The sequence below is a fragment of the Shewanella sp. MF05956 genome (assembly GCF_059758055.1).
Window position 1 is genome coordinate 173,015 of the sequence record NZ_JCAYNV010000006.1, and the last position, 57,671, is coordinate 230,685.

Below are 57,671 nucleotides of genomic sequence, written 5' to 3' on the forward strand. Positions count from 1 at the left end.
CCGCCAAGCAGAAATATCGATACTGCTAACACGCGCACTAACCAGGTTTCAAAGTTAAAGTAATCCGCGATGCCTGAACACACTCCCGCTATTTTACCACTTTTAGGATTGCGATATAACGTTCGACCGTTAGATGTGCCCATGTTTCGCCCTCCACTCTGGTGAATCAGTATCTAAAATTGCTTCTAAGGTTTCTATGCGATGGCTCATTTTTTCAGCTTTCGCAATAAGATCATTAAGCTGACCGAATTCTTCCTCAGTGAGTCCTTGGCTCACTTGTCGCTTACTGCGGTAGTGAAGAATCAACCAAATGGGGGCAACAACAACCAGGAAAATGATAATTGGTGCTACAAGAAGATCCATATCCATAACTCACCTCTGAAAAATTATTATGCTTTTGATTTAGGTTGTGATTTTGCGTTTACTTTTGCTTTCAGTGCAGCTAACTCATCGTTAACAGCATCTTCAGCTTCTAATGCGGCAAACTCATCGGCAAGTGAATCTTTTTTACCTAAGTCATATGATTCAACTTGAGCTTCGAGGCCTTCAACACGACGCTCGTATTGCTCAAACTTCATCATTGCATCATCAATTTTGCTTGAATCAAGCTGCTTTTTCACTTCTAAGCGTGAAGTGGCAGTTTGCTTACGCATAATGATGGTCTTTTGGCGAGCACGGGCATCATTCAATTTCTCTTGCAGTTGTGCCACTTCGTCTTTTAAACGTGTGATATGTTCTTCAACAACTTGCAACTCCATTTCAAGCGTTTGCAATAAACCCGTGGTTTTTTGCTTTTCAATTAAGGCGGCTTTTGCTAAGTCTTCACGATCTTTAGATAATGCTAACTCAGCTTTGTTCTGCCAATCTTGAACTTGCTCTTGCACACGACTAATGCGACGTAACAGTTCTTTTCTCTCAGCCAATACTTTGGCAGAGGTTGAACGTACTTCTACTAACGTGTCTTCCATTTCTTGAATGATAAGGCGAACCATTTTTTCTGGATCTTCGGCTTTATCTAGTATTGCACTGATATTTGAATTAACGATATCTGCAAAGCGAGAGAAAATTCCCATAATGTATTCCTCAAAAAGTAACGTGGATGTCGCAATAGGTATTACACATTGCGTGCCAACTTTTTCAACTATAACAATATCAGCTAGTTATACAAATATTTAACTTTTACTTTCATTTATTAACTAAGCCATCTATTATGATTTTCACCAATTATTAGTCTAATTCACTAACAATTTTGCGAGTAAGCCAACTGTGAGTAAACAATACCAACAAGATAATCTCATCGGCCAATCTAATGCGTTACTCGAAGTATTAGAACATGTGTCTAAAGTCGCGCCTTTATCAAAACCGGTGCTCATTATTGGTGAGCGCGGTACCGGTAAAGAGCTTATTGCAGAGCGTTTGCATTACTTATCTGCCCGATGGGACCAAAGCTTTATAAAACTTAATTGCTCATCATTAAGTGAAAACTTACTCGAAAGTGAACTGTTTGGCCATGAGTCTGGTGCATTTACAGGTGCCAAAGGTAAACACGAAGGCCGCTTTGAGCGCGCCGATGGTGGAACATTGTTTTTAGATGAATTAGCCAATACCTCTGGGCTTATTCAAGAAAAACTTTTGCGAGTCATTGAGTACGGCGAATTTGAACGTGTTGGTGGCAGTAAAACCGTACAGTCGGATGTACGTCTCATCTGTGCTGCGAACGAAGATTTACCAGCACTTGCTGAAACCGGCGAATTTAGAGCCGACTTGTTAGACAGATTAGCCTTTGATGTGATTACCCTACCGCCACTTCGAAGCCGCACCGAAGACATTATGACGCTAGCCGAACATTTTGCGATTAGTATGGCAAGGCAGCTCGGGCTTGAATATTTTGGCGGTTTTGGCGCCATCGCCATTGAGCAACTGATGATGCACGATTGGCCGGGTAATATCCGAGAGCTCAAAAATGTGGTTGAACGCAGCGTGTACCGAGAAGGTTCTGAAGGCCAAGAGATTGACCACATTATTTTAGACCCATTTGCGTCCCCCTATCGCCCATTGAGTCGAGTAAAAACTCGCGAACGTCAAGCAAAACCAATCGAATCCGTAATAGACAAACCGCAAGCGGATGCAGAACAAAGCGAAGTGGCAATAATGCAAAGTAGCATTGAGTTTCCGATAAACTTCAAAGAATACACCGAAAATGCTGAAGTGACTTTATTACAACGCGCACTGGCTGAAGGCCTATATAATCAAAAGAAAACCGCGGATTTACTAGGGTTAAGCTACCACCAGCTAAGGGGTATTCTCAAAAAATACAACTTACTTGATAAGTCGTAAATGAACTTATGCATCAGCGATTGCTCCACTGACATGAACACTGTTAAAATGCTTACTCAAAGTCGATAAAAAATGATAACACCATGCCTGTTATAGTAAAACGCTGGTATCAGCTGATTTCCTTATGTTTTACCAGTTCGTTACTGGCAGCATGTGGACAAGCACAATTGCCTTCTGGTTTGGTGTATTGCAGCGAAGGTAACCCTGAGAGCTTTAACCCACAATTAGTGACCTCTGGCACCACTATAGATGCCACTTCACACCAAATTTATAGCCGACTGGTGAATTATAGCCAAGCTAAAGCCGATATCATTCCAGGCCTAGCTACTGAGTGGCTTATGTCTGAAGATGGCTTAAGTTACCAGTTTACGTTACGTGAGCATGTGAGCTTTCATAAAACACGTCGTTTTACGCCATCAAGAGACTTTAATGCTGACGATGTACTTTTTTCGTTTAATCGCATTATTGATCCCTTACACCCCTATCACTTAGTCAGTAGGACTGGCTATCCATTTTTTCAAAGCATTGGATTTGCAGAACTTATTGAGTCCATTGAAAAGGTCAATGACCATCAGGTAATTTTTCACTTAACCCGTAAAGATGCCTCGTTTCTCTCTAATTTGGCGACCGATTTTGCAGTCATACTATCAGCCGAATACGGTTATCAATTGTTATCTCAAGGGAAACCAGAAGACATTGATTACTATGCCGTTGGTACCGGCCCTTTTCAGCTTAACCAATATGTTAAAAATGAATACATTCGCTATAAAAAGCATCCCGTTTACTGGGGCCCAACGGTAGAGCTTGATCAGTTAGTGTTTGATATCACCCCAAGAAGCACCGCGCGTATTGCAAAATTGATTACCGGAGACTGCAGCGTATCAGCATTACCTAAAGCGGGTGAACTCGCCGTGGTCGCGCAGCACCCTGATGTGATTATTGATGCAAAGCCAGGCTTAAACGTTTCTTTTTGGGCCTTTAATACTCAAAAGCCGCCGCTCGATGATGTCCGCGTGAGACGAGCTCTTGCACATGCCATTGATAAGCGTAATATTCTGGATGCGGTGTATAACGATACTGCAGTTGAAGCCACTGGCGTTTTGCCTCCCGCATCGTGGGCTTACTCTCAAAACTTATCACCAAATGAATACAACCCACAAAAAGCCATTGCGTTATTGAGCGAAGCGGGGATTAATAATTTATCAATCAATGTTTGGGCAATGCCCGTTGCACGTATTTATAACCCCAGTGCATTAAAAACCGCCGAACTTATTCAAGCCGATCTCGCCCGGATCGGCGTAAAGCTGAATATCATTAGCTATGATTGGAGTGTGTTTACTCAAAAGCTTTCTGCTTCAAACTACGATTCGGTATTAATAGGATGGAATGCAGATAACAGTGACCCAGATAACTTTTTTACTCCGTTACTCAGTTGTGCCGCATTGGCATCAAACAATAACCGTTCTCGGTGGTGTCAAAAAGACTTTGAACATTTACTCGCTCAAGCGCAAAGTGTGACGTCGCAACCAGAACGCAAAGCATTTTATCAATCAGCCGAAGCCATTATTAGCGATCAAGTCCCTATGGTGACGCTGGCTCATGCAAAGAAGGTCGTCCTGAAAAAGAACAATATTACCGCAATGCAAATTCGCCCATACGGCGGGATCTCATTTGCTAAAGCGATACAAACATCAGAGGAAGACGAATAAATGTGGCGTTATCTTTTTAGACGCATCACCCTGTTTGTTGCCACATCGATGTTGATGATAGCAGTGCTGTTTATTGCTACGGGCTTGTTCCCTGCCAGCAAAGCGTATTCGTTGTCAGGGATCCAATATCCCTCTGCAGAGCAACAACGTCAGATAGACATCGATTATCAGTTAAACGATAACGTATTATTGCAATTTACTGCTTATCTTCGGCAACGATTGTCGGGCAATTTAGGCATTTCGAGCAACTCACAACAAACTGTGGCCGGCGAATTGGCATCGGTGTTACCCGCCTCTTTTGAATTATCATTATTCTCTGGGTTTATTGCTGTATTTTTTGGTGTGCCTATAGGAGTGATAGCCGCTTTAAGTAGAAATAAAGCACTGCAACACAGCATTTTAGCGTTTACATTAACGGGATATTCCATTCCGGTTTTTTGGCTTGGATTAACATTGTCAATGTGGTTTGGGGTTAATCTAGGTTGGCTACCGATTTCAGGGCAAATTAACTTATTATATGAAATCGAACCCGTGACAGGCTTTATGTTAGTGGACACGTTAATGTCCGAGTCCGCTTATCGTATTCCTGCTTTTCATGACGCTATTCTGCATTTGATATTACCTGCCGTCACCTTAGCGCTGTTGCCATTTACCCTGGTTGTACGCATCACTCGACAAGCGGTGATTAATGTCATGAATCAAACCTATATTCGCGCGGCTGAAGCTCGGGGATTACATACTTTTAAAATCCTCGTCCGCCATGCTATGCCTAACGCACTGATCCCGGTATTAAAAAGCATTGGCTTAATGCTCGGCTCATTTGCCAGCTACGGTATTGTTGTCGAAGTCATATTTTCATGGCCTGGCGTTGGCAGTTGGTTAGTTTCGGGGATTTATCAACGGGATTATACTGTTATTCAAGCAGGCATTTTGTCTGTGTCGCTGTTAATTATTTTCTTAAGTATTTTGATTGACCTAATGCATACCGCAATCAATCCGATGAGTAGAAAGGAATTATATGCCTCGCATTAAAGTCTATCATGAAGACCATATCGACTCGCCAATGTGGCGGGTTTGGCAAAGCTTTTCATCCAATCCTTTTGCGGTAATCGGTCTGTGGGCGGTAATATTTTTACTGGTGCTGACCATTTTTGCCCCGATTATTGCGCCCTACTCCGCAGAAACTCAAGATCAACTAGTATTGCTCTTGCCACCGTCTTGGGATCCGGCCGGTAAAGTCGAACACTTTTTAGGAACGGATGATCTAGGTCGTGATATTTTCAGCCGCATTTTACATGGCGTGCAACTCACCTTCGGCATGTCGTTATTAATTGTGGCGGTATCATTATTTTTTGGCTTTATTATTGGCTCGTTGTCGGGAATGATGCACGGTATCAAGTCTAGCGTACTCAGTCACTTACTCGATGCATTGTTGTCTATCCCGTCATTATTAATGGCTATTTTGGTGGTCGCAGTGATGGGGCCTGGGTTAAATAATGTGTTTTGGGGAGTGGTGATTGCCATGATCCCGCAATTTGTGCGTGCCATTCATCTCGCCGTCCATGAAGAACTGCAAAAAGAGTATGTTACCGCTGCAAGGTTAGACGGTGCTAATTCCCTGCAAATATTTTGGTATGTGATTATGCCTAACGTGTGGGATGTATTAATTATTCAGGTCACGATGGCGATTTCTGCAGCCATATTAGATATTGCCGCACTCGGTTTTTTAAACTTAGGCGCACAAGCGCCGAGTCCTGAATGGGGCGCGATGGTGGCACAGGGATTAGATAACTTATTACTCGCGCCATGGACAGTGACCATTCCCGGTGTTGCCATTTTGTTTACTGTATTATCGGTAAACTTAGTGGGTGACGGTTTACGCTCAGCACTTGCACCAATAAGAAACTAACTTATGCCATTACTCGACGTGCGTAATCTCACCATTGAACTCGATACCGCTCAAGGCCGCGTTAAAGTGCTTGAAAAGGTGAGCCTGACCATCAATCCAGGTGAAATCCATGGTTTAGTGGGTGAATCAGGTTCTGGCCGCAGCTTATTTGCTAAAGCGATTTTAGGTGTATTGGGTCCCAATTGGCACATTATCGCCGACCGTATGATGTGGGACGGTAAAAACCTGCTTGAAATGAGCGCCAAAGAACGTCGTAATTTAATGGGTTGCGACATCGCAATGATTTTCCAAGATCCATCCGGAAGTTTGGATCCGGTTAAAACGATTGGCAGTCAAATTATTGAAGCCATGATACCCAATAAGAATGTGCCTTTTTGGCGTCGTAGCCGCGACACCTATCTAAATGCACAAAAATGGTTACATAAAGTCGGCATCAAAAAACCTAAACAGCTGATGAAATGTTATCCATGGGAGTTGTCAGAGGGCGAATGCCAAAAAGTCATGATTGCAATGGCGGTGGCAAATCACCCTAAATTATTGATTGCTGATGAGCCGACCAACTCGATGGAACTCAATACTCAAGCACAAATTTTCAGGTTATTGTCTCAACTTAATCAACTGCAAAATGTCTCCATATTACTGGTGAGCCACGAGCTTGAAATTATGGTGAACTGGTGTGATAACCTGACCATTTTATACAGTGGCCAGGTAATGGAATCTGGGCCTGCTGCGGCAATGGCAGAATTGCCCTTTCATCCTTACACTCGAGCACTGTTAAAAAACTTACCTGATCATACTCAAAAAATGCGTCATAAAGCTGACTTACCAACGTTACAAGGTTCGTCACCGTCGATGCAGCACTTGCCTGCAGGATGTCGACTCGGTCCACGCTGCCCTGAAGCTCAGCGTAAATGCGTAAAACAGCCAAACCTTGAGCACATTAAAGGGCGCTATTTTGCCTGCCATTTCCCTTACCAAAGTGAGCAAGAAGATGACGACGCCATTGCTTAAAGTAAACGACTTGTGCAAACAATACGTCACAGGTTATAAACGTTTTAAACCACAATACTATCAAGCTTTGGCGCCTGTATCGTTTGAACTCGAACGCGGTGAAACTATGGCGATTGTGGGTTCTGTTGGTTCAGGAAAGAGTACACTAGCGCGTATTTTAGTGGGTGCAGAACGACGCAGCGGCGGTGAGATTTTTTTTGAAGGTGAAGCGTTAGAAACACGCAACCAAAAACAACGATGCCGATTAATCAGGATGATTTTTCAAGATCCCACCACATCACTCAATCCACGTTTATCAATAGGTAATTTACTTAAAGAGCCTTTACGTTTTAATACCACGCTGAATTCGAACGAGCGTAAAGCCTTAGTGTTTGAAACCCTGCGTAAAGTAGGATTACTGCCAGAGCATGCCGATTTTTACCCGCATATGATTTCAGAAGGCCAAAAGCAGCGCGTTGCCGTTGCACGGGCATTAATGCTCAACCCGAAAATTATTATTGCCGATGAAGCCTTAACCGCGCTGGATTTATCGGTTCGGTCGCAAATCATTAACCTATTGTTAAAGTTACAAAAAGAGATGGGTTTGTCGTATATTTTCGTGTCGCACAATCTCAATATTGTCCGCCATGTTAGCGACAAAGTCATGGTGTTACAAAATGGCGTTATGGTAGAGAAAACCACCACCGAAGCGTTATTTAACTCACCTCAACATGAATACACCCAACGACTTATTCAAGAGCAAAGTCAATTTATGCAACGACGCTAAACTGCTCCAACCACTGTACATTTACAGGCTTTTTAGCAAAAATCAGTGCCATTTACGCGTCGAACTATTTATCCTAGAGCCAATGTTAAAGGAAGAAACCTAAATATGATTATTAAACCTAAGATCCGTGGCTTTATTTGTACAACAACTCACCCTGTTGGCTGTGAAGCCAATGTAAAAGAGCAAATTGAACTCACCAAAGCCAAAGGCAAAATTGCTCATGGCCCTAAAAAAGTCCTTGTAGTGGGCTCTTCAAGTGGATATGGCTTGTCATCTCGTATTGCCTCAGCATTTGGCAGTGATGCAGCAACTATCGGTGTGTTTTTTGAAAAACCAAGCTCAGAAACCAAACCAGGTACTGCTGGGTGGTACAATACAGCGGCATTCGACAAATTTGCAAAAGCGGAAGGCTTATATTCCAAAAGCATCAATTGCGACGCCTTTAGCCATGCAGCCAAACAACAAGTTATTGACCTAATCAAACAAGATTTAGGCCAAATCGACATGGTGGTATATTCATTAGCATCACCGGTTCGCAAACTGCCAGACACAGGTGAAGTGATCCGCTCATCACTTAAACCTATTGGTCAAACGTATACTGCTACGGCGGTTGATACCAATAAAAATACTATTATCGACACTTCTGTAGAACCCGCAACTGAGCAAGAAATTGCCGACACCATTACCGTAATGGGTGGCCAAGACTGGGAATTATGGATGAGTGCGCTTAGCGATGCTGGCGTATTAGCTGATGGCTGCAAAACCGTGGCTTACAGCTACATCGGTACTGAGCTAACCTGGCCAATCTACTGGCATGGTGCACTTGGGCAAGCCAAGATGGATTTAGACCGCGCAGCACATGCGTTAAATAACCAATTAGCTCCGAAAGGTGGTTCTGCTAACGTCGCGGTGCTAAAAAGCGTCGTCACTCAAGCCAGCTCTGCCATTCCAGTCATGCCACTGTACATTGCTATGGTGTTCAAAAAAATGCGTCAAGAAGGCCTACACGAAGGCTGCATGGAGCAAATTTACCGTTTGTTTACCGAACGTTTATACCGTGAAGATGGTCAAGCACCTGTCGTAGACAGCGAAAACCGTTTGCGTTTAGACGATTGGGAATTACGTGAAGATATTCAGCAACACTGCCGCGATTTATGGCCACTAGTGACCACTGAAAACCTCAGCGAGTTAACGGACTACAATGAATACAAAGAAGAGTTTTTAAAACTGTTCGGTTTTGGTATTGATGGTATCGATTACGAAGCTGATGTTGATCCTAACGTGACATTTGAGGTAATTGAACTGTAACGTTCAATTAGCATCTCGTTAGTTCAAACCATTTAACGAAAAGCCGCAATGCACTGCATAGCGGCTTTTTTGTATTTGAAATAGTGACGAAACTTACTGTCGCTAATCCTTCTTAATATATTTGCTTGCCGTCAAATCCTAACAATGAAAGTAAACCTGTACAGCAAAGGGTTACATTCACGGTCTAGAAATTAATTAGCCATAAAAAAGGGTTAAGCCAGATGGCTTAACCCAAAGGTTGCTGCACGTAAGGTATCAATGGTGTGGATTTGCGCTGAGTTAATGAAAAACATCCAACCATAAGTTATAGCAATAACCTCATTCCAATGATTTTACTCAACGAACAACTTTAAAAGTCTATTGTATCGGCAGATAAATTTTAACATGTTGCACTTGCCCGTCTGCCGCTACCACATCAAGGCGCTCGAACATCAACGGCAAATCACGTAATTCAACATTATGGGTATTAAGCCATTGGCGATACAAATAACTAACGCCATCATGTAATAACGAGTTGATGTTGTTACCTGCAGTATCGCTACTCACTAACATCATAGCGTAGCGACCTGCTGGGATAACTTTAGTCTGTATATCAGGATCTGTTAAGCCGCTTGAGGCTAATCGTACGAAATTGTCGCTGTCGAGAGATACACCAATACCCATGTGGTAAGGATTGTCCTGTGGATGGCTATAGAGCAAGTTGTACGTATGCCCAACATTAGGGCCTAATGCATTACGTTGACGCCATTGTATAAACCGCTGAACAGTAACGGGGATATCACTAAAGTGACCGGTGTGGTTCATGATTGCTAATACTAGCGGATCGAGTGCGATTTCAGTGACGGAGTAATGAAAATCGTTTTCTGAAGGTGCTTGAAATGATTTGAGAGGTTGTTGCTTAGAAAAGAAATTACCCCAATCAGGTGCGTGTTGAAATGATTGTGGACTTTGACCAATGCTGTCAGTGAAAGATTGGACAAAATGAGTCTCATCAATATAACCCAAACTAGTTGCAATCGTTGCGAGTGGTATTTGTTCACCAAAACCTAATTGATGCGCCGCCTGTAAACTCTTGAGTAAATCTACGTATTGTTCAATCGATAAACGATAAAGCGCATGAAATAAATGTCTAAAATGAGATTCAGCAATGCCGGAAATTTCAGCGAGAACACTGATGTTTACAGGAACATGCATATGCTTATCGACATACGCGAGCGCTTGTTCAAATGCTTTATCAAGTCTATGGCTCACTGCCATCTCCTTAGTCTTTAAATTTATACCATTATCGACGATTAATCGACTAAATGAATGCCCTTCTATTTACATAATCAACAACTCAACATGACTCAATATCGAAACGTTGAGGTTATTTAATTTGATCGAATAATGTTTACCACACTACTTAATTCGCTAATGCGTTAATGATCAAATTCAACCTGCGCCTCAGCTGAACGACATGGTGTTATCACTTTAAAAACAAAAAGACCTAGGTTTGCAGCCTAGGTCTTTTTTGAAGTATTCATGGCAGCGACTTAATTAATCAGCTACTGGGTACTCAATTTCAGCATCAGCTTTAAGCGTAGCGATGACCGCACGATAATCTGCTTCACTGTATTGTGGCGCTAAACGTTGCTTAAGAGTATTAATTAAGTTGTCATTAATCCCTTCAGCTTCATTCACTTTATCAACCACAATAACCGCATAACCTGTTGCTAACGCAGCAGTATCAATCGTGACACTGTTTGCTGCTGGAGCGGCAATCTTAAAGGCTTTATCGGTAATAGCTTGATCAATATCTTGATTAAAACGACCTAGCTTTGGCAATGCTGTTAATGTTGCACCGCTTAACGTGTCGTTACCTGCTTTTAACTGAGCCATAAATTCGGCCGCTTTTTCACGGGCGGTTTCATTAGCTTTGTCTTGCTTTAAGCGATCGCTAATCCCAGATTTAACATCAGCAAATGGCATAGTACCTGCCATAGTGTGTTGTTTCATACGAATAACAATCACATGGTTAGGAGCCAATTCAATCACATCACTGTTCATGCCACTGGCTAACACTTGGTCAGAGAATGCAGCTTTAATGAACTCAGGGTTATTAAATTGCGCAGGAACATTGTCACGCGAAAATAATGCGGTAGTTTGTACTTTACCGCCAACAGCTTGCGCAGTTTCGCTTAACGTATCAGGAATTTCATAACTGGTATCAGCAAGTTTACTTTGTAAGCCATAAAACACATCAAGGGCTTTCTTTTCTTGCAACTGAGCAACAATTTTTGCTTTTACATCAGCAAATGCAGTTGCTTGGCTTGCTTGTAAATCAAGTAACTTAATGATGTGATAACCAAATTCACTCTTAACCACTGGTGAAACTTGATCTTGTTGTAAGGCAAATAATGCTTCATCGAAAGCAGGATCCATTACGCCTTGTTCAAACCAATCTAATTGACCGCCTTGCTCTGCACTTAATTTATCGTCTGAATCGGCTTTCGCGACATCAGCAAAATTTTCGCCGTTATTAAGCTTAGCGGCAATCGCGTCTGCTTTGGCTTTATCTGCACTGTCATCGTCAGTAGCAGCAACAAATATATGTGCAGCTAAACGCTTTTCAGCTGTTTGATATTGCGATTGATGCTCGTCGTAATACGCTTTCACTTCTTCGTCTGAAGTTTGGCTGTTTTGAGCCATGTCAGTCGCGTTAAGTTCAACATACTCTAAGCTGACTTGTTCTGGGCTCAAAAACTGAATGACGTTAGCATCATAATAGGTTTGAGCTTCTTCGTCAGACACTGAAACAGTCGATAAGAAAGGTGTAGAATCAACCACTAAATAACGAATGTCGCGTGTTTGACCTTGAACTTGTGCAAGCTGTTTAGCTTCACCGTCAAGCACAAACTCACTGCCCACTAATGCATTTAATAACTGACGGCGAGTCATATCAATACGCATCATGGTTCTAAAACTGGTCGTTTGATAACCTAACTGACGCAGTACCGCAAGGTAACGGTCATTATCAAATTTACCATCAGTTTGAAAAGCAGGCTCTTCAATAATGGCTTTTTTGATTTGCTCATCAGATACACGTAAACCTAATTTATTAGCAGCTTGATCAATTAACTTATCAGCTACTAAACGGTCTAGTACACCTTTCTTAATGCCATTCATGTAATTGTCATCAGCGGCTAATGCATTAAACATTTCGCCTAACTGTTGCTCAATGCGTGAGCGTTCATTTTGGAATGCATTTTCAAGTTCACTGGCGCTAACTTCTTCACCATTAACGATTGCAGCAGGTACACCTGTGTTAGAGCCTAAATAGCTACTGACACCGGCAAAAGCAAAAGAAAGTATCACAAGCACAAGAATTGTTTTAGCAACAACCCCTTGTGAGCCTTCACGGATTTTTTCTAACATCTGAATTCTCGCTTGTTGCGATTAATAAAATAAAAAGGCGCATCACCTTGTGGATGCGCCTTAATGTAAATTATATGGAGTTATCAGACGCTACCACGGGTATGACCCAATACTCCCAATATTCGTTATGCTATACATAACAATATTGCTTTTCGTAAAAAGCACCGCCTAAGCAGTGCTTGTATTACGAATGCCTTACAAAGGCTACGTTGCTAACGATTTAGTTAACAGCGTCTTTTAACGCTTTGCCAGCTTTGAACGCAGGAATGTTCGCAGCAGCAATTTTAATTTCTTTACCCGTTTGTGGGTTACGGCCAGTACGTTCAGCACGTTGACGTACTTCAAATGTACCAAAACCAACTAGAGAAATCTTATCGCCTTCTTTAAGACCTTCAGTTACCGCAGCGATAAATGAATCTAGTGCGCGGCCAGCAGCAGCTTTAGAAATATCAGCACCAGATGCGATTTTCTCGATTAGTTCAGATTTGTTCATGTCATCCCCTTGAATGTTATTGTCGCGCCGCAACCAAATCCGTGTTTAGAGCGGTCTGCGGAGGCTTTATTGTAATAAGTTTGATAACACATCAAACCTAGTATGAAAACCAAAAAAATAAAATTGGATACAGCTCAAAGTCAGATGCCCCAAGGGCTTGGTGCGTCTGACTCTCCACAGACCTAGGCTACCACAGGTCAGCGTTTTGTTAAGCCCCTTTTTTCATTTTTTTTATGCTCTACAGCAATTTTTTAACTGATAAGCTATTTTTTAACCACTTCAAAGCCTTCAACTGGTCGCTCAAGCGCCAATTTCAATACTTCGTCAATCCAACGCACTGGATGAATGATTAAATCTGCAATCACATTTGCTGGAATTTCTTCCAAGTCGCGCTCATTTTCTTTAGGAATCAACACGTGTTTGATCCCGCCGCGATGTGCTGCAAGTAACTTTTCTTTCAATCCGCCAATCGGTAGCACTTCACCACGCAAGGTTATTTCACCTGTCATAGCAACATCACTGCGCACTGGATTACCCGTTAAGCTAGACACTAACGCAGTACACATTGCCGCACCCGCTGAAGGACCGTCTTTTGGTGTAGCACCTTCAGGTACGTGCACATGAATATCACGTTTTTCATAAAAGTCGCCGTTAATACCGAGGTTTTCAGCTCGAGCACGAACGACGGTCATCGCCGCTTGAATCGACTCTTTCATGACATCGCCCAGCGAACCGGTATAAGTGAGTTTACCTTTACCGGCAACTGAAGTGGCTTCAATTGTTAATAAGTCACCACCAACCTGTGTCCATGCCAGACCGGTTACTTGACCGATTTGGTTGCTTGATTCAGCTTTACCGAAATCAAAACGTTGTACACCTAGGAATGACTTTAAATTATCTTGATTAACTTCAACAACTTTGACAGTTTTATCAAGCAAAATGTGCTTAACCACTTTACGACAAATCTTCGATAATTCACGCTCTAATGAACGCACACCCGCTTCACGAGTGTAATAGCGAATAATGCCTAAAATAGCGCTGTCATCGACCTTAATTTCTTTTGCTTTAAGACCGTTACGTTCAATTTGCTTAGTCAATAAATGTTGTTTAGCAATATTGAGTTTTTCATCTTCGGTATAACCCGCTAAACGAATAACTTCCATACGGTCAAGTAACGGGCCTGGAATATCCATTGAGTTTGACGTAGCGACAAACATCACATCGGATAAGTCATAATCGACTTCGAGGTAATGATCGTTGAACGTTGCATTCTGTTCAGGATCGAGCACTTCTAATAATGCTGACGATGGATCGCCACGCATATCTGAGCTCATCTTGTCGATTTCATCGAGTAAGAACAATGGGTTTTTAACACCCACTTTGGCCATTTTTTGAATGACTTTACCTGGCATTGAGCCAATATAAGTACGGCGATGACCACGAATTTCAGCTTCATCACGAACGCCACCTAATGCAACGCGCACGTACTTACGCCCCGTCGCTCTCGCGATAGATTGACCCAGTGACGTTTTACCCACACCTGGAGGTCCGACTAAACACAAGATAGGGCCTTTAAGTTGTTTCACGCGACTTTGCACGGCTAAATATTCAAGAATACGCTCTTTGACTTTTTCAAGTCCGTAATGGTCAGCATCGAGTACTTCTTGGGCCTTGGCTAAATCACGCTTAATTTTAGAGCGTTGCTTCCATGGCACTGATGTCATCCAGTCAACGTAACTGCGCACAACAGTGGCTTCGGCTGACATTGGCGACATCATTTTGAGTTTATTTAACTCGGCAGAGGCTTTCTCTTTGGCGTCACTTGGCATGCCAGCTTCTTCAATCTTGCGCGCCAGCACTTCAAATTCGTCATGGGTTTCGTCTATATCGCCTAATTCTTTTTGGATGGCTTTCATTTGCTCATTCAAATAGTATTCGCGCTGACTTTTTTCCATCTGTTTTTTAACACGAGTACGGATACGTTTTTCAACTTGTAACAAGTCGATTTCCGATTCCATCATCGCCATTAAATATTCAAGACGTTCGCCGACGTTGATCATTTCTAATACCGATTGCTTGTCTTCAAGCTTTAACGGCATGTGCGCCGCCATGGTATCAGCTAAACGCGCGGCTTCATCAATTCCCGACAATGAAGTTAATACTTCAGGAGGGATTTTTTTATTTAACTTGATGTAGCCTTCAAATTGACCGATAGCACTGCGAACCAGAACTTCTTCTTCTTTGTCGCTCAACGCTTGAGATTCAAGGTACTCAGCAGTCGCGGTAAAGAATTCTTCTTCTTGGGTGTAGCGAGTGATTTTAGCGCGTTGGCCACCTTCAACTAACACCTTTACGGTGCCGTCAGGCAGTTTAAGCAGCTGCAAAATTGAGGCTACAGTACCAATATCAAAAATATCGTCTTTGGTTGGCTCGTCAAGATCAGCATCACGCTGAGCGACCAGTAAAATTTGTTTGTCTTGTTCCATTGCCGATTCTAGGCAACGAATGGATTTTTCCCGTCCTACGAATAGCGGAATTACCATATGCGGGTAAACCACCACATCTCGCAGTGGCAATACGGGGAGTTCGATATGCGCTTCACGCTCTTGGGTCATGGCTCGATTCCGTTTAATGAAATAGACTTAATATTGAGTATATTGGGGTGATGTTGTCAGTTTCAATGGTTAATACGAAAAAAGGAGCCCTATGGACTCCTTATTTTTCAATTTACTGACTATCAGGGTAATTATTGTTCGCCTGAAGCGGCCTGAGTGTCGGTATTTTCGTAAATTAAAATAGGTGCAGACTCGCCTTTAACCACAGACTCATCAATCACTGCTTTAATTACGCCGTCCGTTGATGGAATATCGTACATCGTGTCTAGCAAGATGCCTTCAACAATTGAACGTAATCCACGCGCACCGGTTTTACGAGACATCGCTTTATTGGCAATGGCGAGTAAGGCATCTTCGCGGAATTCAAGTTCAACGTTTTCCATTTCAAATAATGCACCGTATTGCTTGGTCAATGCATTTTTAGGCTCAGATAAAATCTGTACTAGTGCAGCTTCATCTAACTCTGTTAGCGTAGCGACAACCGGTAAGCGACCAATAAATTCAGGTATTAAACCGAATTTAATTAAATCGCCTGGTTCAACTTGGCCTAAAATCTGTGAAATAGTTGCTTTGTCAGCTTCGCCTTTCACTTCAGCACCAAAACCAATGCCAGTACCGGTATGTGCGCGTTGCTCGATGACTTTTTCAAGCCCAGCAAATGCACCACCACAAATAAACAGAATCTTTGAGGTATCTACCTGCAAAAACTCTTGTTGTGGGTGTTTACGACCGCCTTGTGGCGGAACAGAAGCCACTGTACCTTCAATGAGCTTAAGCAATGCTTGCTGAACACCTTCGCCCGATACGTCACGGGTGATTGATGGATTGTCAGACTTACGGCTAATTTTGTCGATTTCATCGATATAAACAATGCCACGCTCAGCTTTTTCAACATCGTAATCGCATTTTTGCAGTAGCTTTTGAATGATGTTTTCAACATCCTCCCCCACATAACCGGCTTCGGTTAGCGTGGTGGCATCAGCCATAGCAAAAGGGACATTGAGTGATCGGGCTAGCGTTTCTGCTAATAAGGTTTTACCACTACCAGTTGGACCAATAAGTAAAATGTTACTTTTACCGAGCTCAACACCGCCTTTAATGGAACCATTACGTAACCGCTTGTAGTGGTTATAAACCGCAACCGCCAACACTTTTTTTGCTTTGTCTTGACCGATGACATAGTCATCAAGATGCTCGCGTAACTCATGTGGTGTCGGTAATTTGTCTTCATCGCGCTTTGGAGAAATCTCTTTGATTTCTTCACGGATGATGTCATTGCACAAATCAACACATTCGTCACACACATAAACCGATGGGCCAGCAATTAGCTTTCTGACTTCATGTTGGCTTTTTCCGCAAAAAGAGCAGTACAGCAGTTTGCCACTGTCACCGTTATTTTTGTTATCGCCCATTATTCTACCTCTGCTTGCAGCCTAGACGTTACATCTGAGCTCTGCTTGTCGATATGTTTACCGTCTGCATATCTGGATTATTCGTTATCTAAGATGAAGAATAACCCAGTCGCAGCAAAAAATCAGCCTGTATTAACCGCGAGTGGTTAAAAGCGAATCCACTAAACCGTATTCAACCGCTTGAGTTGCACTCATAAAGTTATCGCGGTCGGTATCACGCTCTACCACTTCTAGCGGTTGACCGGTGTGATCGGCTAGCATTTGGTTTAATTTATTCTTAATGCCTAGGATTTCCTGAGCGTGGATAGCAATATCTGACGCCTGACCTTGGAAACCGCCTAATGGCTGATGGATCATGACACGTGAGTTAGGTAAACAGTGACGCTTACCTTTGGCTCCGCCGGCAAGTAAAAATGCGCCCATGCTTGCAGCTTGGCCCATACATACTGTACTGACGTTAGGTTTGATAAATTGCATGGTGTCATAAATAGCCATACCCGCAGTGACCGAACCACCTGGAGAGTTAATATATAGGTAGATGTCTTTGTCTGGGCTTTCTGACTCAAGGAATAATAACTGAGCAACAATGAGGTTAGCCATATGTTCTTCAACCTGGCCAACTAAAAAAATAACACGCTCTTTTAATAAACGAGAGTAGATATCGTAAGAACGTTCGCCTTTCGCTGTTTGTTCAACAACCATAGGTACAAGCGCATTGAGTACTGATTCTGGTGCTTTATGCATTATTCATTTCCCTAAAAAATAAAAATGGCCCGCATGAGGAACCTCATACGAGCCATTATAAATGGCGAACGCCTTGTTAAGTCAAGCTTAGCTTACGCTTTGCCTGTAGCCTTGTTCATAAATTCTTCAAAAGCGACGTCTTTAGTCATCACTTTAGCCGATTTTAGTAGGGCTTCAACAGCTTGTTCTTCAAGCGCTACGTTGCGCATGTTTTGCATGAGTTCTTTGTTTGAGTTGTAGTAAGTGACAACTTCAGATGGATCTTCATACGCAGAAGCCATAGATTCGATCAATGCATTAACGCGATCGTCTTCAGCTTTAAGCTCGTTTGTTTTGATGACTTCGCCTAATAGCAAACCAATCTTCACACGACGCTCAGCTTGCTCAGTGAATAATTCAGCTGGAAGCTCAGGCATATTTTCAGTTTGACCACCAAAACGTTGCATAGCTTGCTGACGTAATACGTTAACTTCGCCATCAACTAATGCTTTAGGGATAACGATGTCGTTAGCCGCTAATAAACCTGTAATCACTTGCTCTTTAACGTTAGCTTTAAGCGCTTGCTCTAGCTCACGAGTCATGTTTTTACGGATTTCAGCTTTAAGTGCTTCTAAACCACCATCTGCAATACCAAATAGTGAAGCAAATTCGTCATTCACTTCTGGCAAGCTTGCGCCTTGAACTTCAGTTAAGGTAATTGCGAATTTAGCCGCTTTACCTTTTAAGTTTTCAGCATGGTAATCTTCAGGGAAAGACACTTCGATTTCGAATTCATCACCGGCTTTATGGCCAACAACGCCAGTTTCAAAACCAGGGATCATACGGTTTGAACCGATTTGTAGTTCGAAATCGTCAGCTTTTCCGCCTTCAAATTCTTCACCGTCGATAGACCCTACAAAGTTCATTTTAACTTTGTCGCTATCAGCAGCTTCACGCTCAACAGCAGCATAAGTAGCATGTTGCTTACGTAGCGTTTCAATCATGGTGTCAACGTCTGCATCGTTTACTTCAGCTTTAGGCTGTTCAACGGCAATCGTGTCTAAACCGGTTAATGCAACTTCTGGATAGATTTCAAATGTAGCAACAAACTGGAAAGTATCACCGTCAGTAGTACCAGGAGTAAATACTGGTGCGCCTGCTGGATTTAATTTTTCAGCTACGATTGCTTCAATAAAGTTACGTTGCATCACTTCACCAGTGATGTCTTGGCGAATGGCTTTACCATAACGCTTGTTGATTTCAGTGACCGGTACTTTACCAGGACGGAAACCAGGAAGACGTGCACGCTTTGCTTCGCGAAGTACATTGTCTTTAACCAATTTCTCGATTTGCTCAGCAGGTACAGAAATAGTTAGGCGACGCTCTAGGCCTTGAGTTGTTTCAACAGAAACTTGCATTGTTTTACCTCGAAATATGTCTAACGTTCTTTTTAATAGTCGACAACTCAACTATTCGATATTCGTTTCTTGACCGTGTGTTTAGCTAAAGCCTCCAGCACAGCGATATTATGATGCTGAAGACGCTGTTGGTTCAGGTAGCTTATTTTTGATATTTATCAAGACGCGACATTATAGCCACCGTTTTTAGCATAGTCGAGCCTGAAAAGGTCGATTTACGCGATAAAAGGACTGACTTTTGGTCATTTTTGACGTGTTTGCACGTTTAATGTGCGAATTGATTTTATTGAGTTGCCAAGGAGTGATTTGGCTGATGACTTTAATTAAGTATCAAAATGCAGGTTACGTATTTTACTACGCTGTCGTTTTGATTAATCAAAGAAAAAATGGGGTGACTGATGGGGCTCGAACCCACGACAACCGGAATCACAATCCGGGACTCTACCAACTGAGCTACAATCACCACTGAAATGGTACGCCCGGCAGGGCTCGAACCTGCGACCACCCGCTTAGAAGGCGGGTGCTCTATCCAACTGAGCTACGGGCGCATGGCACAGCAATTTGCTGTATCCTGTCTGGCTAAACAAGTTTAACACTTGTTTTATTATTTGCTTAGTTAACACATAAACAAATAATGAAAATTGGTCGGTGATAGAGGATTCGAACCTCTGACCCTCTCGTCCCAAACGAGATGCGCTACCGGGCTGCGCTAATCACCGAATTTACTGTGTTCTTTAACACATGCAGTGTAACCATGTTGTCTCGAGAACGGAGCGCATCTTAACGAGTCACTTTGTTATCGTCAACGATTTTTTTGAGCTAATTGTCTATATGTTGAATTTAACAGCAAAAAGAGTGATTAGCATCATAGCGCGAATAGTTTATTCACTGTATTTCCCTGTCTTACAAATGACACTCTTTTAATCGCCTGTTAGAATACACCCCGATTTATTCATCAGCCTCAAGCCGCGCCATTCAAAGGAAACTCTACAGCCATGACTGCTCAACTTATTGACGGTAAAGCCATTGCACAATCTATCCGCAATACTCTTAAACAAAAAGTCACCGCACGCAAAGACGCTGGCCAAAGAGTTCCTGGACTGGCTGTTATTTTAGTCGGCAGCGATGCGGCCTCACAAGTTTACGTAGGCAGTAAACGCCGAGCCTGTGAAGAAGTCGGTTTTGAATCGCAATCATTTGACCTTGACACAAGCACATCAGAAGCGGAGTTATTGGCATTAATTGACCAGTGTAACGATAATCCCCAAATAGACGGCATTTTGGTGCAACTGCCGCTGCCTGAGCATATAGATGACTCTAAAGTGATTGAGCGTATTCGTCCTGATAAAGACGTTGATGGTTTCCACCCTTATAACGTTGGCCGTTTAGCTCAGCGTATTCCCGTGCTGCGCTCGTGCACACCCATGGGCATTATGACGTTAATCAAATCGACTGGGATCGATACTTACGGATTAGATGCTACTGTTGTTGGCGCATCTAACATTGTTGGGCGTCCAATGACATTGGAGCTTTTGTTAGCCGGTTGTACGACGACGACTTGTCACCGTTTTACTAAAAACTTAGAACAAAAAGTTCGTCAGGCGGATTTATTAGTGGTGGCGGTCGGTAAACCCGGGTTTATTCCTGGAGAATGGATTAAGCCAGGTGCCATTGTGATTGATGTTGGCATTAATCGTCTAGAAAATGGCTCATTAGTCGGGGATGTGGAATTTGATGTTGCAGTTGAAAACGCGGCCTTTATCACCCCGGTACCTGGCGGTGTTGGCCCAATGACCATTGCCAGTCTTTTAGAAAACACGCTTTATGCTTGCGAGCAATATCACAGCTAACTTATCGTGTTAATACACCGACCATTAGTAACGGTGAGACAGTAAAAAGCCTGCAATTTGCAGGCTTTTTGCTTAATACATGGAAGAACTACTTTTTACGCCAAGTCGTGCCACTTGGGCCGTCTTCTAAAATCACCCCAAGCTCGTTTAAACGATCACGTGCTATATCGGCTGCAGGCCAATCTTTTTCTGTTCTAGCGCGGTTACGTTCAACAATTAGGGCTTCTATCTCAGCCACTTCATCATCTGTACCCTCGCCTTTGAAAAAAGCTTCTGGCGTTTGGCTAATCAACCCTAACACATCGGTTAACTGTTTAAGGCTCACGCCTAGTGCAGAAGCCGCTGCCATGTCTGTTGTTTTGAGACGGTTGATTTCACGCACCATGTCAAACAACACTGAATAGGCTTCTGGGGTATTAAAGTCATCATCCATTGCATGCTTAAATTTAGCGACATATTGCTCAGCATCCGCTGCCGCAACAGTTAAATCTAAATCTTTAAGCGCTGTGTATAAACGCTCTAACGCTGCACGGGCTTGTTTTAAATTATCTTCTGAATAATTTAACTGGCTGCGATAATGGCCAGATAATAAAAAGTAACGCACAGTTTCTGGATCATAATGTTCAAGTACATCGCGAATAGTAAAGAAGTTACCTAACGATTTAGACATTTTCTCGCGATCAACCATCACCATACCAGAATGCATCCAGTAGTTAACATATGGCGTATCATGAGCACAGCAAGACTGAGCGATTTCATTTTCGTGATGGGGGAACTGTAAATCACTGCCTCCACCATGAATATCAAAATGCACACCTAAGTGCTTGCTGTTCATGGCAGAACACTCAATATGCCAGCCTGGACGACCTTCACCCCATGGCGATGCCCAAGTAGGCTCGCCAGGTTTAGACATTTTCCACAATACAAAATCCATCGGGTTTTGCTTGCTTTGATCGACTTCGACTCGCGCACCGGCTTGTAATTGATCGAGGTTTTGGCCAGATAAGCGGCCATAGTCTTTGTATGACGCCACACTGAACAACACATCACCGTCTGGGGCAACATATGCATGACCACGGTCGAGAAGTAATTGTACCATGTCGATAATTTCAGGCATGTGCAGCGTTGCACGAGGCTCAAAGTCTGGACGTAACATATTTAACGAATCAAAATCACGGTGCATTTCTACGGTTAAACGTTCTGTTAATGCATCGCAAGATTCATTGTTCTCAGAGGCACGTTTAATGATTTTGTCATCAACATCGGTAATATTGCGCTGAAAATTCACCTCATAACCAATGTAACGTAAATAACGGACTATCATGTCAAATGAAACAAAAGTACGCCCGTGACCAATGTGACACAAATCATAAATTGTCACGCCACAGACGTACATGCCAATTTTGCCAGGGTTTATTGGTTTAAATTCTTGTTTTTCACGACTGATACTATTGTAAATTTTCAACATCAAAAGTTCTCTTTTACACTAATTTATTGTGGTAAATGCTAGCCGTGAGTCTACCATGTTGTCACTGGTTTTGAACACTGCACTTTATGCTGCAACCAAGATAAGTTAGAATCGCGCAAATTATTTTTTCTAGGTGAATATTAATGGTTACTTTACACACAAATTACGGCGACATTACTCTACAACTTGATGCCGAAAAAGCACCTTTAACAGTAGCTAACTTCATGAAGTATGTCGAAGAAGGCTTTTATGACAACACCATATTCCACCGCGTTATTGATGGTTTTATGATCCAAGGTGGTGGTTTTACCGAAGATATGGGCCAAAAGCGTTGCAATGAAACAGTGAAAAACGAAGCTAGCAATGGTTTATCAAACCGTAAAGGCACTGTCGCAATGGCGCGTACTTCAGATCCGCACTCTGCTACGGCTCAATTTTTCGTTAACATCAATGACAACACCTTCCTGGATTTTAAATCAGAAACCTCTCAAGGTTGGGGCTACTGCGTATTTGGTGAAGTGGTTGAAGGTTTAGATGTTGTTGAAAAAATCAAAGCGGTAGCCACTGGTAACCGTGGTATGCATCAAGATGTGCCTTTAGAAGCCGTTGTGATCAACAACGTCAGCGTAAAAGCGTAATTTTGAAGCGCACTGTCTTTGTGGGCGATTTGCACTTAAGTGCTGATCGCCCCGATATTACTCACGCATTTTTAGACTTTTTAACCCACGGTTTAAAAGACGCCGAGGCGCTATATATCATTGGCGATTTGTTTGAAGTGTGGATGGGTGACGATATTGCTGAGCCATTTTCTCAAGATATCGCTAAAGCGATAAAGTCAGTTTCGACCCTAATGCCAGTCTATTTTATTCATGGTAATCGTGACTTTATGGTTGGACGTGCATTTTGCCAACAGGCCGGCATGAAAATTCTGCCTGAAGTGCATTGCATTGACTTGTATGGCACTCGAACGGTTATTCTTCACGGTGACAGTCTTTGTACGCTTGATGAAGCTTATCAACGCTTTAGACGTTTTCGCAGCATCGCGCTCGTTCGATGGATTTATGCCAATATCTTGCCAAAGCAAACTCGCTTAAATATCGCTGCTAAAATTCGTCAAAAAAGTATTAAAGGTAATCAACAAAAGCATTACGAAATAATGGATGTTGAACCAACAGCTGTCGATGCGCTCTTATCGGCTACTAACTGTCAACGCATGATACACGGTCATACTCACAGACCTGACATTCATCAATTAGCCGATAATAAACAACGTGTGGTTGTTGGCGATTGGTATACGCAAGGCAGTGTGTTATCCGTTAGCTCACAAGGCTGCGAGTTGCAACAAAGGCCCTTCTCAGCCTAGAGCTTTGATCCCAGTTTATAAGATACTGGGATTTAGTGAGATACAGGAACGCCACTGTGAAAGCGAAATTCGCTATCTTCAGATAAAATCAATGCTGCTTCTTGCGCTCTAAAATAGGCAACCCGCTCACTAATATCTTTACCTGCAATGTTTTGCGCCAATACCAAGTAGTCTTGAAAATGTCGTGCTTCTGAGCGTAATAACGACACATAAAACTTAGCCAACTCATCATCCAAATGCGGTGCCAGCTTAGCAAAGCGTTCACAAGATCTAGCCTCAATAAAAGCGCCAACAATTAATTTATCGACAATTTTTAACGGTTCATGAGTACGAACATGGCTAATAAGCTGTTTTGCGTATGTGCCTGCACGAATATTGCTATAATCAATATTTCTGGCCGTCATAATTTGCAAAACTTGTTCAAAATGATGAAACTCTTCTTTGATTAAACGCACCATTTTCACCATTAAATCAGCACTGTTTTTTATGGCCGTATTAGCCACGAGCTCACTAGTGATGTCGTTCTTTTTAATATCACGACTTAAAAATGCCTCAACATCACGATCTTGACTGTATACAAAGTCTTCATAAGGCTTTGCCCAGGCAACGAGCACTTGCGCACTTTGTTTATCAATAGCGTATTTGCGGATCATCATCATGGCTGTTTGTGCCGCTTTGAGCTCACAGTTGCAATGATCAATCAGTAAAGCCGTTAATTGTTCGGGCTGTTTAGCGAGCTCAATCCAACTGTTTGGGGTTTCACAGCCTAGAAATTGATTAATTGGCGCGAGTAGTTGCTGCATTTGTATATCGATCCGAGTCTAACATTGAGGTTCATTTTACCGTTTTGATGATCTTTTCTGAAGCTGAAATCGTAATACAACTTGACGAAAGTCTATTTATGTTCAATAAATAGACTTACCATTGGGAATTTAACGAAACATTAACACTTTAATTGATGACTCCGTTAACCAATGTCTTCAATCTCCTTAAAGAGAACCTCTGGTTGGGATGAGGTGATAGCTTAGCAACAGGCAGTAAACAGTTTTTATGTTTAGCTTTGATCAGTCTTTTGCAAAGTGTTGTGAGCTGATTAAGGCGATTGATAATGAGCTGTAGTCAGTTCGTCTGTAGTTTGGCGAGCTAGGTCGAAAATGCTAAACAAGGATAACTATAATGGTACTAAATCACTTAATGGGGCTTTACACTCATCCAAAACAAGAGTGGCAAACAATTGAAAAAAATCACGAAGCACTGAAAAGTAGCTTAAGTCATGTGTTACTTATCGCGCTAATTCCTGCAGTATGTTCATACTTTGCTACAGCCCATATTGGTTGGCATCCTGGTGTGGGCGAGCCACTATTTTTAACCTCTAAAAGCGCAATGTTCATGTCTATTGGGATGTACTTCGGCTTGATTGTTGGCGTATTGGCATTAGCTTATTTGGCATTTTGGATGGGAAGAACGTTTGATGCAGATCCCACATATACTCAAGCACTAGAACTTGCTGCATATACTGCTACCCCATTGTTTATGGTCGGGTTATCCGCTTTATATCCTGTGCTTTGGTTTATTATGGTGGTGGGGTTAATTGGATTGGCTTACTCGGTATACCTGCTTTACGCTGGGGTACCCATTATTATGAACATACCCGAAGAGAAAGGCTTTATTTACGCAAGCTCTGTGGTTACTGCAGGGTTGGTACTATTGGTCGCTTTAATGGCTTCAAGTATCATTTTATGGAGTCTGGGTTTTGGCCCTATGATGCAATAAAACCCTAAATTCTCGATATAAAAAAGGCGCTGCTAGCGCCTTTTTTGATCGTACTATTTATCAATTGTACTCACTATGCGAACGTATCGCGCAGTGGCACCGTTAAGTTAAAGACTAAATGTTCTGCACTTGAGTCTTTACTATCGGCGCAAAAGTAACCTTCACGTTCAAATTGATAGGCTTTTTCAGCTTCAGCGCTCACGAGGCTTGGCTCAACTAAACCATTCACGACAACTAAAGACTCTGGATTAATCACTTCATCCACTGTCTCAAATGCTGCTGGGTTTTCATTGGTGAATAAACGATCATAAAGACGGAACTCAGCAGGTTTAGCCGTGCTGGCTTCAACCCAATGGATAACACCTTTTACCTTACGGCCGTCTGCTGGGTTTTTACCTAGCGTGTCAGCATCGTAAGTACAGTAAATAGTTGTGATGTTACCTTCAGCATCTTTATCACAGCGTTCAGCTTTAATGATGTAAGCATTACGTAAACGCACTTCTTTGCCTAAAACAAGGCGTTTGAAGTGTTTATTGGCTTCTTCTTTAAAATCTTCAACATCAATAAACAGCTCGCGACCAAAAGACAGCTCGCGCGTACCCATCGCTTCATTGTTAGGATGTGCTGGAGCCGTGATTTTTTCAGGCGAGGTATTAATGTAGTTTTCTATAACCACTTTAACAGGCCTTAATACTGCCATTGCACGTGGCGCATGTTCGTTTAATTCTTCACGAATACATGCGTCCAACATACCGACTTCAATCAAGTTTTCCTGTTTAGTCACGCCAATGCGTAAACAAAACTCACGAATAGAAGCGGGTGTATAACCACGACGACGTAATCCCGCAATAGTTGGCATACGCGGGTCATCCCAGCCATCAACCAATTTGCGAGTGACTAAATCGTTTAACTTACGCTTTGACATCAAAGTGTATTCAAGATTTAAACGAGAAAACTCATATTGACGTGTGCGATTAGGCGCTTGGAAATCATCTAAATGATCGAGTACCCAGTCGTACAAGCGACGATTGTCTTGAAACTCTAATGTACAAATTGAATGAGTGATATTTTCAATCGCATCCGAAATACAATGCGTGAAGTCATACATTGGATAAATGCACCACTTGTCACCGGTTTGATGATGATGAGCAAAACGAATACGATAAATAATCGGATCGCGCATACACATAAAAGGTGATGCCATATCAATTTTGGCACGAAGCGCACACTCACCTTCTTTGAACTCACCCATGCGCATTTTTTCAAATAGCGCGAGGTTTTCTTCAGGGCTAGTGTCACGGTATGGGCTATTTTTACCCGGCTCTTTTAATGTGCCACGGTACTCACGTGTTTGTTCGCCATTTAAGAAGCAAACATAAGCCAGACCTTTGGTGATGAGCTCCACTGCATACTGATGCAATTGGTCAAAATAATTTGATGAATAACGAATATCGCCAGACCATTGAAAGCCTAACCAACGCACATCTTCCTGAATAGACTTAACATAGTTAATGTCTTCTTTTTCAGGATTAGTATCGTCAAATCGTAAGTTACATTGACCTTGGTAATCTTTTGCAATACCAAAATTTAAGCAAATAGACTTAGCGTGTCCAATATGCAAAAAGCCATTAGGTTCTGGCGGAAAACGAGTATGAACTTGGCTGTGCTTACCGCTACTTAGGTCTTCGTCTATAATATTACGAATGAAGTTACTAGGACGTACTTCGGTGTCCACATGACTCATGGAATTCCTCTTGGCACACAATGGCAATATGAATAAAAAACAGATGATCCTACAGTTCTTCAGCAGTTACAACTACTAGCGCGGAAAAAGATCGTCAGATAAACAAAAAACATCAAATCACTCCAATAGAACCTGATTAGAAGGCTGTTTTCTTTCTTGAAAAGTAAAAACCCAGCTAGGCTGGGTTTTCAGTTTAACGTTAACTGTCCGACAATGGTTATTCAGTCACAATACGGATCCCAGGAATAATCTGTTGAGCTTGTCTGCCTTTTTTACTTAACCACATGTAAAAAGCAACTAATGCCACCGCAAAGAATCCAATCCAACTGGCCGACTGTAAAGGGTGTTGAGTAAACGTCGCACCCTGATAGATAACTGTAGCTGAGCCGTATGCTAATGAAAACGTCCAAATTGCTGCAAATCGAGCCCACTTAGCGCCAAACTCATTAACTAAAGCCCCCATTGCCGCCACACAAGGTGTATAAAGCAATATGAACAATAGATATGAAAAAGCGGCTAACTGGCTTTTAAAGCCACTCTGTAACGCGCTAAAGGTTGAAGTATCAACAGACAACTCTGCTGCGGCTTCATCTAAATCAGTAATACTCGCTATCGCAATAGATAATGGATCATCTGGCTCAATACCCAATAAATTGGTAGGGATTGTGGCTAGACCAACTTTAACGCTATCCCATATAGACAGCATTTCTTCTTCATCGCCATCAGCTGTGCTATATAAACTATTTAACGTACCTACCACCGCTTCTTTGGCAAAAATACCAGTAATAATACCCACAGTGGCTGCCCAGTTGTCTTGTTCAATGCCCATTGGTGCAAATAGCGGCGTAACCTGTTGGCTGGCGACACTTAATAATGACTCTTTACTGTCTTCATGGCCAAAAGAGCCATCTGTACCAATTGCATTAACAAAGTTAAGCAAGGTTACAACGATAATAATGGTTTTACCTGCGCCCATAATAAAGCTTTTAGTGCGCTTTGTAGTGCGAGAGAACACCGCTTTGGTTTTAGGCATTTCATAACTTGGAAGTTCCATTACCACTGCGCTGCTTGTACCTGGTAATACTGTTTTACGTAATAGTAACCCAGTGCCAATAGCAGCAAAAATACCAATGATATACAGAAGGAACACTAAGTTTTGACCAGATTGCGGGAAAAACGCTGCCGCAAATAACGCATACACAGGCAAGCGAGCACTACAAGACATAAACGGGGCCATCATGCCTGTCACGATGCGTTCACGTTCACTGCCTAGGGTTCTGGTTGCCATAATAGCCGGTACTGAACAACCAAAGCCAACAATCATAGGTACGAATGCTTTGCCAGGTAAACCGATGCGACGCATTAAACCGTCAACCACAAAGGCTGCTCGGGCCATGTAACCAGACGCTTCTAATACCGATAATGCTAAAAATAACGCCGCGACTACCGGAATAAACGTTGCAACAGTCTGAATACCTTGGCCAACCCCGCCAGCTAAAATGGTCACTAACCAATCAGGCGAACCCATTGATGCTAATAACGCACCAAAGTGATCGACAAAAATTGACCCTGCTGTGATATCGAAGAAATCAATAAATGAGTTACCTACGTTAATACTGAATAAAAACATTAAGTACATAACGAACAGGAATACAGGAATACCCAAAACCGGATGCAGCACCACTTTGTCTAATCTATCAGAAGCACTGATGTGCTTTCCTTGGTTTACTGATGATTCAAATACTTTTTGCACATAATCATATCGCGTCGTCGCGATCATAATTTCAATATCTTCGCCATTTTGCTCTGCACGTTGAGCAAATTGCTGCACGGTCTCGTGTAACTGTACTTCACTGGTACCACAAGCATTACCATGACAGTTAGCTAAAATAGATAAGGCTTGACCCCGGCTAAGCGTTGGTAGGTCTTGACTATCATTCTGGTTCTGTAACGCATTGATACTGGCTTCAATATCGTCAGAATATTGCAGGACTAAAGGTTTTGTGGCCTCGTTGCTGTTTAATAAGGTCAATACATCTGATTGTAATTGCTCAACATCAGCTTGATTACGAGAACTGATGGCAATAACAGGACAACCTAAACGGCTAGACATATCTGCAACATTGATATTGATGCCCAGCTTTTTGGCCGCGTCAATTTTATTAATAACAACAATAATCGGAATACCGAGCTCACGCAGCTGAGTCGTTAGGTAGAGATGACGCTCTACGTTTGTAGCATCAACAAGGTTAATAATGGCATCAACTTGTTGATTGGCTAGGTAGTTTTGAGCAATTTGTTCATCTAAAGAACAATCACAACTGTTGCCGGCTGGCAATAAATCATAGATGCCGGGTAAGTCGGTGAGAGAGATTTCAACGCCAGAGTAATTGAATTTACCGGTTTTCTTTTCGACGGTGACGCCAGACCAGTTACCCACTTGTTGATTGGCACCAGTGAGCGCATTAAAAAGGGTCGATTTACCCGCGTTTGGATTACCTACCGTGACGCAATGGAATTGTTTAGTCATTAGTTATTACTACCTCAATGATATCGGCTAAATCACAACGCATACATAATTTACTGCCACGTAAATCTAATTCAACCCCAGATCCCATCGGTGCTCGGCGAATAAAAGAAAAATGTGTATTGGGTGTTATGCCCATTGATAACAACTTACGCTTTACGGTTTGCGGTAACGTTAATTGACCGATTTCAGAGATAATGGCGCGGTCACCTGCTTTTAGTTCACTCAGCTTCATGTAACATATACCTTCAACAACATTATTAACGTCTGAAATTTTATCTGAGCTTAGCCGGCGAAACTCGAATCTAGATCAAAGTTTTACCTGCTAACGAGAATAGTTTTCACTTGTATTACGTATTATGTGACAAATGCCCAATAGAATACAGTGCATGATGCAATTTATTTTCTATTTATGCGTAATATGAATACACAATTACAACCTTTGCGACGTTAATAAACCTAAGTAACAATCATCAAACCAAGTGCCATTTATGCAACTGTGTTGTCGTAATGTTCCCTCCAAAATAAACCCGACTTTCTCAAGAACGCGCTGTGATGCAATATTTTCACTGGCACAAATGCCAAAAAATTTATGCATGTTATATTGTAAAGATCCCCAATCAATAACAGCGCGTAAGCTTTCGGTGGCAAACCCCATACCTTGCTGGGATGGCGCAATCAAATACCCTACTTCTGCGCGCTTTAGCAATAAATCATCACACCTAAAACCTATTAACCCAACAAATTCGTGGGTATCAAAACGCTCAATGACTAAGGATAGCCATTCACCTGCCTCGAATGCCCAAGGCTCAATGCGCTGAGCAAAAATAGCTTTGATATTGTCTTCACTCTCTACTGGGCGAATGTATTGTTGTACTGATGTATCTAAATGCAATGATAGAAAATCATCCCAATCCGCTAAGGTCAAATTACGTAACACCACTTTATCGGCGTATAACATTGCTTGCATAGTTAGCCTTCATGATTCTAAAAACGATTTAACATCCATAAAAAATGGCAGCCTAGGCTGCCATTTCCTCTATTAATGCATTAAGCATTAACCACGACTAGTCACTTCAAGTAAGTGATAACCAAATTGAGTCTTAACTGGGCCTTGAACAACATTTAACGGGGCACTAAATACCACCTCATCAAACTCTTTGACCATCATACCTGGGCCAAAAGAGCCCAAGTCGCCGCCTTGAGCGCCAGAAGGACAAGAAGAGTTTGTTTTAGCGACATCTGCAAAGTCCGCACCGGCTTCAATTTGTTGCTTTAACGATTCGCATTGCTCTTGAGTGCTAACGAGTAAATGTCTTGCTGTTGCTTGTACCATATAAAGGCTCCTAAAAAATATTCTCAATTAAAAAATAACACTAACATAATGAAACTAAGATGACACCGCAGGCTTGTTGATATGTAAAGGTTAAATAACCTAGAAAAACAACAAAACCTTAAGCACTCTATTCTAAACCATTATTTGGCTGATTCGGTTTTTATCCAAGTCGCGATCTTATTTTCCATTACGGCCATTGGTAACGACCCCGTAGTTAATAGCTGATCATGAAAACCTTTTAAATCAAACTTATCACCTAATGCTTTTTCAGCATCTGCACGTAAACGTAAAATCGTCAATTGACCCACTTTGTATGACAAAGCTTGACCAGGGATCGCCATATAGCGCTCTACTTCAGCGACAATATCAGACTCAGCCATTGGCGAATTGTCTTTCATGTATTGAATTGCTTGCTCACGGCTCCAACCTTTTGCGTGCAGCCCTGTATCAACCACTAAACGCATCGCTCTGAGCATTTCATCAGAAAGCTTACCAAAGTATTGATATGGGTCATTGAACACACCCATTTCAATTCCTAAATATTCTGCATACAAAGCCCAACCTTCTTCAAAGGCAGTATATCCTTGGAAACGTTGGAACTGAGGCACATCCGTTAATTCTTGTTTGATTGCTATCTGGAAGTGATGACCTGGAGCGGCTTCATGTAACGATAGCGTTGTCATTCCCCATTTAGGCTGGGCTTTTAAATTATACGTATTGATATAAAAAATACCCGGACGAGATCCATCTACAGCCGGAGATTCATATGAAGCACCTGCAGCCGATTTCTCTCTAAAGGCTTCAACGGGTTTAACGATATAATCGGCTTTTGGCATTACATCAAAATATTGAGGTAAAACCGCATTAATCTGATCTTTAATGGTCATATAACCATCAATCAAATCTTGTTTATCGGTAAAAAAGTATTGAGGTTCAGAAGATAATGAAGCAAAAAATGCGGTTAGATCGCCTTTAAACCCAACCTGTTCTCTGACCTTGTCCATCTCTGATAAAATTCGAGCGACTTCAGACAAGCCTATTTGATGTATTTCATCTACAGGCAATGTTGTAGTTGTATGGCTATTTGCAAGTTGTTGATACCAATCTTTACCATTTGGTAACCCCCACCAACCATCTGATGCTCTTGCATTTGGCAAATATACGTCATTAACATATTGACGTAACTGAGCTAAAGCAGGCAGTAACTCTTTTTCAATCACCGTTTGATATTGTTGAGTCAGATCAGATTTTTCATCCGCACTAAAACTCTCTGGCATCAAATTAATAGGCGAATAGAATAAGCTGTTCTTCGCACCTTCCACTAATTGGGCATCTAACTGGGGAATGATTCTTTCAACTAACACTCGAGGAAGTACGACTTTACTTGCTATACCCTCATCCATACGTTGTTGAGCTAATTCTGTCCATTTAATGAATCCACGAAGCCTTGATAACCAATTTTTATAATCTTCTACCGTTTTAAATGGTTGTGCACTTTCACCCGTGCCCAATTGAACCATGGTAAACACGGTGCTATAAAACTGATTAATGGGTAAAAAACGTTCTGGATACGTTTCGCCAATAAGCTCCATGTTGCGATCATACACAAACATGTCATAGCTTAATTTAAGCGGAGCAGATAATTGTTCAACATCTATTGATTTGGCTAAATCAAAATAACGGCTATTGAGTTGATGACGTTCGGTTAAGTATGCGTCAGTTAATGAACCACCAAATTGGTCGTTATAGTCATTAACCCCAACAAAAGTAGCATAAATAGGTTCAAGTTTTAGCTGGTCATTAAAAAAGGCATCGACCATCGCCAAGTATTTTTCGGAAGCAGTTTGCTCAACAACCAAGCTCTTTGAAGCGCTTTGGGTATTGTTCACTTCAGGCGCAATAGTATTATCTGAACACCCTTGAGTGGCGATTAATAATGACACAGACAATGCCAACATCGTTTTTTTCATTGTTATTATTCCTTAACACATTCACACAGGGTTATAGGCTCACGCTGAAGGACACAGAATTAAGTCCATCTGTAAGCAATTTAAAAACTTGGATAAAATCATGACTACATTGTATCTATGCAGCGCATCACTTGAAACTAAACTTATTCAAATACACATAAATTAACAATTTAGTACACAATCCATGAGCAACCACTAAATATCAGGCAATAAAAAAGCCCCTAAAAAGGGGCTTTTTTTATTAACACTAGTCGTTAAAGCGTGACGTTGTGAATACGCGCTTTTTCTTTAATATAAGAAATATAGCTTCTTGCACTACGTTCAGTCTTCTTATCATTGGCAGCAAGAACTGCACGGTTATAAGCTGACTTGTACTTTTTCAAACTGAGGTATGCTAAAGCTAACTCAAACTGAGCTTCGCCAGGGTTATCAATCCCTGCATCAAGTGCTTTTTTGAGCACTGGAATTGCATCATTGAATTTTTGTTCTAAAGCTAAGATACGACCTTGCTTTAAGAATAAATCACCCTTACCACTAATCGCTGCAGCTTTACCGTAATAGTAAGCAGCTTCTTTTAGCTCTTTAGCATTATGATAAAAACCAGCAAGAGTAGATAAACTCTTCTCGTTTTCAGCAATAAGACCTGACTTCATGTGCTTTTCAAAAATTGTTGCCGCTTTGTAAGGCGAACCTTTTTGCGCTAACAATTGAGCTAAACGAGTAATGTTACCGTCTGTCTCTAAAAAGCCATTTTTATAAGCCAAATCATAAGTTGCTAATGATTTATCATAATCTTCAGTCATTAAGTAAAACTGAGCTAACTGAACCCATAGACGCTTGTCGTCTTGGAACAAAGGAACCATAACTTCTAATACTTTTACGGCTTCTTTGTACTTTTTCTGGTTAAAGTAAGCAGTTAACTTCATCTGATACAGACCTTTATCAGGTGCTTCAGCTAAAGATAAACCCTTATCAGCTACTTGCAGTACTTTGTTCCATTCTTTCAGTTCAGTGTGAGCAATACCGATTCGGCGATACATTTGCGCATCAGCTTTACAGGTAAAGTCCATCCACTTGTAATAGTATGGAATCGCTTCTTTAAACTTTTTTTCCTGTAGTAATAAATCCGCATACAAACGCATTGTTGCAGCATGATCTGTACCACCAAGAATATCAGCGTTTACAGCAGTCTTTAAATACTTGATTGCTGTACCCATCTGACCCTTTTCAGCGTAGAAGTTACCTAACATACGATCAACATAAGCTTTGTCGAAATCGTTTTTAGCATTAGCTTCAAGCAATATTGAAATGGCTTGATCTAAATTACCTTCGGTATACGCTTCAAAAGATTTTTGTACTTTTTTAGCTGCACTTTCGCCTACAGCACGAGATTGACGCTTATCAATCTCACACTTTTCAGCTGCAAATGCAGCACCAGACAACATTGCACTTGTACAGACTGAAAGTAATAACGCTGTAGCGATACTAGTAACTTTACGCATTATCTACCTCCCTTCTCTAAAGTAAAATCAAGTTGTACTGTCATGCCAGCTTGTCTTAATGGCTTACCATCAACAATCTTTGGCTTATATTTCCACTTCTTCAATGCGCGAATCGCTTCACGATCGAATAAACGCTTAGGTTCAGCTTTGATAACAGATACATCATCAACACCACCTAGTTCGTTAATAGTAAAGGTAAGTTGAACCCAACCCTCTTTACCATCTCGAGCTGCAGCAATTGGATACTGAGGCTCAATACGAACGATAGGCGTAGCATCACCATCACGGGTCATCATATTGCCTAGCTTGAAACCTGTACTTGGACCACCAGATTCAATCCCACCCATATTGAACGCCAAGTTGGTGTCAATATTAGATGATGAATCAGGCGGAGTAGTATCCGGCTTCGGTGGCTGCTCCGGTGGTGGAGGTGGCTTAGGTGTAACCCTTGGTTTTTTCTGTGCCTTCGAATCCTGTTTATCCATCGTAATTTCAATAACAGGGGATTCCGCTGAATCGCCGTTGCGCTGCGCACCGCCGCCGACTAGGAAAGCCATGAAAGCAAACAGCCCAAAAGTCACTGCAGCACCAATGATTATTGATACGAGTGCTCTTAGCATATTACTCATTCCCCGCTGATACTGAAATTTTGTCAATACCCGCAGCTTTCACGTTATCAAGCACTTTAACAACTAGACCATGTAAAGCGTCTTTGTCTGCTTGAATCAATACAGCTGCTTCAGGTGCTTCAGCTAACATACGTTCTACGTTTGCTGTTACACGTTCGATATCAACCTGACGGTTTTCCATCATAATGACGCCAGTTTTGCTGATGCCAATAAAGATGTTTGCCGATGGTTTAGACGTAGCCTGTGACGCTTTAGGCTTGTTGTAGTCTAAGCCAGATGGCTTAACAAACGATGTGGTTACAATAAAGAAGATCAGCATGATAAACACGATGTCTAGCATCGGGGTCATATCAATTTGAGCTTCCTCTTCCATACTGGAATGCTTCTTACGTGCCATGTTCAATCTCTCTCTAGTGGTGAGGCATGCTGTCTTTTAGCTTTTCTAAACTGATTCTCATTTTTGAGTCTAAACGAGTGCTAAAGAAAACACCCGATAGCGCTGCAACCATCCCTGCCATAGTCGGCATGGTGGCCATAGAGATACCAGCGGCCATTAAACGAGCATTACTCGTCCCCTGAACTGCCATCACATCGAATACTGAAATCATACCGGTTACGGTACCTAATAAACCAATCATTGGACAAATGGCTACTAGGGTTTTGATTAACAGCATACGTGCATTCAAATCTTGCTTCGCTTGGGATACCCAAGCTTCACGGATACGGTGAGCATGCCAAGAAGTTGTTTCTTCTCTTGCTTCCCACGAGGCAATTACTGCTTGATGTTGTTTAGGTGATATCCAATTTAGATACCAATAACGTTCAAGCATTAACACCCACATTAGGAATAGCACTGCTGCAACCAACCAGAGGACATCGCCTCCGGAGGCCATGAAGCCCCTGACGGAATCCCATACGTCCATCAGGATTAGCATCATTAGTCAGCCCTCTTCTCAGCATGTTCTGCAATAATACCAGCACTTTGTTCTTCAAGAACTTGAACAATAGACTTACTACGCGCAACAACGATTGCATGCAATAACATTAACGGTAATGCAGCGATAAGACCTTGAACCGTAGTGATAAGCGCCATAGAGATACCACCAGCCATCAATTTAGGGTCACCAGTACCGAATAACTGAATTGATTGGAAGGTTGCGATCATACCGGTAACAGTACCTAATAGACCCATCATAGGTGCGATAGCAGCGATAACTTTAATAATAGAGATACGCGCTTCTAAAGCTGGCGTTTCTTTTAGAATAGCTTCATCCAGTTTTAACTCTAATGTTTCAACATCAACATCTTTGTTAGACTGGTAAACTTTCAAGATACGGCCTAGAGGATTGTTACCTGGGTTATCGATGTTCTTACGCTGACTATTCACTTTACCGCCAATAACAGTAAGTGTAACTAAACGCTCAAGGGCAATTAATGCACCTAATGCAAGTAGAGCCAAAATAATATAACCAATTGTACCACCGGCTTCTAAACGGTCTTCAAGGCTAGCCTTGTTAGTGAAGATGTTTAGTAACACGCCACGTGCAGGGTCGATATAGAAAGGAGCATTACCAGAAGTGGTATTTTCCCATGAACCGACTGCACTCACTTGGTAACCTTCAGGCTGTTGAGATAACTCTTGAATCAAGCTTAATTCTGGCTTGTAAACAACATATTTACCTTCAGCAGTTAAGTTAAACGGACCAACACGGTGAATAGAAGTATTCACAACGTTACCGTCAATAGCAGTAACCGCGCCCTCAAACTTAACAACTTTACCCGATTGAACCATTTCAAATAATTGAGCTTCCCAGAATTGTTCTAGTTCTTCAATTTTTGGTAATGATTTACGAGCGCCTAAGTCAGCAATAAATGTATCGCGACCTGGAAACTGTGCACTGATATTCGATGCAGCAAGTTTACCAGCGAAATCGCCAGCTTCACCTTTAACAACACCGAACATTTCACCCAAGTCACCTTGAGCAGTTTTTAAGTCTTCTTCTAACTGGGCTATTTTACGCTCGTTATCTAAGAAGGCTTGGTTTAAATCTTTACCGCGCTGTTTCTCAGCAGACAAAGCGTCTTTTTCACGCTTAAGTAGAGCAGCTTTATCGCCACGTTCTGCTTGGAATTCTCTTTCGCGTTTAGCGTTAGTTTTACCGTCATTTGCACGATCAACTTTAACTTGCTGTAACAGCTGGTCAATAGTTTTCGGTGCATCAGCAGCAGAAACCATACCGGCTGTTAAAGAGAAAGTTGCAGCCACTAGCGCTGATGTAATTAACTTCTTCATTATTGTGCAGTCTCCGCAGCAGGAATTGGTAATGCGAATAGGTCTAGAGCGCCTTGCTTACGAGCAATACGAATACCTTTTGTAATATCGCGTAAGTAGCTGTCTTCTAACTTGTTCCAAGTTTTAGCGTCAGCGTCATACATCCATGCTATTTTCTGATCTAAGCTTTGTGCGTAAAGTGCAACGCGACCTAGGTTGAAGAAGTCAACTAACACTTCTTTACCGTCTAAGCTTAATTTACCAGTGTGAACTGCAACGAAGCTACCGTATTCACGTTCAATGCTGTATGCATCAAGGATTAAACGGTATTTTTCAGCAAGAGTCACCTCTGCTGTATTAAGAATACTTTTTAGGTTCTCAACACGTGCTTTACGAACTTCAGTGTTGAATGGAAGATCTAGATTAACAAACTGATCTAGAGCCTCAACCATTTTAAACATTAATGGAACAACACCTTGGCGTAATTTATCAACGCCATTGATGTCAGTTTGAATTAAATCAAGTGTTTTTTGTTGATCAGCTACCAAGCCTGCAACGTAATCATTATATGATTTTAATGACTCACGTTCGTCAGCAACGCTGCCATACTCAAAAAGCATGTCTTGTGCTTGGTCAAAATATTTGTCGACTTTCTGTTGTGACGCGGCAGACGCAGCATTAAGGCTGCTATCAGCTTTTTGAACGTCAGCTAGAGGACCTGCAACAACGAAGTTGCTACCCGCTAAAGCCAGTGCGCCAACAAGTGCAGTAGCGATTTTTGTTCTATTGCTTACCTTGGACATAGTTCCCAACCAATTTGAAGTGAATTAAAAAGTTCTACTAAAGCGTAAATAACGAATGATAAAAATTTGTTATCAATGTTAATTCGACTAAGTGTGTCTTTTTCTTGTGATTGTTAGTTTTCTTCCCTTTTCCACGCCAGCTAAGGCGCAGACCCGTTGGCATCATTTCACAAAATGTTGACCTGTGTCAACATTTGCAAAGCGTAAAAACGAGTAGAAAGAGCTGTTAAGACTACCAATGTAAATGAAAGGTGAATAAATATACATTTTCAACATAAATCTGTAATAATAAAGCACTACAATTTAAGGTATAATTGTTTTAATTCAAAAGCATAGAAAACCCTAAATTATTGACCGCTTAAATGTATACCTATTTAATTAATCTACGAATTTACTTTTTTGTTGCATTTAAATACCAACTTAACACTTCATTCTGTTCATTTTTCAACACTTTAATCTCATTCAACTCAAGAAAATTTTGCTTAAAAATACTGATAAAATTTGCCAATTTATCTTCATCAAAAGAGGCGTTAACCAACTCCGAAAGTCTTAGTTTTAACGTATCCATTTGTAATTTAATGAATTCGATATATTGTTGTTTTTTTGCTAAAGGCCAAAATACCCCTTCTTTAAAAAACTGAGCAATGAACGTCATTAATTGGCAGTCCTGAGCAGATAGCTCATCATATTCAACTAAAAATTTAATCGATTGGTTGATTTTTATGCGCACACTTTCACAAACAGGATCTTGCTTTATTCGTGTAATATCATGTGCAGTTGTCATCGGTCCCATAGCAATTGCAATTTCACTTAAATATTCAATAAGCTCACTTGTTTGTGGTAAATCAATAAAACTTAATATTTTTTTATTTCTATTCAATATCATTGAATTATCATGATGGAAAACAATTGAAAATTGACCGTTCGCTCTAAGTACTCTTGAAGCTTCTTTTAGTGATAACTCGATAGCGGAGTATTCAAACCCAAACTGCGACATATAAAGGTCTACTGAATCATTTGCAAAAGGTAATGATTCACAGGCTGTATTTGATATCAATTCAATTTCAATTGTTGAATTTTCACTCTTATTATTTTCAGATAATTGCACTTCAGCAAGATCAACACCATACACCTTGCCAACTATTGCGCTAGCCCTTAGTGATTCTCTTAATAATAAAGGAACTGAACCGTTACCTGTGCCGACATCTACCGCTATAAAATCAGTTTGCAAGATAGAAAAGGTATTCTCCCAAACGGACTGTAATATACCTTCATAATTACTAGATAATGAATCACCAAATGATGTTGTATGCCCTTGCCGCCAATACTCAGTCCAATGTTGAGTCACACTAAATTTTCCTTATAAAAGTTTCTATTATAATTTTTAGGATAAATATCATCGATATGTGATATATCAATCAAAAAAGTTCATTCTGATTAAAGTTTTGCATATTAGTTTTACTTTTTTAACCTAAAAAAAACACTGATTAATAAAATTAACCAGTGTTTTTATTATCTAACAATATTGATTAAGATTAGAAGTTCCATTCACCTGCTAGTGTATAAGAACGACCAATATGTCCTGAACTATATAGGGCATCATAACCATTACCGTATTGACCATTACTATCAAATACTGGATCTTCATCAGTGATGTTACGAGCACCTAGGGTATATTTACCATAAGCACCTGCATCATATGAGTAAGTCAAGTTATGGGTCATAAAGCTATCATTAGAACCATTAGTAGACAATGAACCAGTTAAGTTACCGCTACTGTCAGAGGTAGGCGTTTCATAGCTACTTGTAGAAGGAATATAATCAATGTTCCAAGCAAGTGAGTGATCATTCATCATCCACGTTGTTGTAAACTGAGTTTTATATTCTGGCTGTAGTGAGAAACCACCTTGATCTTGCACTGGTCCACCAACATACGAATCAGAATTATATTCAAAGAAATAGTTGGTACTAGAATTAAATCTAATATCACCGATAGAAGATGTTTCTAATAAATACGTTACGTTTACATTAGTACCAGTAACTTCCAAACCAGGACCATTAATAGTCGAAGTTCTAAATATAGGTTGACTAGCTCCATCAGTTGTACGATCAACAGTAATCTTAGCTGCATCTGGGTTAGCAGAGCCTAATAATTCCATCATGACAATATCTTGAATTGGTACAAAACGAATAGCATTATCAATTTTAACGTTATAGAAATCAGCGGTTACACTAAGTCCTTCTACACCACTCCAAACTACGCCGAAGTTAATTGTTTTAGATGTTTCAGCATCTAACTCAGCGTTTGCTTGACGAGTAGTATCGTATTGTAATTCAGGGCAGTCACCATCCGCGATACCTTGAGATCGGCAGTAAACATAGTCATTGGCATAGTCAGCAGCAAAGCTATCTGCTTGAGAAAGAGTTTCCAATGCAGGTGCACGGAACCCTTCACCGTATGATGCTCTTAACATCAAGTCATCTATCGGCTTGTAAGTCAATGAAACTTTAGGCGCTAAATTGGTACCAAAATCTGAATAGTCATCATAACGTGCAGCAATACCCAGTTCTAATTCATCCGTTAGTGGGAATACACCTTCATAGAATACAGCCCATGTATCACGGTCTCTACCAGATGAATTACCGGCTGAGCCCCCAACTAAACCGACCTCAGATTGTGCATCAACTGTAGATGAATATTTAATGTTTGCAGCTTCAGCCCCAACATAATGACCAATCGCACCACCAGGTAACTCACCACCATCAAAACTCACACCTACATAATATTGGTCTAGGGTATAGTCATCCTGTTGTAGTGTTGTTGTCTTCATATTGTCAACACCGTCACCTAACGGGATATCCAAATACAAGTTTGTATATAAGCCTGCATAGCTTAAATAATATTCACCGACTGATTTATTATTAGTGTTACTGTGATGATAAAAAGTTTCCCATACGGCAGTTTCACCAAAGTCACCTTCTAATCCAACCATATAATCTTGTGTCAAATCAGTAACATTACCATCACGGTTACCAAGCTGATACCAACGAAAACGTCCGTCAGTAGTATCATCATATGGATTATGTAATGAATTTGCAGGGATATCATCCCACCCAGCTGCTGCTGGAGCATAACGACCAAATGACTTGTTTTGCGTAATCATTGCACGAGACTTCATACGAAGATCATCAGTTATTTCATAGTTAGCGTTAACAAATATAGATTGACGATCAGTTGAAGCTTGGTTAGCTGACACACCAGAGTATGCAAAACCACAATATTGGTTAGCTCCAGATTCTAAAACACCAACAAAACCATCAACAGTATTGGCTAGATTTTCACACTCAGGCGAAGCCTCCCAAAGACCTGTATAAGGGTTTTTGATACTTGCTCCATAAGAACTGATACCTACTGAAGAATTATAGTCTAAAATACCATTACCATCAGCGTCTTCAGCAAAAGGAGCTGTATATGGACGGTCACGATCAAAAATAGGCTCTTGAACTTGTTTTTCAAAAGAGAATGTAATGTTGCCTTTATCACTACTGATACCTGTAGTGACAGAGAAATCATGTCCATCACCACCTTCATCATCAGGACGGGCGACACGACCAGTAATATTCAGACCTTCAAAATTCTTTTTAGTAATAATGTTTACTACACCAGCGATTGCATCTGAGCCGTAAACCGCTGAACCACCATCTTTAAGAATTTCAATTCTTTCTACAATAGACATTGGTATTTGGTTAATGTTGATAGCTGCGCCTGAAAGTGTTGGTGAAGCAGCTAGGCGAACACCATCTAACAAAACTAGTGTTCTTGAAGAACCTAAACCTAGTAAGTTAACACTAGCTTGAGATTGAGCACTACTACCTGAAGAAGGAACTAAAGAACCAAAACTATTGAATGTAGAAGAACGCAAGGCATCTGCAACACTATAGCGTCCCATGTCATTAAAGTCTTTAGCGTTAATTACTTCAACAGGTGATGCATTTTCGATATCAACTCTACGAATTCGAGAACCTGTAATTTCAATTCGCTCTACTTTTGCACCATCTTCTTCTGCTGCAATAACAGCAGGTACACTTAACGCTGCCGCTGCAGCACCACCGATCAGTGCTAAACGCACCGATTTAGCTAGAATATTCTTATGCATTGTCTATCTCCCTGGACTTTTATATCTTTCTTATAATACTAACTACCTTTTTAGGTGTTAGTTCTATGAGGGGATGTAACAAAAATCATCACAACCACTCATTTACGTATGCAATAAAATCACATTTGATACAACTAATCAACAATTGAAGTGCCGTAAGCGCAAAAGTTAATCAAATGTGATCTCCATTCCTGTTAACTAAAATGGACACTAAAAAATAAAAACATTTAAAAGCATAGGTTTATAGAACTTTTGTTTTATTTTGATAAATTAGGGAACTTAAAAATAAAAAACTTAACATCCTGTTTTGCAGACTGATTTTTTATGCTAGGGCTGATTTTCGAATGGTGTTGCAAGCAATGAAAATTTAACATTTATAACAATAGGGTTTGTCGATAAGTTGTTAACAATTACATTTAAGATACAAAAAAAAGGAGATTGAGGTACTTTTTCGGTCGGTATTTAGGTGAATAATTGACCTTGATGATGGTTTGTTCGACTCAATATAAGTATAGATAATGCTGCGGTATTGATTTTGCATATTTACATATAGAGTATGCATGTCGCTTTGGGGTAAACATAAAATCGCACAATGTTTGCGATAGGAAAGTGTGACGAGGGTACAATGCCATATTACCAGTTTCGACATTATTAAGTTTTAAATTAGCGAGAGTTGATCATTGACTAGCGCATCAAATCGTTGCCCACACAACTGTAAAATAGGTTCAGCAATCGGCTGTATTTGTTTACTAATGTAATATTCGTAATCAATATTATTGGGTTCTGCTTCGACAGGTTGAGCGCCTGTTGTCGTCATCCAATACCTGATTTGATGCCCTCTCCTTGTTGCTTTAGATGTACCCTGTATTTGTGCCAATTGTTTTGCCGCTTTGACATGGGGAGATGATTTTGCAGTGTAGTCTTCAGCATGACGACGTAAACGTTTTTTAAAGATGAGCTCAGAGTCTCTTTCACCTTTTTTTAGCGCGTCTAACTCTTGACGAAGGTAATCGATAACATCCTCACCGTTGAAAAACATCTCGTATAAGTCAAATTGCATCTTACGGGCGATAGGGCTCCAATCACTTCTCACCTGCTCCATGCCTTTGAACGTCAATTTAAGCTTACTGTCCGCCCCTAATGAAGCACCGACATAGCGTTTTTTACTGCCTTCATCAGACCCTCTTAACGTCGGCATAATGAATTGATCAAAGTGAGTTTCAAATTCTAACTCTAGAAAACTGTCTAATTGATATTCAGTCTCACACCAATCACGCCAGCGTGTTGTTATGCTGGTTGCGAGTTGCAACCCCAAGGCATTAATGTCTTTAATCCCATGATTTTCGCCAAGCCAAACAAAAGTGGAGTCGGTATCGCCATAGATAACTTGATAACCTGATTCTTCTATCCATTGCTTGGTCAATTTCATAATTTGATGACCGCGCATGGTAATTGAACTGGCTAACTTCGCATCATGGAATACACACCCTTTTGAGCCTAATACACCGTATAAAGAGTTCATGATAATTTTTATCGCTTGCGATAACGGCGCATTTTTTTCTATTTTTGCCATTTCTCTTTGCGCTGCTAGGCTGGCAACTAAACCAGGTAAAATTGCGTTATCTCGCGCAAAATGTGCACCTAAATAACCTGGCACGGTTGAAGTATTATCACCTTGTTCGGCCAAGCGTAAGCCTTCCACTAATCCTTTGGGGTCAATTAAAAAAGTCCGAATTATCGATGGGTACAAACTTTTAAAATCTAGAACTAATACGTCTTTGTAATGACCAGGGATAGATGACATGACATAACCGCCGGGGCTTTCAAGCCCTTGACTGGCAGGATGTGCTGGAGCAACAAATCCATTGCGATGTAAGTGAGGTAAATATAAATGATAAAATGCAGCAATCGAGGCACCGACACGGCCAAACTCTAAACCTGTTAATTTTGCTCGTTCAATCGCAAAGTCAATCAACTGGGTTTTTTCAAAAATATCCCATACTAATCGGCTGTCGGTGATGTTATAAAATGCTAGCGCATTTTTATCGGTGTGAAATAACGTGGTAATTTCTTGGCCGCGATTCTCGACATGTTCAATAGCCTTACCTTCATCGAGCAGATTTCTTGATACAAACTCTAATGAAAAACTATCAAATTGATAAAATGCCGCTTTTAACCAATCAATGCCGTCAAGCACCACGCGCCCGGGTAACGAGAGTGTTTCGGGCCTAAATTTATCCGCGACCTTCCAGCTTAATTCTGTGCCACCTCGGCCTATTAATAATGGGATATGATGTACAATGCAGCGACGATATAATAAAGCTAAATCAAAAGTGACCACTGCCCAACCAATAATAATGTCAGGGTCGTATTGCTCAAACCAGGCAATAAGATGATGGATAAGTTCGACCTCATCGTTTACCCAAACAATAAAATCATGGCTATCATTTTGTGGTTCGCCAACCATAAACACACATTGGTATTGCTCGCCATATAACCCAACTGAATAGAGTTCGCCATCAAAGCTGCATTCAAAATCTAACGATATTACTGATAAACTAATCTCAACATCGGTTGGTTCAGCTACGGGTTTTCGAGCCCGTTCCAGTGACATTAATGGCAATAAGGTATCGTGATTTGTACTGTGATACTCCCCCACACATTCAATATCAAGGGCAATAAAGCGCTCGATTAAATAACGCTGCTCGGGTCTAATATCGGCTTCAAATAGCGTAATGCCGACATCATTAGCCACCCTAGTCAGCCCTTTTAATTGGCTGTTAGATTTTAAATACAGGGCACAGACGGGTTCATGCGCAAAACTGGTTAACCCAATAGACTCCGCCTTGAGCGTAAAATCGACTTTGTGAGTTAACACATTCACATCTTGCTGACGACAAAAACAAATCACCTCACTGTGATGCAACTCAACTAAAATTGGCCCATTTGCGGTTTTTAAATAATATTGCAACACCAGCTGACCCTGACGATATATCGCATGGCGAGTCAATACTCTGCCCTTCACTCGCGGCAATGCAGACATGCTTTGACGAGCATGGGTGGAATGTTTTAATTGCGGCTGTAAATGTTTCAATGTTATTTATTACTTCGTAGCATGCTAATTCACTGTTATTATGTACAGCATAATTCAGACCACGCAGAAATCATACTTCTATGCTACCGGATACGATAAAAAGTCAAATTCGCACCATTTATAAAGAAATTGCTAATGCTATGCCGCAATTTCGTTCTCGTCGCGAACAAAACTACATGGTAGCTGAAATCTCAAAAACCTTAGCGGGAGAGTATGACAAAGATCGGCGGATTATTGTGGTTGAAGCGGGTACCGGGATTGGTAAGTCACTGTCGTATATTCTTGGCACCATTCCATTAGCATTAGCCAGTAAGAAAAAGGTCTGTATTGCCACTGCAACGGTTGCATTACAAGAACAGTTACTCCACAAAGATTTGCCGTTTTTTTTACAACAATCTGGCGTTGACTTTAAATTTGGTCTAGTTAAAGGTCGGCAACGTTACGTGTGCTTGGCCAAACTTGAAGCCATGATAGGCAATCAAGACAGCTCACAAATGGCCATGTGGCAAACAAAGCCAGATCAAAGCCAAATAAACGAACTGCAAAAACTGCATCAAGATTTCCATCAAAAACGTTGGAACGGTGAAATTGACACCCTGCAACATCCCATCCCAGATTTTTTATGGCAGCAAATATGTTGTGACAAGCACAGTTGTCATCGACAAGTATCAGCACATCACAACTGTCCATTTCATAAAGCACGTGAAGATGTTGATACCTGGGATGTGCTTATTGCTAACCACAGTTTGCTTTTTGCTGACTTAGAATTAGGTGGCGGAGTTATTTTACCTGATCCAGAAGACATGTTTTATGTTATCGATGAGGCACACCATTTACCGATTGTGGCAAGAGATTTCTCCAGCGCGCAAGCCACGTTACGCGGGGCTTGTGATTGGTTAGAAAAAGCCTCTAAAACCTGCTCTAAGCTGCAAAATCAGCTTAAAACAAATAACATTATTGCTCCTGTGCAAGCCATGCTTGATCACACAACCGATTTAACCAACTTATTAACTCAAGTCGCGCATTATTGCGATACCCAACCGCAATTATTTGCCAACCCAGAAAGCCGACTGCGCTTTGAGCACGGGCAATTACCACAAGCGCTATTAATTCAGGCAGAAAACTTAGCCACGGCCTCTGGCGCTGCTGTTAAACAGTTTAATAAAGTGGTGTCGGTGCTAAGTGAGGCAATAAAAGACGGTGAAGTGCCCAAGCATCAATCTGAAGGGTTATTGTCTGAAACAGGCTTTATTTTACAACGCTTAGATAATTTGCATAAGCTGTGGAAAATGATGGCCAAAGAAGACAGTAAAAAAGGCGCACCAATGGCACGCTGGGCAGAACTGATTACCGGAAAGCAGCAGGATTACTTATTTTGCTCATCGCCAATCGAAGTCGGTTTTATGCTCGAGTCTATGCTATGGCAAAAAGCGGCTGGCGTTGTATTGTGCAGTGCAACATTACGAGCACTAAACAACTTTAACCATTTTGCTCATCAAGTCGGATTAGGCATTAATGATGGCACACGTTTTTTAGCCTTGTTGTCGCCCTTTGATTATGAAAATAACGCCACGTTGTTTATTCCACAAATGGTTACAGAACCTACCGATGATAACTATACGGCCGAGATTGCTGAGCACATTGTTGCATTAGTGGATGGCGAAATGGCCACACTCGTATTATTTGCATCTTACTGGCAAATGGAAAAAGTGGTCGATTTGGTCGAGGGCAAAATAGCCAAAGATCAGTTATTTGTTCAAGGTGAAATTCCAAGACAACAAATTTTAGAAAAACATAAGCAGCGTTGTGACGATGGTTTACCCAGTATTATATTCGGCACAGGCAGTTTCTCAGAAGGTCTGGATTTACCGGGCGACTATTTAACCAACCTAATTATCACTAAACTGCCTTTTGCTGTACCAACATCACCGGTAGAACAAGCCCATGCGGAATACGTGAAAGTAAAAGGTGGTAATCCCTTTTTACAGCTGACAATTCCAGACGCATCGCGTAAATTAGTCCAAAGTTGTGGTCGCTTGCTGCGTAAAGAGCAAGATTACGGACGAGTGACTATTTTAGACCGCCGCTTAGTGACCAAACGTTATGGCAAATCATTGATTGATGCCCTTCCCCCTTTTAGACGTGTTATTGAATAGGTATTGAGTTGGATTTATTATTAGACCCTAGCCATTGGGCAGTATTAGCGGTCATCGGAATTATTGCAGGTTTTATTGATGCCATAGTGGGTGGTGGTGGTTTATTGTCGATACCAGCATTGCTAACAGTAGGCATTCCACCTCATTTAGCCTTAGGCACTAATAAGTTAGCGGCATGTTTTGGCTCGTTAACCTCAAGTTTTACCTTCTATAAACAGCAATTATTTAACCCTGCATTATGGAAAGCCAGTTTTTTTGCTACCCTTATAGGTTCTGTCTCAGGATGTATTCTGGTTTTCCTCATTGACCCGACTTGGCTAGACAAAATCTTGCCGCTATTAATTATCGGCATTGCCATTTATACCTTATTCAGTCCCAAAGCCATGGGTGATAACAATGTCAGCCTCCCCATTGAACGTTCGTCTACTGGCAAACAAATCTCGCAAGGTTTTATACTCGGCAGTTATGATGGCTTTGCCGGGCCGGGTATTGGCGCATTTTGGACCGTGTCATCAGTATCAATTCACAAACTCCCTTTGTTGCACAGCTGTGGCTTAGCAAGGGTGATGACCTCTGTGAGTAATGTTACTGCGTTAGTTATATTTGCCTCAATGGGACAAGTGCAGTGGATGCTAGGGTTATGGATGGGTGTTTGCATGATGGCCGGCTCTTATATTGGCGCACGAAGCGCAATTCGATTTGGCATTCCTTTTATTAAACCTATTTTTATCGTTATGGTATTGTCGATAGCCATTCACCTAACTTGGAGTGCTTGGGGATGAATACCCAACAACTGGTTTTAATGTTAAAGCAGCAACTGACTCAACTTGAGCAAGATGCCCTAATGCATGACCAAAATTTAGCACCCAACCAGCGACAAACCTTGCAACAAACCGAACGATTTAACAGCCAACTTTTCGCTCAACAAGGTGGTTTGCTGAGCCCATGTATTTCACAACTTCGCCAAGACATTCAAAAACTAGAAAAACAATTATTACTTAAGCTGAGTGGTCCTGTTATTCAACTCAGTTGTGATCGCATACAAGACCGCTTTATCGCGCTAAAAAGAGCCTTGCTCACCACCGACATTAATTTAAAAGCCGAAGCACAACGTAAAGCCAGTAATCGGGCGCGTTATGCAAAAAAACAACAGCAAGCGGTGCAAGACAGTGGATTTGGTTGGATAGCCAGTAATGTGATGCAAAACAGTCATCAACTATATGCCGAACTGAACAAACATCTCAACTGGGCGAAAAAAATTGAGCAAAAAATACAACAAATGGAAGCAAATCTTGAATTCTGTCATAGTGATGACAAAATTCAATTGCAAAATGACATACTTTTGATGCATCGTCGCTTAGGAAAATGTAAACAAGCAACAAGTTATATTGAAGAGCGCATTCAATTATTTGAACGACCTCGCCAAAGTTACCCTCGTTAAGGAGCAACAATGAAATCTGTATTCACCACTAGTGCGCTGTTAGCATTTTTAACTTCATCATCAGTATTTGCAGCTAATTTAACTATTCCCATGTCTTTTGAATATTTAGCTCTTGATGGCGAAGCAATTGAAACAAGTATGTTTAAACATCAATCCGACTTAACATTAGCCAATGGCACCCATAAAATCGCCATCCGCTATCATGATGTGGTCGATGACTCGTTCAGTGACAGTCAATCATTTGTAAAATCCACACCGTTCATTGTTACGCTAACGGTAGATGGTGATTATCAATACAGCCTAAAACCGGCTAATGGTGATGTTATCAAAAAGCCAAAAGCCTTTGCTAAAGCGCCACAAGTCGAAGTGAGCCGCCAGGACAACGGCTCTGTCTCTTATAGTGTTGAGCAAACCAATTTTGCAGAAGAAACCTTTATCACTAACTTGTTTAAAACCAATAAACAACAAGACTTTGAGAGCTTGTCTGCCTCAGCGACGGGAGATGGCAAAACGGTTGTCACACAGGCACCGGTGCAATCAGACATTGCTGTTGCAACCAATATGGCACCCGTGGCGGCTGTAACGTCAGTAACAACCAAAGTACCCGCTGGCAAAGCAACAACCCCAGCACAAGCTGAGCAAATGTTGCAGTATTGGTGGTTACAAGCCGATGAAAAAACCCGCAAAGAGTTTATGGGTTGGGCCATTAAGCAACTTTAAATGTTAACAGCCATTCCCTTTGTGTATCACGCCAGCTATTCTCGGCTGGCGTTACCTCACACCCATCGATTTCCAACCACAAAATATCAACTGCTATATGAATATGCACTTGAGCAACAATTACTGCTTGAGTCAGCAATGCATACTCCTGCCCCCATCAACATCGAAACACTTTACACTGTGCATTGCCCGCAATATGTTAATCAATTCACCAACGGATTGCTCGAGCATAAAGCGCAACGACGTATTGGGTTTCCTTGGAGCCAACATCTTGTCACCCGCACCTTACATGCCGTCAATGGCACAGTATTGTGCAGCCAATTAGCATTAGAATATGGTTTTGCGGTGCATTTAACCGGCGGATATCATCATGCTCATTATGATTTTGGCAGCGGGTTTTGTGTCTTTAACGATTTAGTTCTTGCGGCAAAATCAGCCATCGACAGCGGTAAAGCAGATAAAGTACTGATATTTGATTGCGACGTACATCAAGGTGATGGCACAGCGACATTAGCTCAGCGGTATCCCAATATTATTAGCAGTTCAATCCACTGTGCGCAAAACTTCCCCTCACGCAAGCAGCACTCAGATCATGATATTGATTTAAACAAAGGCTGCAGCGACCAAGAATATATTGAGCACATCCAACAAATACTGCCTTTCCTTATTCGGATGCATCAGCCTGATCTTATTATTTATGATGCTGGGGTAGATATTCATCAAGACGATGATTTAGGATACTTCAATATTTCGACCCAAGGTATATTAGCAAGAGATACCCAAGTGATATCAATAGCCAAAAGCCACAACATCCCGCTTGCAGCTGTGATTGGTGGAGGCTATAGTCGTAATGAAGCCGAGTTAACTCATCGACATAGCCAACTACTTGTGGCAGCAAATGAGTTATGGTTAAGCAAAGGCGACTAATCAACATAGCTCGTGTAGCCAACGCTTACACGTAATATATTCGACATAGACGTCGACAACACACTGGTCTCAATGGAGCATATAATGCACTTAGATATTCGTAACTATTATGAAGTTCTATTAATGGAAATACTGAGAGATGAAGGCTTAATGGAAGAGCTGCCTGAAGAATACTTGGCCGATTTATGTTGCGTCACGCTAAATCAATTACCCGTGCGTTACATCCGTCACTTAGTCGATACCTATTTTTTTGAAAATTACCAAGAATTGCACATGATGAAAACCGAGATTTACGATGCGCTTGAAAAGTCTCGTCAATTTCTTAAAGCCAATTTACAAAAACGCTTAAAAGAAGAAGCAGAAATAGCAGCGGCACAGCAAATTTAAAGATAATTATTCGAGGGTATGCGTAGTTTACTGCCCTTTTAGGCAACAAATTAAAGATAGATGAACTAGTGAAAATGATGTGGGGATAAATTTGGAGGTTCCCCTAGAGCCGACACCCCGGCACACGAGTCGCTTGCTGCGGTTGCTCCCTTCCGGGTCTGGCCGAGTTCACAAGTTATCATTGCGGGGGGACCCTAGGGTCACCATTGACTTCTGATAAACAAAGCTTGTTTTTCAGAACGAGGCGATTATCCCCTAACCTATTGGCTTGATCAAGCCTTAATCTTAATAACTGTGTAATCACTAGTTTAGTTGCACAATACTTATGCAAATTCAACCAATATGCATTACATCAACTCGCTAAGTGAACGCCTTGATTCGATTTCTTTGTATAATTATTTGTAATCAAGCTTATGCCCGCCAAAGTTGTTCTCAATCGCTACTCTCAATTAGGCAAAGATTAACTTAAGCTAAGTTAAGGACAAAATTTTGGTTTTAACTGCTTGTGAATGACATTCATTATTTACTCCCAAAGGAATAGTCAGATCTTAGTCACAACTCTACACTTATTTCGATGAGTAACTTGCAAAGGTTAGCTAATATGAAAATTGAATAAAATCCGCACACTGTTAACCCTTAGTGAATTGCGCGATAACTAAAAAATGCAGGGAATAGATGATGAAAACAATTACCGTTCGTCCCGTAACAAAAGCGGTGCTAAGTGCAGGGCTAATCGCTTTGGCACTATCAGGCTGTGGAGGCAGCGATGGTGCCAATGGTGAAGATGGCCCAGATGGCATTATCGGTGTCAGCATTGACAGCGCATCAACACTAAAAGCCACAATGACAGATGCAACGGTGACAGACGGTAAAGTCAACGTCACTTTTAGCCTCAAAAACGGCAATGGCGTAGCTGTACTTGGGTTAACAAAAGATCATGATCTTCGCTTCGGCATTTCACAATTAACGCCTGTTACCGAAATGGTCGGTGACACACAAGTCGATCGCGGCTATCAATGGCAGTCTTATATTAATGTATTAAAACAGCCGAATACCAGCACGATCCCCGATGGCGAAACCAATATATCCCCCTCAGCTCAATACCAAGCAGAAGTAGAAGCCGCTTCTGCTTGCGATACTTGCTTTGTTGATAATCAAGACGGGACGTATCAATACACATTCCAAACCAATGTTAGCCAAATAACAGAACCATTAACGATTACCTATAATCAAGATAATACCCAGCGTATTACCCTTGAGTTAAAACAACCGCTCATTACTGCAAATGCACATTATGACTTCCAGCCATCTACTGGGTTAACCGAAGATATCGCCTCACGAGATGTGGTTTCAATTGAGGCCTGTTATACCTGTCACCAACCAGATAGTCTTGAATTACACGGTGGCCGCAGAATTGATCTTGAAAACTGCGCATCGTGCCACACGGCTACATCTGGGGATCCAGAAACCGGCAACAGTGTTGACTTTGGCTACATGATCCACGCTATCCATAAAGGCCAAGACCGCGTAACACATACCGCAACAACGGAAGAAGCTGCGCCGTATAAAGTCATTGGTTATGGCGGTGGTGTACATGATTATGGCAATGTGATGTATCCACAAAAACCTGCTGCTGATTGCAGTGCATGTCACGTTGAAGGCGCTAATGCCCCTCAAGATGCCGCATTATTTAACGCCAATAAAAGCGACACAGCTTGTATTGCTTGTCATACAGAATCAGCCTCTGAACATCATGTTGGTTTAAGTACACAATGTACTTCATGTCATATTGAAGAAGGTTACGCTCGCAGTGCAAAAGAAGCTCACGGCGATGTGATGAAGGCCTATAACGAAACCCAAACCATGAATGTCGTCTTTAGCGATACTACCGTTACTGCTGAAGGCAAATTTAGTACGACCGTTAAATTTACCGATGCATCGGCAAATGTCATTGCTGCTGAATTTGTCGACACTGGCAGTCGCATCGTGATGGCATGGGACAGCAACATAGATTACCCAGCTTATAACGATGCCAGTTACAGCAACAGACGTATTAAACTCAGTGAAGGGATTGCAAACGCAGACAATAGTTGGACCTTAGTGTGGAATAACGTCACGCTACCCACTGACTATGTGGGTAAAACGTTTGAACTTTGGTCAGCGGTAACCGCGTGTTACAACAATGGCGGCTATGGTCGCCCAGAAGTGAAGTTAACCGCATGCTCTGCCGATGATGTGAGAAAAGTTGAAATAAAAAGCAGTGCATATCATTTTGTCATGGCGGCAGCGGCAGTAAATACTAGCCAAACCGCGGCATCTCGCCGAAACATAATCGATACAACAACTTGTCAAGGATGTCACAACCAAGAAGTATATCACTATGACAATGGCGTCAACTGCCAAACTTGCCATACCTCGGATAAAACGCTAAAAACTGATGCAACCTATCCAGGCGGTAAAAAATCGACCAGCTTTGCGTTTAAAGCACACAGTGCTGAAGGTCACTATCTTAAATATGCGGGTGTTGAATCAGGTACAGTGTTAAAGACTGACTGTAAAACATGTCACACCACTGACGGCATAACGCTAGGCCGTGCAGAAGATAGAGTATGGCGATACGCTGATACCGAAACAGGTGCTGATGTTTGGGTGTCATCTGACACTGGTGCATGCTTAAGCTGTCACCAAAAGTACATTACTGATGCCACCGTGTCGCACATTGAAACCAATGGCGGTATTACTGACGGCATGAGTGAAGATGATGTGCGCACACGTTCAGCAGAAATGTGTTCAACCTGTCACACACCAACACGTATTAATGAAAGCCACGGCTTTTAACGCCAATACACGATAATCTGTCGTAATGATTAAAAGACCCTAGCTTTTGCCTAGGGTCTTTTTATATTACGAACAATTAATATGCTTTAAGTCCGTATTTTATATACCTCTTTATTAATAGCCTGATCACCATCACACAATTGCGTTCGCTTTACAGACGTCTTGTTGTTTGTAAAGTAATCTTGGTACTGGGAAACCTTATTCCAACATCAACTTAACTGAATTAGATATTGCAGAACATACTGCCAGTAAGTTAGATGGATGACCTTTGCAGGGAAAAGATGATGAATATAACACACACAAAAATTGCATTATTACTTGCTATGTCAGCATCAATGACACTGGTAGGTTGTGGCGGCGGCAGTGACGGCGAACCAGGTAACCCTGGCAATCCAGGTGGTGAGCCAGCGGTAACCATTCAAGTGCTTAACCTTGATATTACCGATGTGACCTACCAAGACAACAAGCCAACAGTCACTGTATTTGCGACCAATGAAAATGATCTGCCTATCGCAGGATTATCAGCATTAGAAGTCAAAAAAGTGGTTCAGTTAATTCCTGCCGGTGCTAGCGGTGCAGGTAATTCAGCCCAATGGCAATACATAGGTTCGGAAAAAACGTTTACCGATTTAGGCAACGGCAAATACACTTTTACCGTGAATGTTGAAGGGTTTAATCCAGAGCTCACACAACGTTACAATGTCATATCAAGCGCATCAACACTCCTTGATGGCGTCTCAACATCACCCAGAGCTGAAATCACAGAAGACTTTGACGGTGAAGGCTATAGTGCTAAATACACCAAAAATATTGTTAGCGATGCCACCTGTAATACTTGCCACGTAAAAGGCGAAAGCATTTATCACAGCTATACCGACTTAACGACCTGTGTAAGTTGTCACACCAACGAAATGGCAATCGAAAAAGACAAAGTACAAGTCGACTTTAGCCACCTTATACATAACGTTCATAACAACGCAAAAATGTACGGACGTAATCTCGATAAAAGCGCAGAAGCCGCGCACGCAATCGTGCAAGACAACTGTACAACGTGCCATGTTGAGTCAGAACAATTAACTGAATGGAATAACTGGACACGCATTCCAACCATGGAAGCGTGTAGCAGCTGTCATACCGACATTGACTTTAAAACAGGTCAAGGCCACCCGCAACAAGTTGATAATTCAAACTGTATCGCTTGTCATAATGCAAGCTGGACCGAAACCTTACATACCTCAGCCTTTGGCGAGAAAAAAGCCTTTATCAACCAATATGGTATGAGTGCGACATTGGTCGCCAATAAAGCCACAGCAGAAGATAAGTCAGCCACGTTATCAGTAACCATGTTAGACGCTGCTGGCGCAGTAATTGATGCCACTTCACTTGTGAGCAAAATCCAACGTCTTGAAACCATCACTAACGTTGGGCCAAACTTCCCTATCATGGGGTACAACGCCAGCCCAGGCAGTGGACTTGCTAAAGTGAGTAAAGACTTTATTAAAGTGGGTCTGTTGCAAACGGATGTAACCATTGCCGATGGCAAGCTAGTTTACAGCATCGCATCGCTACCTTTTGGTAGTGGTGATACCGACACAGCCTTTAGCTTTATTGGCCTAGAAATGTGTAACGACGGGAGCCAAGCAATCGATTGTGCCGATGGCGTCGCCACCACCAGCATGAAAGCAGAACTTGCCCATGCAACTTACTCAGGTAATGCCCCTAGTTACCGTCATATCGACTCAGTTAATTTTGCTTCTTGTGAAAGCTGCCACGGAGAAACCTTTGAACTGCATAAAGGTTATCATGCTGGATTTATCATGACTGAACAATTGGGCCGTGAGCTAAATGGAGAAATGACCGTAGGTGTGGATGGATGTGTCACTTGTCATACACCAGACGGAACCTATGCTTCTGGCGCAAACCAAGGCGCACTTGAAATGAAACTTCACAGTGTACATGGCGAGCAAGGTATTATTAAAGACTGTACTCAATGTCACGACGACTTCAACCTAGATGCATTTAAAGTGAAAGGCGCCCTTGCCACTTCAGCGGGCTTATACACCACACCTATCACAGCAACATGTGCATCTTGTCATGGCTTTGATGAAATCTCGCAACATGCCACCAGCCAGGGCGCTATTGTCAACGGTAGCTACCAAGAAGCAAACGATGCTGCGCAGTTAGAAACTTGTTTCTACTGCCACGCACCTAGCATTGAAAATCACACTCAAGTAAAACTGTAATCTGTTCATTGAGAGAGAAGCCAGGCTTCTCTCTCAAGCTGTGACATACATTATCAGACTGTTGATCATCACAATGGACAAATTAGGAAGTCTACTTATGAAGACCACAAACCAAATTAATACCCTACTACTCGCCCTACTTTGCTTGACGGCATCAACCGTATTTTTGTCAAATCAAGTACACGCTGCAAAGTGGGATGCCACCATGACACCGGCTGAAGTTGAAGCCACACTCGATAAAAAATTCGCCGAAGGAAAATACTCCCCTAAAGGCGCAGACTCATGTTTAATGTGTCATAAAAAATCAGAAAAAGTCATGGACCTCTTTAAAGGTGTCCATGGTGCAATTGATTCATCAAAAAGCCCAATGGCAGGCCTACAGTGTGAAGCATGCCACGGCCCATTAGGCACCCACAATCGCGGCGGCAAAGAGCCGATGATTACCTTTGGCCCGAACTCAAGCCTCGCAACCGATAAGCAAAACAGCGTTTGTATGAGTTGTCACAATGACGACAAACGCATGACATGGGAAAGCAGCCATCATGCAAATGCAGACGTAGCCTGTGCTTCTTGTCACAGCGTTCATGCCGCGCACGACCCTGTATTATCAAAGCAAACCGAAATGGACGTTTGTACCAGCTGTCACACTAAACAAAAAGCCGACATGAACAAACGGACAAGTCATCCTATGAAATGGAACCAAATGACCTGTAGCGATTGTCATAATGCCCATGGCAGCTTAAGTGATGCAGATCTTGTTCAACCTACTGTTAACGAAACTTGCTATACCTGCCATGCAGAGAAGCGCGGCCCAAAGCTGTGGGAGCATGCACCCGTGACAGAAAATTGCGCAAATTGCCATAACCCTCACGGGTCGGTTAATGATGCAATGTTAAAAACGCGTGCTCCACAATTATGCCAGCAATGTCACTCAGGCGACGGCCACACAAGTAGTGCCTACCTTGGCAACACCGATATGGGTTCAACAGTAACTGGCAATGCATTTACTGGCGGACGAAGCTGCTTAAACTGTCATAGCCAAGTCCATGGATCAAACCATCCATCGGGCAAGTTATTGCAGCGCTAAGGAGATAACGACATGAAAACAAAATTAAACATCATCACCTTAGCGTTATTATCAAGTTGTAGTTTTGGCTTATTCGCACAAGGCTATGGCTTAATGAATGCAAAAACAGACAGCGTTAAATTCGATGCCTGGCAATGTAAAGGTTGCGTGGTTGAAACTGGCACAACAGGTTACGTCGAAGCAGGCATAGCCTATAACGGCGAAGATGATATTCAATCTGCCAATGCATTCAATAGCAGTAACCAAGTAGCAGGCAAAGTAGACGCGGA

At 41.6% G+C, this 57,671-nt stretch carries 48 protein-coding genes, 3 tRNA genes and 1 other RNA gene (2 of these 52 running past the window's edge); 21 read left to right on the plus strand and 31 right to left on the minus strand.

Annotated features, from left to right (window positions below):
• The 3 genes in view from pspC to pspA are tightly spaced (at most 20 nt apart) and all read right to left on the minus strand, a layout consistent with a single transcriptional unit that may run on beyond the window.
• Positions 1 to 143: the start of an envelope stress response membrane protein PspC gene (gene pspC / locus AC19MX_RS08730; RefSeq protein WP_498297684.1), read on the minus strand. Its footprint begins 253 nt before the window's first position; the window shows 143 of its 396 coding nt (coding positions 1-143); it begins with the start codon at positions 141 to 143; its stop codon lies beyond the left edge, outside the window.
• Positions 130 to 369, minus strand: a complete 240-nt coding sequence (gene pspB / locus AC19MX_RS08735; RefSeq protein WP_188954824.1) for an envelope stress response membrane protein PspB — start codon at positions 367 to 369, stop codon at positions 130 to 132. The genes pspC and pspB overlap by 14 nt, the downstream gene beginning before the upstream one ends.
• Before the next feature lie 20 nt (positions 370 to 389).
• Entirely contained in the window at positions 390 to 1,073 is a 684-nt protein-coding gene (gene pspA / locus AC19MX_RS08740; protein WP_498297686.1) for a phage shock protein PspA, read from the minus strand.
• A gap of 193 nt (positions 1,074 to 1,266) precedes the next feature.
• Here pspA and pspF point away from each other — a divergent pair, with 193 nt between their 5' ends.
• From pspF to fabV, 7 genes are all read left to right on the plus strand, one after another.
• Complete coding sequence (gene pspF / locus AC19MX_RS08745) at positions 1,267 to 2,337, plus strand: phage shock protein operon transcriptional activator (RefSeq protein WP_498297688.1); 1,071 nt, start codon at positions 1,267 to 1,269, stop codon at positions 2,335 to 2,337.
• Positions 2,338 to 2,420: 83 nt separating this feature from the next.
• Complete coding sequence (locus AC19MX_RS08750) at positions 2,421 to 4,046, plus strand: ABC transporter substrate-binding protein (protein ID WP_498297689.1); 1,626 nt, start codon at positions 2,421 to 2,423, stop codon at positions 4,044 to 4,046.
• Entirely contained in the window at positions 4,047 to 5,078 is a 1,032-nt protein-coding gene (locus AC19MX_RS08755) for an ABC transporter permease subunit (protein WP_432405241.1), read from the plus strand.
• A complete protein-coding gene (locus AC19MX_RS08760) occupies positions 5,065 to 5,955 on the plus strand; it encodes an ABC transporter permease subunit (RefSeq protein WP_498297691.1) in 891 nt (296 codons plus the stop codon). Before AC19MX_RS08755 ends, AC19MX_RS08760 begins: the two co-directional genes overlap by 14 nt.
• A 3-nt stretch (positions 5,956 to 5,958) precedes the next feature.
• Positions 5,959 to 6,966 carry an oligopeptide/dipeptide ABC transporter ATP-binding protein gene (locus tag AC19MX_RS08765; protein ID WP_432405235.1) on the plus strand — a complete coding sequence of 336 codons (1,008 nt, stop codon included), beginning with the start codon at positions 5,959 to 5,961 and terminating at the stop codon, positions 6,964 to 6,966.
• A complete protein-coding gene (locus AC19MX_RS08770) occupies positions 6,947 to 7,732 on the plus strand; it encodes a peptide ABC transporter ATP-binding protein (RefSeq protein ID WP_432405231.1) in 786 nt (261 codons plus the stop codon). Before AC19MX_RS08765 ends, AC19MX_RS08770 begins: the two co-directional genes overlap by 20 nt.
• Before the next feature lie 105 nt (positions 7,733 to 7,837).
• Positions 7,838 to 9,040 (plus strand): enoyl-ACP reductase FabV, encoded by a 1,203-nt coding sequence (gene fabV / locus AC19MX_RS08775; RefSeq protein WP_498297693.1) that lies wholly within the window; start codon positions 7,838 to 7,840, stop codon positions 9,038 to 9,040.
• Between the two features lie 357 nt (positions 9,041 to 9,397).
• Here fabV and AC19MX_RS08780 read toward each other — a convergent pair whose 3' ends face one another.
• The 10 genes from AC19MX_RS08780 to AC19MX_RS08825 all read right to left on the minus strand — a co-directional run bounded on the left by AC19MX_RS08780 (position 9,398) and on the right by AC19MX_RS08825 (position 19,834).
• Positions 9,398 to 10,291, minus strand: coding sequence for an AraC family transcriptional regulator (locus tag AC19MX_RS08780; protein WP_498297695.1), 894 nt, complete (start codon positions 10,289 to 10,291; stop codon positions 9,398 to 9,400).
• Between the two features lie 285 nt (positions 10,292 to 10,576).
• Positions 10,577 to 12,454 carry a SurA N-terminal domain-containing protein gene (locus AC19MX_RS08785; protein ID WP_498297697.1) on the minus strand — a complete coding sequence of 626 codons (1,878 nt, stop codon included), beginning with the start codon at positions 12,452 to 12,454 and terminating at the stop codon, positions 10,577 to 10,579.
• Between the two features lie 220 nt (positions 12,455 to 12,674).
• The gene (hupB, locus tag AC19MX_RS08790; RefSeq protein WP_160053351.1) at positions 12,675 to 12,947 is read right to left on the minus strand and encodes a nucleoid-associated protein HU-beta; all 273 of its coding nucleotides are present in this window, start codon (positions 12,945 to 12,947) and stop codon (positions 12,675 to 12,677) included.
• A gap of 263 nt (positions 12,948 to 13,210) precedes the next feature.
• The gene (gene lon / locus AC19MX_RS08795; protein ID WP_498297699.1) at positions 13,211 to 15,562 is read right to left on the minus strand and encodes an endopeptidase La; all 2,352 of its coding nucleotides are present in this window, start codon (positions 15,560 to 15,562) and stop codon (positions 13,211 to 13,213) included.
• Positions 15,563 to 15,693: 131 nt separating this feature from the next.
• The gene (gene clpX / locus AC19MX_RS08800) at positions 15,694 to 16,974 is read right to left on the minus strand and encodes an ATP-dependent protease ATP-binding subunit ClpX (RefSeq protein WP_432405211.1); all 1,281 of its coding nucleotides are present in this window, start codon (positions 16,972 to 16,974) and stop codon (positions 15,694 to 15,696) included.
• Positions 16,975 to 17,106: 132 nt separating this feature from the next.
• Entirely contained in the window at positions 17,107 to 17,718 is a 612-nt protein-coding gene (gene clpP, locus AC19MX_RS08805; protein WP_432405208.1) for an ATP-dependent Clp endopeptidase proteolytic subunit ClpP, read from the minus strand.
• 92 nt (positions 17,719 to 17,810) lie between these two features.
• Positions 17,811 to 19,115, minus strand: a complete 1,305-nt coding sequence (gene tig, locus AC19MX_RS08810; protein WP_498297701.1) for a trigger factor — start codon at positions 19,113 to 19,115, stop codon at positions 17,811 to 17,813.
• Positions 19,116 to 19,502: 387 nt separating this feature from the next.
• Positions 19,503 to 19,578: transfer RNA gene (locus tag AC19MX_RS08815), tRNA-His, on the minus strand.
• Positions 19,579 to 19,586: 8 nt separating this feature from the next.
• Positions 19,587 to 19,663 (minus strand) — tRNA-Arg (locus AC19MX_RS08820).
• 94 nt (positions 19,664 to 19,757) lie between these two features.
• Positions 19,758 to 19,834, minus strand: a tRNA-Pro gene (locus AC19MX_RS08825).
• A 276-nt stretch (positions 19,835 to 20,110) separates the two neighbouring features.
• On the opposite strand from AC19MX_RS08825, the gene folD reads away from it, so the two are divergent.
• Entirely contained in the window at positions 20,111 to 20,965 is an 855-nt protein-coding gene (gene folD / locus AC19MX_RS08830) for a bifunctional methylenetetrahydrofolate dehydrogenase/methenyltetrahydrofolate cyclohydrolase FolD (protein WP_432405200.1), read from the plus strand.
• Positions 20,966 to 21,053: 88 nt separating this feature from the next.
• Here the strand turns inward: folD and cysS are convergent, their stop codons facing one another.
• Positions 21,054 to 22,433, minus strand: a complete 1,380-nt coding sequence (gene cysS, locus AC19MX_RS08835) for a cysteine--tRNA ligase (protein ID WP_498297703.1) — start codon at positions 22,431 to 22,433, stop codon at positions 21,054 to 21,056.
• Between the two features lie 143 nt (positions 22,434 to 22,576).
• Between cysS and AC19MX_RS08840 the strand changes: the two genes are divergently transcribed.
• Both AC19MX_RS08840 and AC19MX_RS08845 read left to right on the plus strand, forming a co-directional pair.
• Positions 22,577 to 23,071 carry a peptidylprolyl isomerase gene (locus AC19MX_RS08840; protein WP_432405194.1) on the plus strand — a complete coding sequence of 165 codons (495 nt, stop codon included), beginning with the start codon at positions 22,577 to 22,579 and terminating at the stop codon, positions 23,069 to 23,071.
• 2 nt (positions 23,072 to 23,073) lie between these two features.
• Entirely contained in the window at positions 23,074 to 23,796 is a 723-nt protein-coding gene (locus AC19MX_RS08845) for a UDP-2,3-diacylglucosamine diphosphatase (RefSeq protein WP_498297705.1), read from the plus strand.
• Between the two features lie 32 nt (positions 23,797 to 23,828).
• On the opposite strand, the gene miaE is transcribed toward AC19MX_RS08845, so the two are convergent.
• Positions 23,829 to 24,599, minus strand: coding sequence for a tRNA isopentenyl-2-thiomethyl-A-37 hydroxylase MiaE (miaE, locus tag AC19MX_RS08850; RefSeq protein WP_498297706.1), 771 nt, complete (start codon positions 24,597 to 24,599; stop codon positions 23,829 to 23,831).
• 373 nt (positions 24,600 to 24,972) lie between these two features.
• On the opposite strand from miaE, the gene AC19MX_RS08855 reads away from it, so the two are divergent.
• Positions 24,973 to 25,569, plus strand: coding sequence for a Yip1 family protein (locus AC19MX_RS08855; RefSeq protein WP_498297708.1), 597 nt, complete (start codon positions 24,973 to 24,975; stop codon positions 25,567 to 25,569).
• Between the two features lie 73 nt (positions 25,570 to 25,642).
• Here the strand turns inward: AC19MX_RS08855 and glnS are convergent, their stop codons facing one another.
• The 15 genes from glnS to AC19MX_RS08930 all read right to left on the minus strand — a co-directional run bounded on the left by glnS (position 25,643) and on the right by AC19MX_RS08930 (position 45,552).
• Entirely contained in the window at positions 25,643 to 27,313 is a 1,671-nt protein-coding gene (glnS, locus tag AC19MX_RS08860) for a glutamine--tRNA ligase (RefSeq protein WP_498297710.1), read from the minus strand.
• A gap of 217 nt (positions 27,314 to 27,530) precedes the next feature.
• On the minus strand, positions 27,531 to 29,843 hold the full coding sequence (gene feoB / locus AC19MX_RS08865; RefSeq protein ID WP_498297711.1) for a Fe(2+) transporter permease subunit FeoB: 2,313 nt from the start codon (positions 29,841 to 29,843) through the stop codon (positions 27,531 to 27,533).
• A complete protein-coding gene (locus tag AC19MX_RS08870) occupies positions 29,836 to 30,075 on the minus strand; it encodes a FeoA family protein (RefSeq protein WP_188739786.1) in 240 nt (79 codons plus the stop codon). Before AC19MX_RS08870 ends, feoB begins: the two co-directional genes overlap by 8 nt.
• A 198-nt stretch (positions 30,076 to 30,273) precedes the next feature.
• The gene (locus tag AC19MX_RS08875; protein WP_498297713.1) at positions 30,274 to 30,810 is read right to left on the minus strand and encodes a GNAT family N-acetyltransferase; all 537 of its coding nucleotides are present in this window, start codon (positions 30,808 to 30,810) and stop codon (positions 30,274 to 30,276) included.
• 87 nt (positions 30,811 to 30,897) lie between these two features.
• Positions 30,898 to 31,176 (minus strand): peptidylprolyl isomerase, encoded by a 279-nt coding sequence (locus AC19MX_RS08880; RefSeq protein ID WP_432405139.1) that lies wholly within the window; start codon positions 31,174 to 31,176, stop codon positions 30,898 to 30,900.
• A gap of 140 nt (positions 31,177 to 31,316) precedes the next feature.
• The gene (locus AC19MX_RS08885) at positions 31,317 to 33,146 is read right to left on the minus strand and encodes a DUF885 domain-containing protein (RefSeq protein ID WP_432405137.1); all 1,830 of its coding nucleotides are present in this window, start codon (positions 33,144 to 33,146) and stop codon (positions 31,317 to 31,319) included.
• A 254-nt stretch (positions 33,147 to 33,400) separates the two neighbouring features.
• Positions 33,401 to 34,648: a tetratricopeptide repeat protein gene (locus AC19MX_RS08890; protein ID WP_498297715.1), complete on the minus strand. Its 1,248-nt coding sequence runs from the start codon at positions 34,646 to 34,648 to the stop codon at positions 33,401 to 33,403.
• Positions 34,648 to 35,268 carry an energy transducer TonB gene (locus AC19MX_RS08895; RefSeq protein ID WP_432405129.1) on the minus strand — a complete coding sequence of 207 codons (621 nt, stop codon included), beginning with the start codon at positions 35,266 to 35,268 and terminating at the stop codon, positions 34,648 to 34,650. Before AC19MX_RS08895 ends, AC19MX_RS08890 begins: the two co-directional genes overlap by 1 nt.
• A gap of 1 nt (position 35,269) precedes the next feature.
• Complete coding sequence (locus tag AC19MX_RS08900) at positions 35,270 to 35,674, minus strand: ExbD/TolR family protein (RefSeq protein ID WP_124016392.1); 405 nt, start codon at positions 35,672 to 35,674, stop codon at positions 35,270 to 35,272.
• A 13-nt stretch (positions 35,675 to 35,687) separates the two neighbouring features.
• Positions 35,688 to 36,215 carry a MotA/TolQ/ExbB proton channel family protein gene (locus AC19MX_RS08905; RefSeq protein WP_011638074.1) on the minus strand — a complete coding sequence of 176 codons (528 nt, stop codon included), beginning with the start codon at positions 36,213 to 36,215 and terminating at the stop codon, positions 35,688 to 35,690.
• Entirely contained in the window at positions 36,215 to 37,570 is a 1,356-nt protein-coding gene (locus tag AC19MX_RS08910; RefSeq protein ID WP_498297717.1) for a MotA/TolQ/ExbB proton channel family protein, read from the minus strand. The genes AC19MX_RS08905 and AC19MX_RS08910 overlap by 1 nt, the downstream gene beginning before the upstream one ends.
• Positions 37,570 to 38,352, minus strand: coding sequence for a DUF3450 domain-containing protein (locus AC19MX_RS08915; RefSeq protein ID WP_432405121.1), 783 nt, complete (start codon positions 38,350 to 38,352; stop codon positions 37,570 to 37,572). The genes AC19MX_RS08910 and AC19MX_RS08915 overlap by 1 nt, the downstream gene beginning before the upstream one ends.
• A gap of 391 nt (positions 38,353 to 38,743) precedes the next feature.
• Entirely contained in the window at positions 38,744 to 39,700 is a 957-nt protein-coding gene (locus AC19MX_RS08920) for a class I SAM-dependent methyltransferase (protein ID WP_498297719.1), read from the minus strand.
• Between the two features lie 187 nt (positions 39,701 to 39,887).
• Positions 39,888 to 42,509 carry a TonB-dependent receptor plug domain-containing protein gene (locus tag AC19MX_RS08925; RefSeq protein WP_432405116.1) on the minus strand — a complete coding sequence of 874 codons (2,622 nt, stop codon included), beginning with the start codon at positions 42,507 to 42,509 and terminating at the stop codon, positions 39,888 to 39,890.
• Positions 42,510 to 43,167: 658 nt separating this feature from the next.
• Positions 43,168 to 45,552, minus strand: coding sequence for a DNA polymerase II (locus AC19MX_RS08930; protein ID WP_498297751.1), 2,385 nt, complete (start codon positions 45,550 to 45,552; stop codon positions 43,168 to 43,170).
• Positions 45,553 to 45,683: 131 nt separating this feature from the next.
• Between AC19MX_RS08930 and dinG the strand changes: the two genes are divergently transcribed.
• The 6 genes from dinG to AC19MX_RS08960 all read left to right on the plus strand — a co-directional run bounded on the left by dinG (position 45,684) and on the right by AC19MX_RS08960 (position 51,234).
• The gene (gene dinG / locus AC19MX_RS08935; protein ID WP_432405111.1) at positions 45,684 to 47,759 is read left to right on the plus strand and encodes an ATP-dependent DNA helicase DinG; all 2,076 of its coding nucleotides are present in this window, start codon (positions 45,684 to 45,686) and stop codon (positions 47,757 to 47,759) included.
• A gap of 8 nt (positions 47,760 to 47,767) precedes the next feature.
• The gene (locus AC19MX_RS08940) at positions 47,768 to 48,541 is read left to right on the plus strand and encodes a TSUP family transporter (RefSeq protein ID WP_498297721.1); all 774 of its coding nucleotides are present in this window, start codon (positions 47,768 to 47,770) and stop codon (positions 48,539 to 48,541) included.
• Positions 48,538 to 49,200, plus strand: coding sequence for a primosomal replication protein (locus tag AC19MX_RS08945; RefSeq protein ID WP_432405103.1), 663 nt, complete (start codon positions 48,538 to 48,540; stop codon positions 49,198 to 49,200). The genes AC19MX_RS08940 and AC19MX_RS08945 overlap by 4 nt, the downstream gene beginning before the upstream one ends.
• Before the next feature lie 9 nt (positions 49,201 to 49,209).
• Entirely contained in the window at positions 49,210 to 49,920 is a 711-nt protein-coding gene (locus AC19MX_RS08950; RefSeq protein ID WP_432405100.1) for a DUF2057 domain-containing protein, read from the plus strand.
• Entirely contained in the window at positions 49,921 to 50,847 is a 927-nt protein-coding gene (locus AC19MX_RS08955) for a histone deacetylase family protein (RefSeq protein WP_498297723.1), read from the plus strand. It begins immediately after the preceding gene.
• An 84-nt stretch (positions 50,848 to 50,931) separates the two neighbouring features.
• Positions 50,932 to 51,234, plus strand: a complete 303-nt coding sequence (locus AC19MX_RS08960; RefSeq protein WP_188954750.1) for a late competence development ComFB family protein — start codon at positions 50,932 to 50,934, stop codon at positions 51,232 to 51,234.
• 100 nt (positions 51,235 to 51,334) lie between these two features.
• On the opposite strand, the gene ffs is transcribed toward AC19MX_RS08960, so the two are convergent.
• An RNA gene (gene ffs / locus AC19MX_RS08965) (signal recognition particle sRNA small type) lies at positions 51,335 to 51,432 on the minus strand.
• A 477-nt stretch (positions 51,433 to 51,909) separates the two neighbouring features.
• Between ffs and AC19MX_RS08970 the strand changes: the two genes are divergently transcribed.
• The 4 genes from AC19MX_RS08970 to AC19MX_RS08985 all read left to right on the plus strand — a co-directional run.
• On the plus strand, positions 51,910 to 54,072 hold the full coding sequence (locus AC19MX_RS08970; RefSeq protein ID WP_498297725.1) for an OmcA/MtrC family decaheme c-type cytochrome: 2,163 nt from the start codon (positions 51,910 to 51,912) through the stop codon (positions 54,070 to 54,072).
• A gap of 281 nt (positions 54,073 to 54,353) precedes the next feature.
• The gene (locus tag AC19MX_RS08975; protein WP_498297727.1) at positions 54,354 to 56,315 is read left to right on the plus strand and encodes an OmcA/MtrC family decaheme c-type cytochrome; all 1,962 of its coding nucleotides are present in this window, start codon (positions 54,354 to 54,356) and stop codon (positions 56,313 to 56,315) included.
• A gap of 97 nt (positions 56,316 to 56,412) precedes the next feature.
• Positions 56,413 to 57,402, plus strand: coding sequence for a DmsE family decaheme c-type cytochrome (locus tag AC19MX_RS08980; RefSeq protein WP_498297728.1), 990 nt, complete (start codon positions 56,413 to 56,415; stop codon positions 57,400 to 57,402).
• A gap of 12 nt (positions 57,403 to 57,414) precedes the next feature.
• On the plus strand, positions 57,415 to 57,671 hold the start of the coding sequence (locus AC19MX_RS08985; protein ID WP_498297730.1) for an MtrB/PioB family decaheme-associated outer membrane protein. Its footprint extends 1,831 nt past the window's final position; the window shows 257 of its 2,088 coding nt (coding positions 1-257); the start codon lies at positions 57,415 to 57,417; its stop codon lies beyond the right edge, outside the window.

Excerpts from the sequence above, each read along its gene's own strand:
- pspA (WP_498297686.1), bottom strand. The coding sequence starts at position 1,073 with ATGGGAATTTTCTCTCGCTTTGCAGATATCGTTAATTCAAATATCAGT.
- AC19MX_RS08930 (WP_498297751.1), bottom strand. The coding sequence starts at position 45,552 with ATGTCTGCATTGCCGCGAGTGAAGGGCAGAGTATTGACTCGCCATGCG.
- AC19MX_RS08760 (WP_498297691.1), top strand. The coding sequence starts at position 5,065 with ATGCCTCGCATTAAAGTCTATCATGAAGACCATATCGACTCGCCAATG.
- AC19MX_RS08955 (WP_498297723.1), top strand. The coding sequence starts at position 49,921 with ATGTTAACAGCCATTCCCTTTGTGTATCACGCCAGCTATTCTCGGCTG.
- AC19MX_RS08980 (WP_498297728.1), top strand. The coding sequence starts at position 56,413 with ATGAAGACCACAAACCAAATTAATACCCTACTACTCGCCCTACTTTGC.
- pspB (WP_188954824.1), bottom strand. The coding sequence starts at position 369 with ATGGATATGGATCTTCTTGTAGCACCAATTATCATTTTCCTGGTTGTT.
- AC19MX_RS08910 (WP_498297717.1), bottom strand. The coding sequence starts at position 37,570 with ATGAAGAAGTTAATTACATCAGCGCTAGTGGCTGCAACTTTCTCTTTA.
- AC19MX_RS08970 (WP_498297725.1), top strand. The coding sequence starts at position 51,910 with ATGATGAAAACAATTACCGTTCGTCCCGTAACAAAAGCGGTGCTAAGT.
- tig (WP_498297701.1), bottom strand. The coding sequence starts at position 19,115 with ATGCAAGTTTCTGTTGAAACAACTCAAGGCCTAGAGCGTCGCCTAACT.
- AC19MX_RS08785 (WP_498297697.1), bottom strand. The coding sequence starts at position 12,454 with ATGTTAGAAAAAATCCGTGAAGGCTCACAAGGGGTTGTTGCTAAAACA.
- AC19MX_RS08925 (WP_432405116.1), bottom strand. The coding sequence starts at position 42,509 with ATGCATAAGAATATTCTAGCTAAATCGGTGCGTTTAGCACTGATCGGT.
- AC19MX_RS08895 (WP_432405129.1), bottom strand. The coding sequence starts at position 35,268 with ATGCTAAGAGCACTCGTATCAATAATCATTGGTGCTGCAGTGACTTTT.
- AC19MX_RS08875 (WP_498297713.1), bottom strand. The coding sequence starts at position 30,810 with ATGCAAGCAATGTTATACGCCGATAAAGTGGTGTTACGTAATTTGACC.
- dinG (WP_432405111.1), top strand. The coding sequence starts at position 45,684 with ATGCTACCGGATACGATAAAAAGTCAAATTCGCACCATTTATAAAGAA.
- glnS (WP_498297710.1), bottom strand. The coding sequence starts at position 27,313 with ATGAGTCATGTGGACACCGAAGTACGTCCTAGTAACTTCATTCGTAAT.
- lon (WP_498297699.1), bottom strand. The coding sequence starts at position 15,562 with ATGACCCAAGAGCGTGAAGCGCATATCGAACTCCCCGTATTGCCACTG.
- AC19MX_RS08915 (WP_432405121.1), bottom strand. The coding sequence starts at position 38,352 with ATGTCCAAGGTAAGCAATAGAACAAAAATCGCTACTGCACTTGTTGGC.
- AC19MX_RS08755 (WP_432405241.1), top strand. The coding sequence starts at position 4,047 with ATGTGGCGTTATCTTTTTAGACGCATCACCCTGTTTGTTGCCACATCG.
- AC19MX_RS08905 (WP_011638074.1), bottom strand. The coding sequence starts at position 36,215 with ATGATGCTAATCCTGATGGACGTATGGGATTCCGTCAGGGGCTTCATG.
- folD (WP_432405200.1), top strand. The coding sequence starts at position 20,111 with ATGACTGCTCAACTTATTGACGGTAAAGCCATTGCACAATCTATCCGC.
- feoB (WP_498297711.1), bottom strand. The coding sequence starts at position 29,843 with ATGACTAAACAATTCCATTGCGTCACGGTAGGTAATCCAAACGCGGGT.
- fabV (WP_498297693.1), top strand. The coding sequence starts at position 7,838 with ATGATTATTAAACCTAAGATCCGTGGCTTTATTTGTACAACAACTCAC.
- AC19MX_RS08840 (WP_432405194.1), top strand. The coding sequence starts at position 22,577 with ATGGTTACTTTACACACAAATTACGGCGACATTACTCTACAACTTGAT.
- AC19MX_RS08880 (WP_432405139.1), bottom strand. The coding sequence starts at position 31,176 with ATGGTACAAGCAACAGCAAGACATTTACTCGTTAGCACTCAAGAGCAA.
- AC19MX_RS08900 (WP_124016392.1), bottom strand. The coding sequence starts at position 35,674 with ATGGCACGTAAGAAGCATTCCAGTATGGAAGAGGAAGCTCAAATTGAT.
- cysS (WP_498297703.1), bottom strand. The coding sequence starts at position 22,433 with ATGTTGAAAATTTACAATAGTATCAGTCGTGAAAAACAAGAATTTAAA.
- AC19MX_RS08870 (WP_188739786.1), bottom strand. The coding sequence starts at position 30,075 with ATGAAGCTGAGTGAACTAAAAGCAGGTGACCGCGCCATTATCTCTGAA.
- clpP (WP_432405208.1), bottom strand. The coding sequence starts at position 17,718 with ATGCATAAAGCACCAGAATCAGTACTCAATGCGCTTGTACCTATGGTT.
- AC19MX_RS08960 (WP_188954750.1), top strand. The coding sequence starts at position 50,932 with ATGCACTTAGATATTCGTAACTATTATGAAGTTCTATTAATGGAAATA.
- miaE (WP_498297706.1), bottom strand. The coding sequence starts at position 24,599 with ATGCAGCAACTACTCGCGCCAATTAATCAATTTCTAGGCTGTGAAACC.
- AC19MX_RS08975 (WP_498297727.1), top strand. The coding sequence starts at position 54,354 with ATGATGAATATAACACACACAAAAATTGCATTATTACTTGCTATGTCA.
- AC19MX_RS08750 (WP_498297689.1), top strand. The coding sequence starts at position 2,421 with ATGCCTGTTATAGTAAAACGCTGGTATCAGCTGATTTCCTTATGTTTT.
- AC19MX_RS08765 (WP_432405235.1), top strand. The coding sequence starts at position 5,959 with ATGCCATTACTCGACGTGCGTAATCTCACCATTGAACTCGATACCGCT.
- AC19MX_RS08855 (WP_498297708.1), top strand. The coding sequence starts at position 24,973 with ATGGTACTAAATCACTTAATGGGGCTTTACACTCATCCAAAACAAGAG.
- AC19MX_RS08945 (WP_432405103.1), top strand. The coding sequence starts at position 48,538 with ATGAATACCCAACAACTGGTTTTAATGTTAAAGCAGCAACTGACTCAA.
- AC19MX_RS08950 (WP_432405100.1), top strand. The coding sequence starts at position 49,210 with ATGAAATCTGTATTCACCACTAGTGCGCTGTTAGCATTTTTAACTTCA.
- AC19MX_RS08890 (WP_498297715.1), bottom strand. The coding sequence starts at position 34,648 with ATGCGTAAAGTTACTAGTATCGCTACAGCGTTATTACTTTCAGTCTGT.
- clpX (WP_432405211.1), bottom strand. The coding sequence starts at position 16,974 with ATGGGCGATAACAAAAATAACGGTGACAGTGGCAAACTGCTGTACTGC.
- AC19MX_RS08885 (WP_432405137.1), bottom strand. The coding sequence starts at position 33,146 with ATGAAAAAAACGATGTTGGCATTGTCTGTGTCATTATTAATCGCCACT.
- AC19MX_RS08770 (WP_432405231.1), top strand. The coding sequence starts at position 6,947 with ATGACGACGCCATTGCTTAAAGTAAACGACTTGTGCAAACAATACGTC.
- hupB (WP_160053351.1), bottom strand. The coding sequence starts at position 12,947 with ATGAACAAATCTGAACTAATCGAGAAAATCGCATCTGGTGCTGATATT.